A 57,671-nucleotide genomic window follows, 5' to 3' on the forward strand; every position below is an offset into this window, starting at 1 on the left:
CGGATCTGCCGGTGCATCGGCTTCAGGGTTCGCGCGTCGTCACGCGCTGTCGTCACGGGCGCGCATGTTTCATCGGCGCGTGTGGTGGTTTCATGCAGTGGTCCTATGTTTCGCGCTTCGCAACCGAACTTTGGGTATCGATATTCACGCTGCGTCAAATGATTCATCCCGACCATGTCGATCTTTTCCCCGCCTTTGAAAGCACGTGCAGATTGGGTATCGCCAGGCGTGCCGGTCGTTCCTGTCGCCCCGGCTCGCCAGTTTTTTTCACCGCGGCCGTTTCGGTTCGGCCGGTCATCAGTCACTCTTCTCTCGGTAAGGTGATGTCATGAAAACATCCAACAAGCAGCATGTCGGACTTGCCTCGTGGCGTCGGCGTACGCCGGCCATGATCGGAACGCTTGCCCTGTTCGGCATGATCGCAAGCGGCCCGGGTGCGGCGGCAGACTGGGTCTTTGCCGGGCAGGGTGTCGACAACACGCGCACCGCGCCGGACGAGCACGTCATCGGCATCGACAACGTCTCGCAGCTTGCGCCGCGCTGGACGCTGGATACCGACGGCAACGTGTCGGCCACGCCGACCGTCGCCAACGGCACCGTGTATGTGCCGGACTTCGGCGGCTCGCTGTGGGCGGTCGATGCCGCCAGCGGCAAGGTGAAGTGGAAGAAGAAGATCACCGAATACAGCGGTATCGACAACGATGCGTCGCGCACCAGCCCGGCCTACTGGGAAGGCACGCTGATCTTCGGGCAGGGCACCCAGGTTGCGAACAACCCGACCGGCGCGTTCGTGCTGGCAGCGAAGGCAGCCGATGGCGCGCCACTGTGGCGGACCAAGGTGGATTCGGATCCGACCGCGATCATTACCCAGTCGCCGATCGTCGATCGCGGCGTGGTGTATGTCGGCCTCTCGTCGCGTGCCGAGGCGCTCAAGGACAAGCCGACCTATCGCGGCGCGGTGGTCGCCCTCGACGCCAAGACCGGCAAGATGCTGTGGAAGACCTATATGGTGCCGAAGGGATATACCGGCGGCTCGGTGTGGGGCAACACGGCTGCGGTCGATCATGAAACCGGCCTGCTCTACGTGACCACGGGCAACAACTTCTCGGTCCCGCCGGGTCACTGCCGTTACCCGACCCAGAAGAACTGCAAACCCGATACGCCGGCCAACATGATCGACAGCTTTGTCGCGCTCGACCTCAAGACCGGCAGGATCGTCTGGCATAGCCGCACGTTGGCGGCCGACATGTCGACCAACTACGACCACGACGACGGCCCGGACTACGATTTCGGCTCGGGGCCCAACCTGTTCAAGGCGACCATCAACGGGAAGGAGAGGACGTTGGTGGGCGCAGGCGCGAAGAGCGGCGTGTACTGGGCGCTCGATCCCAAGACCGGCAAGGTGGTCTGGCAGACGCAGGTCGGCCCGGGCAGCCTGCTGGGCGGCATGCTGTGGGGGACGGCCGCCGACGGCAAGCGCATCTACGTTTCGATCGGCAACCTGGACGGCAAATCGATCGACGTCGACAACGGTCCGAACGGCCAGAAGACGACCAAGGGCGGCATCTGGGCGGCGGTCGACGCCGCCACCGGCAAGGTGCTGTGGCGCACGGCCGACCCGCAGGGCAAGATGGACACGGTGGCGATGTCGGCCGCAAACGGGGTCGTCTATGCCGGCTCGCTGGCCGGGACGGGCGCGAGCATGTATGCGCTCGATGCGGCGACGGGCGAGATCAAGTGGAGCTACGAGAACAACGGCGCGGTGGTGTCGGGCGCTGCCATCGTCGACGGGTCGGTGTACTGGGGGGCGGGCTACCACACGAAGGTGCTCGGTCTGCCGTACGACGGCACGAGTCACAAGCTCTACGCGTTTGGTCTCGCCGCCAAGCAATAAGCGCAACGCAGATACCGGCGTACGCGGATGACGGGTTGCTCGTGCGCCGGCGCAAGCCCGGGCAGGCGGATCAAGAGGCGCAACGCTGGACACCGGGGCGCGCGCTGCGCTCCGGACCCTGTTCCAGTCTTGCGGGAGAGACGATATGGTTCTTCGACAAAGTATCGGTCGTTGGCGGGGGGTGTCCTTCGAGGTCGCCGCATGGGATGGCGCAGGCGCGCAGGTCGACCTCTCCTGTGGCTGCATGTTTGCCCGCGAGGCGACGGGCGATGGCCCGACCGGCGGGTTACGCCATCTCGACCTCGCACTGTCGGGGGCACTCACCGGCTTGCGGCGCGAGGGCCGTTTCCTGGCCGCGCCGATGGAAACGCTGTGGATCAGCCATCCGCCCGCGGGCATCGCGGCGCGTTCCTTGTTGCTGGTCGGGCTCGGCGATCCGGACAGCTGGACGATCGAAAGAACCGCGGATGCCGTCGCCACGGCCGCGCGGACGGCGATGCAGCAGGGTGTCGAAAGCGCAGCCTTTGCGCCGAGCATACTCGACGGCGGGCTGACGACCGCCGCCACCGAAGGCATGCCGCAAGCCATGGTGAAGGCCGTGCTGGCCGTGATCGACACCCGGTATCGGGTCGCGGAGCTGGGTCTCGCTGCGCCCCCCGCGCTGCGCCGCTGGGTCTTCGACGTCGGTGCGGCGCGCTTCGACGGCGCCGTGGAGCATTTCGGCAACGCGCTTGCAGCCGCACGGACCTGACCGACCCTGTCTGGACGTCGCGTACGGCATCTCATGACGCCGCATCCGGACAAACCCCTCCTCATCGAAATCCGCCCCAAACCCCCGCCATACAAGCCGCTGCCCGCGCATAGTGGTTTCCACCCATAGTCGCAAATAGTCAAGAACAGGTCGCCGGCGGTCGTCTTGCGGTGAATATGGCTCGTTACTTTTACTCCCACGATGCAGGCCGGGACGCACTTCGCGCACCGTCGGACATCGGTCCAACCGGAGGGGAGAAACATGAAGTCGACAAAGATCGCCGCGTTCGTCGCGGCCGTGCTGGCGACCGGCGCGTTCGCGACCGCGGCGCAGGCCGAAACGGATGCCGCGACCTGCCGCAACGTACGCTTCGCGGATATCGGCTGGACCGACATCACGTCCACCACGGCGCTCGCGTCGACGGTGTTCGAAGGGCTCGGCTACAAGCCGACGACGACGATCGCATCGGTGCCGATCTCGTTCGCCGGCCTGAAGAGCAAGCAGCTGGACATCTCGCTCGGCTACTGGTGGCCGGTGCAGCAGAAGCAGCTCCAGCCGTTCCTCGACAGCAAGTCGATCAACGTGGTCGAACCGCCGAACCTGTCGGGCGCGAAGGCGACGCTCGCGGTGCCGAGCTATGAGTACCAGGCCGGCCTGAAGACCTTCGAGGACATCGCGAAGCACCGCGCGGAGCTCGACGGCAAGATCTACGGGATCGAGCCGGGCAGCAGCGCGAACGCGACGATCCAGAAGATGATCGACACGAACCAGTACGGCCTCGGCGGCTTCAAGCTGGTCGAATCGAGCGAGGCGGGGATGCTCGTCACGGTCGAGCGCGCGATCCGCGACAAGAAGTGGGTCGTGTTTCTGGGTTGGGAACCGCATCCGATGAACATCCAGATCAGCATGAACTACCTGTCCGGCGGCGACGCGTCGTTCGGCCCGAACTACGGCGAAGCGCGCGTGTACACGCTGACGGCGCCCGACTTCATCTCGCGCTGCCCGAACGCGGGCAAGCTCGTCGAGAACCTGCGCTTCACGACGCAGCTGGAGAACCAGCTGATGCAGTCGGTGATGAACAAGACGAAGCCGGCCGACGCCGCGAAGGCGTACCTGAAGAAGAATCCGCAGGTGCTCGATGCCTGGCTCGCCGGCGTCAAGACGTTCGACGGCAAGGACGGCCTGCCTGCCGTGAAGGCCTATCTCGGCCTGTAACGGCCCGCGCGCGCCGCGAGTGTGCGGCGCGCAGCAAAAAATCATCTGCAGTACGACGGAAATCGAGCGGCACGAACCGAAGCAAACGAGGGCACTCAGCATGAACCACGAAGTCATCATCACCTGCGCGGTCACCGGCGCGGGCGATACGGTCGGCAAACATCCGGCGATTCCGGTCACGCCGAAGGAAATCGCGGCCGCCGCGATCGAGGCCGCGAAGGCCGGCGCGACGGTGGCGCACTGCCACGTGCGCGATCCGCAGACGGGCCGCGGCAGCCGCGACCCGAACCTGTACCGCGAAGTGGTCGACCGGATCCGTTCGGCGGACGTCGACGTGATCATCAACCTGACGGCCGGCATGGGCGGCGATCTGGAGATCGGCCCGGGCGAAGACCCGATGCGCTTCGGAAAGGGTACCGACCTCGTCGGCGGCCTCACGCGTCTCGCGCACGTCGAGGAACTGCTGCCGGAAATCTGCACGCTCGACTGCGGCACGCTGAATTTCGGCGACGGCGACTACATCTACGTGTCGACGCCCGCGCAACTGCGCGCTGGCGCCAAGCGCATCCAGGAACTCGGCGTGAAGCCGGAACTGGAAATCTTCGATACGGGCCATCTGTGGTTCGCGAAGCAATTGCTGAAGGAAGGACTCCTTGACGATCCGCCGCTGTTCCAGCTGTGCCTCGGCATTCCGTGGGGCGCGCCGGCCGACACCGGCACGATGAAGGCGATGGTCGACAACCTGCCGCCGGGCGCGCACTGGGCGGGCTTCGGGATCGGCCGCATGCAGATGCCGATGGTCGCGCAGGCGATGCTGCTCGGCGGCCACGTGCGCGTGGGTCTCGAAGACAACATCTGGCTCGATCGCGGCGTGCATGCGACCAACGGCACGCTCGTCGAGCGTGCGCGGGAAATCGTCGAACGGCTCGGCGGCCGCGTGCTGACGCCGGCCGAAGGGCGTCGCAAGCTCGGCCTGCCGGCGCGTGGCGAGCGTCTGCTCGAACGCCGCGCGGTGGCCGAGTTCGCGTGAGTTTCAACGCTGATTCCGCTTCAATGCGGCGGGGCGCACGGGTGCGCCGCCGTCCGATTCTCCTCGATTTGAAGGATGTGTTGACATGGCAGTGAAGACCGACATCAAGACGTTCGCCGCGATCGGCACCGGCGTGATCGGCAGCGGATGGATTTGCCGTGCGCTCGCGCACGGTCTGGACGTGGTCGTGTGGGACCCCGCGCCGGACGCGGAAGCGCGCTTGCGCGCGAGCGTCGCGAATGCATGGCCCGCGCTCGAGCGCGTCGGCCTCGCGCCGGGCGCCGATCCCGCGCGGCTGCGCTTCGAGTCGACGATCGAGGCCTGCGTCGCCGACGCGGACTTCATCCAGGAAAGCGCACCCGAGCGCGAGGCGCTGAAGCTCGAGCTGCACGAACAGATCAGCCGCGCGGCGAAGCCCGACGCGATCATCGCATCGTCGACGTCGGGGCTGCTGCCGACCGACTTCTATGCGCGGGCGACGCATCCGGAGCGCTGCGTGGTCGGTCATCCGTTCAATCCGGTCTACCTGCTGCCGCTCGTCGAAGTGCTCGGCGGCGCGCGCACCTCGCCGGAAGCGGTCGAGGCGGCGATGGCGATCTATCGCAAGCTCGGCATGCGGCCGCTGCACGTGCGCAAGGAAGTGCCGGGCTTCATCGCGGACCGGCTGCTCGAAGCGCTGTGGCGCGAGGCGCTGCATCTCGTCAACGAGGGCGTCGCGACGACCGGCGAGATCGACGATGCGATCCGCTTCGGCGCGGGCATTCGCTGGTCGTTTATGGGCACCTTCCTGACCTATACGCTGGCAGGCGGCGACGCGGGCATGCGACACTTCATGCAGCAGTTCGGCCCCGCGCTCGAACTGCCATGGACGAAGCTGGTCGCGCCGAAGCTGACCGACGAACTGATCGACAGCGTCGTCGAAGGCACGAGCGAGCAGCAGGGCACGCGCAGCATCAAGGAACTCGAACGCTATCGCGACGAGTGCATCACCGAGGTGCTGAAGGCGATCGCCGCGGTGAAGGCGCGGCACGGAATGCGATTCGAGGACTGAACGAACATGACAGGCGATACCCCGCTGACGATCTATCGCGACGTCGTGCGGCCCGAATGGGTCGACTACAACGGCCACCTGCGCGACGCGTTCTATCTGCTGATCTTCAGCTTCGCGACCGATGCGCTGCTGGACCGCATCGGTCTCGACGACGCCGCGCGTCGCGAGCGGGGCCGCTCGGTCTACACGCTCGAAGCGCACGTGAACTATCTGCAGGAGATCAAGGAGGGCACGCGCGTGCGCGTCGATGCGCGGGTGCTCGCGCACGACGCGAAGCGGCTGCACCTGTATCTCGAACTGTTCGCCGACGGGCACGACGGCGCGGTGTCGGCGAGCGAGCAGATGCTGCTGCACGTCGACACGCGCGACGGCGCGAAATCGGCGCCGTTCGACGACGACGTCGCCGCACGCGTGGCCGAACTGCATGCGGTGCAGCGCGATTGCGCGGCACCTGCGTATGCGGGCCGCGTGATCGGCCTGCCGCCGCGCCGCTAGCGTCGGCGTTCAACTTTCGACCTTCGACCGCGGAGCGCACACGATGCTCGAACCGGAAATCGCGGCGTTCGTCGCGGCCGTCGACGCGTGGTATCCGGCCGACGCGGCGGCGCGCTCGCCCGACGAGCAACGCCGCGTCTACGATCGCTTCGCGGCCGCGTGGACGCCCGCCGAACTGCCGGCCGGCATCGTCCGGCACGATGCGGTGTGGCATGCGCCGGACGGACACGCGATCGCGCTGCGGCGCTACGCGCCCGCGCAGGGCGAGCCGCGCGGCACCGTGCTGTTCTTTCATGGCGGCGGCTTCGTCGTCGGCTCGCTCGACAGTCATGCGTTGATCACCGCGCAACTGGCGGCCGACACGGGGCTTGCCGTGATCGCGGTCGACTACCGGCTCGCGCCCGAGCATCGCGCGCCGGCTGCGCTCGACGATTGTCTGGCCGTCACGCGCGCCGCGCGCGACGCAGCGCGCTGGCCGTTCGACGCGTGCGCGCGACCGCTGACGCTCGCCGGCGACAGTGCCGGCGGCAATCTCGCGGCCGCCGTCGCGACCGCGCTGCGCGATGCGGGCGAAGGCGGCATCGACGGGATCGCGCTCGTCTATCCGATGCTCGGCTTCGAACCGCAATCGCCGGCGCGCGAAACCGAGGCACACGCGCCGATGCTGACGCTCGACGACGTCCATCGCTATCGCGCGTTGTACTGGGGCGGTGAAGGCGACGATGCGCCGGGCGATGACGATCCGCTGTTGCGCGCCTCGGTGCCGCTCGCGGCGGCGCGTTTCGACGGCCTGCCGCCCGTGCTCGCGATCGGCGCGGAACACGATCCGCTGCGCGACGATGCGCGCGTCTATGTCGAACACATTCTTGCGGCCGGCGGCGCCGCGCGTTACTGGATGGGAGAGGGGCTGGTGCACGGCTGCTGGCGCGCGCTCGGAACGAGCCCGCAGGCGGCGCAGATGCACCGGATGATCGGCGGGTTTCTGCTCGCACCACACGCGTAGCGGGCGTTTTCCGGGAGGCAACGATGCAGGCAGCGCAACACCGTATCGAGGACTGGCGGACCTTTTCCGCCGACGCGGCCATTGCGGCGGCGACGATCGGCGAGGGTGCGGTGAACGTCGAGTGGAGCGACACGCGACGATCGCCGTTTCACTTCGACTGGTTGCGCGACAACTGCGCGTGTTCCGCGTGCGTGCATGCGCTCACGCGCGAACAGGTGTTCGAGATCGCCGATGCGCGCGAGGATCTGTCGGCGCTCGTCGTGCATGTCGAAACGGACGGCGCCCTGCACGTCGAGTGGAACGACGGGCATCGCAGCGCCTGGTCGCCGGGATGGTTGCGCGCGCATGCGTACGACGATGCGTCCCGCGCGGAACGCCAGGCCGCGCACGGGCGGCACGTGTGGACCGGTGACGATGCGACGGCGATCGGCGTGTTCGCGTGGCGTGACGTGATGGAGGACGACGGCGCGTTGCTCGCCTGGCTCGCCGCGTTGCAGCGCACGGGGCTGACGCTCGTCGAAGGCGTGCCGGCCGAACCCGGCCGGGTCGACCGGATCGCGCGGCGTGTCGGCCTGATCCGCGAAAGCAATTTCGGCGTGCTGTTCGATGTCGAATCGAAGCCGCGGCCGGACAGCAATGCCTATACGTCGCTGAACCTGCCGCCGCACACCGACCTGCCGACGCGTGAATTGCAGCCGGGCGTTCAGTTCCTGCACTGCCTCGCGAACGACGCAACGGGCGGAGACAGCGTGTTCCTCGACGGCTTCGCGCTCGCGGATGCGCTGCGGCGCGAATATCCGGACGATTTCACGCAACTTGCGTCGACACCGTTCGAGTTCTGGAACAAGAGTGCAAACAGCGACTACCGCTGTTCGGCGCCGGTGATCGGGCTCGATGCGCGCGGCAACGTGACCGAGGTACGCGTCGCGAACTTCCTGCGCGGGCCGCTCGACGCGCCGGCCGGCGCCGTCGCGGCCGTCTACCGCGCGTACCGGCGGTTTCTCGCGCTCGCGCGCGAGCCGCGTTTCCGCGTGCAGCGCCGGCTGCGGGCGGGCGACATGTGGGCGTTCGACAACCGGCGCGTGCTGCATGCGCGCACCGAGTTCGATCCGTCGACGGGCCGCCGGCATCTGCAGGGCTGCTACGTCGATCGCGACGAACTGCTGTCGCGCTGGCGTGTGCTGTCGCGTGCGCTGCCCGCGGCTGCCGCCGGGCGCTGATCGGCGCATTCGACTGCCGCATTCGGCTGCCGCATTCGACTCCGTTACGCATACCTCGCCGGGGAAAAAGCGCCCGGACGCAGGGCGCCCGGGCGAAGCCACCCGCTGCCGGGCGGCGGAGGTATGCGTTTCACAAAAAAAGACGAGCCCGCATGAGGGGCTCGTCCGGATCCAGCTTCTTCATCGCGCGATGCGCGGTGCGCCCGCCGGGGGCGCGTCGGCTTACTGGCCGAAAAAGACCGAGTCGCGTGCGTTCGACGACGCTGCGGCAGCCGGGGCGCCCGAGTGGACGACCGGAGCCGGTTGCGCGCCGTAGCCGCTGGCGTCGGCACCATGAACACGCGCTTCCGCCGACTGGATGTCGTTCGGGTAGTACGGGCTCGACACGCCCGGCTTGTAGCCGGCTTGTTCGAGCTGGACCAGTTCGTTGCGGACTTGAGCGCGGGTCACGGTGCTTTGTGCGAAAGCGCCGAACGAAGCGGACAGGGCGACAGCGGCAACAACTGCGGAAACGAGCGATTTCATGATGACCTCCGGTGTTTTATTGGGTTCGCTTGCGACACCATGTCTGCAGCGATTGACTAAATCTTAGTCACCGGGTCGTTCAGGGTAAACGCTGGTTTTGACGATAGATTGTTTCCAGGGCGGTAACAGTGGGACGCCGGATCAGGCTTTCATCCTGCTTTCGTTTCCGTAAGCGTAATAAGTATGAAGAATGTTGAGGCGACGCACGCGGGATTCAGCGCACCTCGGCGGCCGCGTCGAACGGCTTGGCGGGCGGACGGCCGGCGGGCGCGCCCGAACTCAGGAAACGCACGCCCGTCGCGGCTTCGGAAGCCTCCCACAGCAGCGCCGCGATGGCCACGTCGCGTGCCGCGCGCGGCACGCTCGCCGGTGCCGGCAGGCCGCGCGACTCGAGCCAGCCGGACGGTCCGAGGTACGCGCCGCCGGCGAGGTCGGGCGACGTCGCCGCATGAATCGCGGGCAACGCACCCTGCTCGGCCGGTTGCGCGAAATAGCGGTTCGCCGCGCGCATCAGCGCGGCGCGCGTGGGCGAACTGTCCATCGCGGGGCCGGCGAACTGCAGGTTGGTTGCCGCGTAGCCGGGATGCGCGGCGACGCTGATTCCCGCGAACCCCGCGCGCTGGAAGCGGCGCTGCAACTCGAGCGCGAACACCAGGTTCGCGAGTTTGCTGTCGCAGTACGCGAGATAACGGTTGTAACGGTGCTCGGCGCGCAGGTCGTCGACCCGGATCCGGCCGCCGCGGTTGAAGCCGCTCGACATCGTCACGACACGCGCGCGCCGGGCGGCGCGCAGCGCGGGCAGCAGATGGCCCGTCAGCGCGAAATGGCCGAGGTGGTTGGTGCCGAACTGCATCTCGAAGCCGTCGTGCGTGTGCCGTAGCGGCAGGAACATCACGCCGGCGTTGTTGCAGAGGATGTCGACGCGGCCGTGGCGGTCGGCGACGCCGGCGGCGAAGCGCTGGATCGACGCGAGATCGGCGAGGTCGAGCGTATCGACTTCGACCCGTGCGGCGGGATGGAGCTGGCGAATCGCCGCGGCGGCCTGGGCGGCGCGCTCGGCATCGCGGCAGCCCATCACGACCGTCGCGCCCTTGGCGGCCAGCGTTTCCGCGATGTGCCAGCCGAGGCCGCTGTTGGCGCCGGTCACGACCGCGACCTTGCCGCCTTGCGCCGGGACGTGGCGCGCGCTCCATGCATGCATGTCTGCCTCCATCGGCGTGGCCGGTGCGCCACGACGCGTAATCGTTACATTGAGTGGTGTAACGATAGTCCGCGCAGGCGGGGCAGACAAGCGGGGGAATTAGACCGGCGGTTCTAGGGCGAGCAAGCGCATCACGCTGCGGGCCCGGCACGCGGCGGCCGGCGGGCGTTACCGGCTGCCGGCCAGCGCGAGCACTTCGGCGGCGGAGATCATCGCCGCCGCATTCGCGGGTGCCGGGCGCTCGGCCGGGCGGAACACTTCGTCGCCGCGCTGGATGACCTGGCGCGACAGCGCGCAGGTGCCGGTGCGCTGCGCGAAGCGGCGGCGCCAGCGCTGTTCACCGTAGTGACAGCGGCCGGGTTCGACCCAGCGGACGACGAGCAGCGTATCGGAGCGTTCCAGAATTTCGACGTGGACGTCGGCGGGATCGAGCACAGGCAGGGATTTGGAGGCCTTCATTTGCCGTTTCCTAAAGCTCGTGCGGGTTCGGCCGTGGCAGTGGATGTCACTACCCGAGGGCGAATCCGTAGCGGTTTCCATGAGTGGTGCGCTAAATGTAAGCGTCTGTGACCGGAAAAAACATCCTGTCTGGCTCAAATTACCTTTTGCCGAATCAGAAACAATCGACGCGCATTTTCGTGAAAAAGCCAACGACAAAAGCGCCCCGGACGCGCACGCCCGGGGCGGAAAATCGGCCCGCGCCCCCGTGTCTGCTCGCTCAGTCACGTGGACACCGCGGGGGACGGAGACGCCCGTCAGGGATCGGAGACGGGCGGGGTGCGGTGTCCGGGGAAGCGCGGTCCGGCAACACCATGATCGCGCGCGCCTGCCGTTGACACCCTGACGGGAACATGACTTTTTTGTCAGTTTTGCCGTGCCGACGGCGCGACTCCGGTGCCCCGGGGTCGCGCAAACGCCCACCGGTATTGGCTTTGCGCGATACGCGGCCGATCGGCTGCACCTGAAAAATACGGTAATCGAAGCCCGCCGCAGCGCCTCCCGCCCGATTCTCCCGCTCGGGAAAATACTGAATCACGCGAACGTGACAAATCCGGAATCTGTTCCTATGATTGGTTGGACCTTTAGTCCTTTGTGCCAATCAGCCGGCCCGGCCGGCTTCTTCGGGAGAGGTGCTCATGAGATTGCAGGGCAAGCGCGCGCTGGTGACGGCGGCCGGGCAGGGTATCGGCCGCGCGACCGCGCTGCGGTTCGCAAGCGAGGGCGCCGACGTGCTGGCGACCGACATCAACGAAGCCGCGCTCGCGCAACTCGCGGCCGACGCCGAACGCGCGGGCGGCCGGCTGGCCACGCGGCGGCTCGACGTGACCGATGCGGGCGACGTTGCCGCACTCGCCGCACAGGAGCGCGCGTTCGACGTGCTGTTCAACTGCGCGGGCTTCGTGCACCACGGCTCGATCCTCGACTGCGACGACACCGCGTGGGCGTTCTCGCTGAACCTGAACGTCACGTCGATGTACCGGCTGATCCGCGCGCTGCTGCCGGCGATGCTGGCAGCAGGCGGCGCGTCGATCGTCAACATGGCGTCGGCCGCGTCGAGCGTGAAGGGCGTGCCGAACCGCTTCGTCTACGGCACGACCAAGGCGGCCGTGATCGGCCTGACCAAGTCGGTGGCCGCCGATTTCGTCGAGCAGCGCATCCGCTGCAACGCAATCTGTCCGGGCACGATCGAGTCGCCGTCGCTGGAGCAGCGGATCACCGAGCAGGCGCGCACGCGCCAGGTGTCGACCGACACCGTGCGCCAGGCGTTCGTCGCGCGTCAGCCGATGGGCCGTATCGGCACCGCGGACGAAGTGGCCGCGCTCGCGCTGTATCTCGCGTCCGACGAAGCGTCGTTCACGACCGGCACGATTCACCTGATCGATGGCGGCTGGTCGAACTGACCGCGCCTTTCCACTCACTTTCCGTTTCCGTTCACACCACATGAAACTGCTGAGATTTGGCGACAAACACCATGAAAAGCCGGGCCTGCTCGATGCGCAGGGCAGGATCCGCGACCTGTCGGGCGTGATCGACGACGTCGCCGGCGACGCGCTCACACCCGCGTCGCTCGCGCGGCTGCGCGACCTCGACCCGTCGTCGCTGCCGCTCGTCGAAGGCACGCCGCGGCTCGGCGCGTGCGTCGGCCGCGTCGGCAAGTTCATCTGCATCGGGCTCAACTATTCCGACCACGCGGCCGAATCGGGGATGGATGTCCCGAAGGAGCCGGTCGTGTTCGGCAAGTGGACGAGCGCGATCTCGGGGCCGAACGACGACGTCGAGATCCCGCGCGGCTCGGAGAAGACCGACTGGGAAGTCGAGCTGGGCGTCGTGATCGGCCGGGGCGGCCGCTATATCGACGAAGCCGACGCGCTGTCGCACGTCGCCGGCTACTGCGTGGTGAACGACGTGTCCGAGCGCGAGTACCAGCTCGAACGCGGCGGCACGTGGGACAAGGGCAAGGGTAACGACACGTTCGGCCCGCTCGGCCCGTGGCTCGTGACGGCCGACGAAGTGCCCGATCCGCACGCGCTGCGGCTGTGGCTGGAAGTGGACGGCCACCGCTACCAGAACGGCACGACCGCGACGATGGTGTTCCGCGTGCCGCACCTGATCAGCTACCTGAGCCGCTTCATGAGCCTGCAGCCGGGCGACGTGATCTCGACCGGCACGCCGCCGGGCGTGGGCCTCGGGCAGAAGCCGCCCGTCTATCTGCGCGCCGGGCAGGTGATCACGCTCGGCATCGACGGGCTCGGCGCACAGCGCCAGCGCACCGTGCAGGCCTGAAACCCTTTCCCGGACGGTTCGCCATGCCTATCATTCGATCGATGCGCGTCCTCGACGTGCGCTTCCCGACCTCGCGCCAGCTCGACGGTTCCGATGCGATGAATCCGGACCCCGATTATTCGGCCGCGTACGTCGTGCTCGAAACCGACCGCGACGGGCTCGAAGGCCACGGGCTCACGTTCACCATCGGGCGCGGCAACGAAATCTGCTGCGCGGCGATCGACGCGATGCGTCACCTCGTCGTCGGCCTCGACCTCGACTGGATCCGCGAGGACATGGGCCGCTTCTGGCGGCACGTGACCTCGGACAGCCAGTTGCGCTGGATCGGCCCCGACAAAGGCGCGATTCATCTGGCGACGGGCGCGGTCGTCAACGCGGTGTGGGATTTGTGGGCGAAGGCGGTTGGCAAGCCGCTGTGGCGGCTCGTCGCGGACATGAGCCCCGAGGACATCGTGCGGGCGATCGATTTCCGCTACCTGACCGACTGCCTGACGCCGGACGAAGCGCTCGACCTGCTGCGCCGGCAGGCGCCGGGCAAGGCGGCGCGGATTGCGACGCTCGAGCGCGAAGGCTACCCGTGCTACACGACGTCGGCCGGCTGGCTCGGCTACAGCGACGACAAGCTGCGCCGGTTGTGTCATGAAGCGGTGGACGCGGGTTTCGATTACGTGAAGCTGAAGGTCGGCGCGAACCTGGAGGACGACATCCGCCGCGTGACGATCGCGCGCGAGGTGATCGGCCCGGACCGCAAGCTGATGATCGACGCGAACCAGGTGTGGGAAGTCGACGAGGCGATCGACTGGGTGCGCGAGCTGGCGTTCGCGAAACCGTGGTTCATCGAGGAGCCGACGAGCCCCGACGACGTCGAAGGGCATCGCAAGATCCGCGAGGCGATCGCGCCCGTGCAGGTCGCGACCGGCGAGATGTGCCAGAACCGCGTGATGTTCAAGCAGTTCATCGCGCGCGGCGCGATCGACGTCGTGCAGATCGATGCGTGCCGGCTCGGCGGCGTGAACGAGATTCTTGCGGTGATGCTGCTGGCCGCGAAGTACGGGCTGCCGGTGTGTCCGCATGCGGGCGGCGTCGGGCTGTGCGAATACGTGCAGCATCTGTCGATGATCGACTACGTGTGCATTGCCGGTACGAAGGAAGGGCGCGTGACCGAATACGTCGATCACCTGCACGAGCATTTCGTCGAGCCGTGCGTCGTGCGCGGCGCGGCGTACATGCCGCCGACGGCACCCGGTTTCTCGATCGAGATGAAGCCGGCATCGCTCGAGCAGTACCGGTTCCGCGGCTGAAGCACGCAGCACGCAGCACGACGGCGCACGATGACCCGCGCACGGCCTGCGCGCGGCGACAACATGAACGACGGAGACGCGAAGTGGATTTGAATCTGCAAGACAAGGTCGTGATCGTGACCGGCGGCGCGTCGGGCATCGGCGCCGCGATCTCGATGCGGCTTGCCGGCGAAGGCGCGATTCCGGTGGTGTTCGCCCGCCACACGCCGGACGACGGCTTCTGGCGCGCACTCGCGCAGAAGCAGCCGCGCGCCGCGTGCGTGTCCGTCGAGCTGCAGGACGACGCGCAATGCCGCGACGCAGTCGCGCAGACCCTCGCGCGCTTCGGCCGCATCGACGGCCTCGTCAACAACGCGGGCATCAACGACGGCGTCGGGCTCGATGCCGGGCGCGACGCGTTCGTCGCATCGCTCGAACGCAACCTGATCCACTACTACGTGATGGCGCATTACTGCGTGCCGCACCTGAAGGCGACGCGCGGCGCGATCGTCAACATCTCGTCGAAGACGGCGGTCACCGGCCAGGGCAACACGAGCGGCTATTGCGCATCGAAGGGCGCGCAGCTCGCGCTGACGCGCGAATGGGCGGTCGCATTGCGCGACGACGGCGTGCGCGTGAACGCGGTGATCCCGGCCGAGGTGATGACGCCGCTCTACCAGAACTGGATCGCGGGCTTCGACGACCCGGAAGCGAAGCTCGCGGAAATCGCGGGCAAGGTGCCGCTCGGCAAGCGCTTCACGACCGCCGACGAGATTGCCGACACGGCCGTGTTCCTGCTGTCGGCGCGCGCGTCGCACACGACGGGCCAGTGGCTGTTCGTCGATGGCGGCTATACGCATCTCGATCGCGCGATCGGCTGAGGGCGGCGAGCCATGCAACCCGATCCGAACCCGACGACCCTCGCGCCCGCGGCGCTGATCGAGCTGACCGGCGTCAGCAAGCGCTTTCCGGGCGTGCTGGCGCTCGACGATTGCCGCTTCGACCTGCGCGCCGGCGAAGTGCATGCGCTGATGGGCGAGAACGGCGCGGGCAAGTCGACGCTGATGAAGATTCTCGCCGGCGTGTACCAGAAGGACGAAGGCGAGATCCGGATCGACGGCCGCGCGGTGGACATCGACGATCCGCGCGCCGCGCAGGCGCTCGGGATCGGCATCATCCATCAGGAACTGAACCTGATGAACCACCTGAGCGTCGCGCAGAACATCTTCATCGGCCGCGAGCCGCGCGGCCGCTTCGGCGTGTTCGTCGACGAAGAGAAGCTCAACCGCGACGCGGCCGCGATCTTCGCGCGGATGCGGCTCGATCTCGATCCGCGCACACCGGTCGGCCGGCTGACGGTCGCGAAGCAGCAGATGGTCGAGATCGCGAAGGCGCTGTCGTTCGACTCGCGCGTGCTGATCATGGATGAACCGACCGCCGCGCTGAACAACGCGGAAATCGCCGAGCTGTTCCGCATCATCGGCGACCTGCGCGCGCACGGTGTCGGCATCGTCTACATCTCGCACAAGATGGACGAGCTGCGCCAGATCGCCGATCGCGTGACGGTGATGCGCGACGGCAAGTACGTCGCGACCGTGCCGATGGCGGATACGTCGATGGAAGCGATCATCGCGATGATGGTCGGCCGCCAGCTCGATGCGACGTTCCGCACGCCGCCCGATACGTCGGCCAACGAGGTCGCGCTCGAGGTGCGCGGGCTGTCGCGCGGCCGCGCGATCCGCGACGTCGGCTTCACGCTGCGGCGCGGCGAGATCCTCGGCTTTGCAGGGCTGATGGGCGCGGGCCGCACCGAGGTCGCGCGCGCGGTGTTCGGCGCGGACCCGGTCGACGCGGGTGAGATCCGCGTGCACGGCAAGACCGTGACGATCCGCACGCCGGCCGACGCGGTCAGGCACGGGATCGGTTATCTCTCGGAGGACCGCAAGCACTTCGGGCTCGCGGTCGGGATGGACGTGCAGAACAACATCGCGCTGTCGAGCATGCGGCGTTTCGTGCGCCGCGGCCTGTTCCTCGATGCGCGCGGGATGCGCGACACCGCGCAGTCGTACGTGCGGCAGCTCGCGATCCGCACGCCGTCCGTCGCGCAGCCGGCGCGGTTCCTGTCGGGCGGCAACCAGCAGAAGATCGTGATCGCGAAGTGGCTGCTGCGCGACTGCGACATCCTGTTCTTCGACGAGCCGACCCGCGGCATCGACGTCGGCGCGAAAAGCGAGATCTACAAGCTGCTCGACGCGCTCGCCGCCGACGGCAAGGCGATCGTGATGATCTCGTCGGAGTTGCCCGAGGTGCTGCGCATGAGCCACCGGATCCTCGTGATGTGCGAAGGGCGCGTGACCGGCGAATTGCGCGCGGCCGACGCCACGCAGGAAAAGATCATGCAGCTCGCGACGCAGCGCGAGTCGACCGTATTGTCCTGATTCCGACGCTTACCCGATCATGTCCAACGATACGCATCCCGTTCCGCCTCTTGCCACCGGCGACACGCCGGCCGGCGCAGCGGGCCTCCGTGCCCGCTTCTTCAACCCGGCCGCGCGGCAGAAGCTGCTCGCGTTCGCGAGCCTCGTGCTGCTGATCGTGTTCTTCAGCTTCGCGTCGCCGAACTTCCTCGAAGTCGACAACCTCGTGACGATCCTGCAGGCCACCGCCGTGAACGGTGTGCTGGCCGTCGCATGTACCTACGTGATCATCACGTCGGGCATCGACCTGTCGGTCGGCACGCTGATGACCTTCTGCGCGGTGATGGCCGGCGTCGTGCTGACGAAGTGGGGCATGCCGCTGCCGCTCGGGATCCTGGCCGCGCTGTTGTTCGGCGCGCTGTCGGGCAGCGTGTCGGGCTTCGTGATCGCGAAGATGAAGGTGCCGCCGTTCATCGCGACGCTCGGCATGATGATGCTGCTCAAGGGGCTGTCGCTCGTGATCTCGGGCACGCGGCCGATCTACTTCAACGACACGCCGGGCTTCACGTCGATCGCGCAGGATTCGCTGATCGGCAGCCTCGTTCCCGCGCTGCCGATCCCGAACGCGGTGCTGATCCTGTTCCTCGTCGCGGTCGGCGCGTCGATCGTGCTGAACCGGACGATCTTCGGCCGCTACACGTTCGCGCTCGGCAGCAACGAGGAAGCGCTGCGGCTGTCCGGCGTGAATGTCGATGCGTGGAAGATCGCCGTCTACACGTTCAGCGGCGCGGTGTGCGGGATCGCCGGGCTGCTGATCGCGTCGCGGCTGAATTCCGCGCAGCCCGCGCTCGGGCAGGGCTACGAGCTCGACGCGATCGCGGCCGTCGTGATCGGCGGCACGTCGCTGTCGGGCGGCGCGGGCAGCATCGTCGGCACCATCATCGGCGCGTTCATCATGAGCGTGCTGACCAACGGACTGCGCATCATGTCGGTCGCGCAGGAATGGCAGACGGTCGTGACGGGCGTGATCATCATCCTCGCCGTCTACGTGGACATCCTGCGCCGGCGCCGCCGCTGACGCATGCGCGCACGAACACGAATACGAACACACAGGCGCTTCACCGCCGGCCGGGCCGGCATTTCAGTCGATACCAACCAAGGAGACGCGAAGTGATCAGGAGCAAGGTGTTGAACGCGATCGTCGGGCTGACGTTCGCCGTCGGCGTGACGGCCGGCGCGCAGGCGCAGGAATCCTACATCCCGCTGATCTCGAAGGGCTTCCAGCATCAGTTCTGGCAGGCCGTGAAATCGGGCGCGATGCAGGCCGCGAAGGACTACAAGGTGAAGGTGACGTTCGAAGGCCCCGAAACCGAGGCGATGGTCGACAAGCAGATCGACATGCTGTCCGCCGCGATCGCGAAGAAGCCGGCCGCGCTCGGCTTCGCGGCACTCGACAGCAAGGCCGCGCTGCCGCTCCTGAAGAAGGCGCAGGCCGAGAAGATTCCGGTGATCGCGTTCGACTCGGGCGTCGACAGCGACATCCCGGTGACGACCGCCGCGACCAACAACAAGGCCGCCGCCGCGCTCGCCGCCGACAAGCTCGCCGCGCTGATCGGCGACGAAGGCGAGGTGGCCGTGGTCGCGCACGACCAGACGAGCCGCACCGGCATCGACCGTCGCGACGGCTTTCTCGAACGGATGAAGTCCGCGCACCCGAAGGTGCAGGTCGTGACCGTGCAGTATGGCGAGGGCGATCAGCTGAAGTCGACCGAAGTGACCAAGTCGATCCTGCAGGCGTATCCGAAGCTCAAGGGCGTGTTCGGCACCAACGAAGGCTCGGCGATCGGCGTGGTGAACGGCGTGCGCGAGATGAAGCGCAAGGTCGTGATCGTCGGTTACGATTCCGGCAAGCAGCAGAAGGACGCGATCCGCAGCGGGCTGATGGCCGGCGCGATCACGCAGAACCCGGTCGGGATCGGCTACAAGACGGTCGAGGCGGCCGTGAAGTCGGTCAAGGGCGAGAAGCTGCCGAAGGTCATCGATACCGGCTTCTACTGGTACGACAAGACCAATATCGATGACCCGAAAATCACGGCGGTGCTGTACGACTGAGCGTGACGTGACGCGGCGGGAAACGGTGAATCACGAGGACACCATGGGCGCAGTGCGTATCGATTCCCACCAGCACTTCTGGCGTTACCGCGCGGCCGACTATCCGTGGATCGGCCCCGGCATGGGCGTGCTCGCCCGCGACTACCTGCCCGACGCGCTTTGGCCGCAGATGCACGCGCAGGCGCTCGGCGCGTCGATCGCGGTGCAGGCGCGCGCCGGGCGCGACGAGACGGCGTTCCTGCTCGATCTCGCCCGCGACGACGCGCACATCGCGGCAGTGGTCGGCTGGGAGGATCTCGGTGCGCCGGAACTCGCCGAGCGCATCGCCGAATGGCGCAGCCCGAAGCTGCGCGGCTTTCGTCACCAGGTGCAGGACGAAGCCGACGTCGGCGCGTTCGTCGCGGATCCCGCGTTCAATCGCGGTGTCGCGTGGCTGCAGGCGAACGGCTATGTGTACGACGTGCTCGTGTTCGAGCGCCAGTTGCCCGACGTGCGCGCGTTCTGCGCGCGGCACGATGCGCACTGGCTCGTGCTCGATCATGCCGGCAAGCCGCCGCTCGCCGAATTCCACCGCGATGGCGCTGCGCTCGCCCGCTGGCGTGCCGGGTTGCGCGAGCTGGGCGCGCTGCCGCACGTCGTGTGCAAGCTGTCGGGGCTCGTGACCGAGACGGACTGGCGGCGCGGCCTGCGCGGGCAGGACATCCGGCACATCGAGCAATGCCTCGACGCCGCGCTCGACGCGTTCGGCCCGCAGCGGCTGATGTTCGGGTCGGACTGGCCCGTGTGCCTGCTCGCGGCGTCGTATGACGAAGTGGCGTCGCTGGTCGAGCGCTGGGCCGAAGCGCGGTTGTCGGCGGCCGAGCGCAACGCGTTGTGGGGCGGCACGGCCGCGCGTTGCTATGCGCTGCCGGGCGATTCGAAGCCCGGCATATAAAATAGGCGCGAACGGCCCGGCGCGCGTGTTCCATTCGTCAGACCGTCCGCAATGCAATCGCTTACCTGTATCAACGTATGTCCATCCAGCCGATTCAGAACCGCCGCCTTTATCAGCAGATCGCCGACAAGCTTGGCGCGATGATCGAGTCCGGCGACTTCCCGCCGGGCAGCTACCTGCCGCCCGAGCGCGAACTCGCCGAGCAGTTCGGCGTGTCGCGCACGTCGGTGCGCGAGGCGCTGATCGCGCTCGAAGTCAGCGGGCTCGTCAGCGTGCGTGTCGGCGACGGCGTGAAGGTGCGCCAACCCGAGGCGGCCGCCGCGCCGGAGCCGCGGCCCGATACGAAGGTTGCGCCGTTCCCGGTCGTCGAGATCGATCCCGAGCTCGGCATCGCGCTCGACCTCGATACCGAAATCCCGCCGTTCGCGCTGCTGCAGGCGCGCCGGCTGATCGAGCCGGAAGCCGCGTCGCTCGCCGCGAAGCACGGTTCGGACGCGCAGATCGAAGGGATTCACGCGGCGTTCCTGCGCAACCAGGAAGACAACCGCAGCGGCTCGCTCACGCATCCGGGCGACCGGCTGTTCCATATCCGTATCGCGGAAGCGAGCGACAACCCCGCGTATGCGCTGATGATCAAGCAGCTGCTCGCGCACAAGTACGACCTGATGTTCCAGCGGCTGCAGTCGCTGTACATGCCGAACGACATGCCGCACCGCTCGGAGCTCGAACACCGCGCGATCCTCGACGCGATCCGTGCGCGCGACCCGGAGGCCGCGCGCCGTGCGATGGCCGAGCATCTCGACGAGGTGATCCGGATCTTCGGCCGCGCGCTCGACTGAGCGCGGGCGAGCGGAATCAGAAGCGGTCGGCGCGGTAGGGCGTCGGGTCGGTGAACGGCGCTTCGCCCGTCATCATCTCGGCCAGCAGGCGGCCGGTGACGGGGCCGAGCGTGAGCCCGTGATGGTTGTGCCCGAACGAGAACCACAGCCCGCGATGCGCGGGCGCGGGGCCGATCACCGGCCGCATGTCGGGCGTGCACGGCCGGAAGCCGAGCCACGGCTGCGGGTCGAGCCGTTCGCCGAAGCCGAACACCGGGCGCGCGACGCGTTCCGCGCGCTCGAGCTGCACGCCGGTCGGCGGCAGGCCGCGCCGGGCGATCTCGACGCCGGTGGTCAGCCGCAAGCCGCGCCGCATCGGCGCGATCACGTAGCCGTATTCGCGATCGACGATCGGCGCCGACGGCGCGCCGCGTTCGGACGGCGCGTAGTGCATGTGATAGCCGCGCTTCTCGCGCAGCGGAATCTTGTAGCCGAACTTGCCGAACACCGTGTCCGACCATGGGCCGAGCGCGACGACCACGGCCGGCGCGGCGATCTTGCCGTCGTCCGTCGTGACCTGCCAGCCGGGCGACAGCGCGTCGAGGCTCGCCGCATCGCCGGTGAGCAGCGTGCCGCCGCCTTGCACGAAGAGTTGCGCGTAGGTTTTGACGAGCGCGGACGGATCGACGACGCTTTTCGGATCGAGCCAGTGCAGCGCGCCGCAGAAGCCGGGCGCGAGGCTCGGTTCCTGCGCGCGCAGTGTCGCGGCATCGAGCGGCGTGATGCCGAGCCCGTGACGGCGCGCGGTGAGTCCCGCATCGGTGACGGCGCGTTCGAACGCGGCCGGCGTGCGGAACGCTTCCAGCCAGCCGCTCGCGCGGATCAGCTCGGTGGCGCCGGCGCGCGCGATCAGCGCGTCGTGCTCGACGATGCAGCGCTCGATCAGCGGCAGCATGTCGCGCGAGGCCGCCGCGTGACGCAGCGGTGCCGACTCCCACCAGAAACGCGCGAGCCACGGCGCGAACGCGGGCAGCGACGTGCTGTGCCAGTAGAGATCGGTGGAGCGGTTCAGCGCGTAGCGCATCAGCGTGAACGGGCTGCGCGGGAACGGATACGGTTCGACCGACGAGCGCTCGATCAGCCCCGCGTTGCCGAAGCTCGTGCCTTCGCCGGGCGCGCCGCGGTCGACGAGGGCGACCTTGCGGCCGCGATCCTGCAGGTGCAGCGCGGCGGAGACGCCGACAATGCCCGCGCCCAGAACGATTACGTCGAAGTCCATCGGTGGTGTGACCGCGGTTGATGTCGGTGATAAGCCGACGTTGTGGACGAGGCCGAATGACGGACAGTTCGTCGACATGCGGCTGTTCGTTAGGATACTCGCTATGTCGTTCGATCCGCAAAATCAGGATCGGCCCGGTGGATCGCGCTTCACGATTGGCGACATTGTGAGCGTCACTGCTGCGCGAAGCGTCGGTCGAGATTCGGTGCCTTTTCTCGCGCGTCGCCGCCGCTCGAACTCGTAACTTCATGATTTAGAATGGATTCGAAGCGCCGGCGAGGGCGGCATTCCGGGCCCTGTCCGGCGCGAGCGTTTCGTGCACGCTGAGCGTGTCGGTGGCGAGCGACGCATGTATCCATCATGCTGCTGATGTTGGCCTCTTGAATCGATAGAGAAGCAAGGATGAAACGAGAACCTGTCGAAGGCGTTCAGCCCGAGGTGTTGCGTTGGGCGAGAGAAACGGTCGGACTGTCGATCGACGAAGTCGCGACCATGCTTCGCATTCCGTCGGCCGAGGTTGCCGATTGGGAGGCGGGCGCGGGGGCGCCGACCTACGCTCAGCTCGAAAAGCTCGCGTATCAGGTCTTCAAGAGGCCGCTCGCGGTTTTCTTTCTTCCCGCTCCGCCCGAGGAGAAAGTACCCCAACGTGAATTTCGGACGCTGCCGGACGCGGATATGCGGTCGCTTACCCGTGACACTTATCTGCAGGTCCGGCAGGCGCAGGCGTTTCAGCTATCGCTCAGGGAAGTGTTCGGCGGGCGCAATCCCGCGGCCGACATGATCTGGAAATCCTTGTCGCTCTCGCTATCGGAGTCCGTATCGCAGCAGGCGGAGCGGATTCGTGATGCGCTGGGCATCACACTCGAGGAACAAGCGTCCTGGCGTAATGACGATCTCGCCCTCAAGCAATGGCGAAAAGCCATCGAGGACGCGGGCATTTTTGTCTTCAAGTCGGCATTCAAGCAGCGTGAGATTTCAGGATTTTGCTTGATGGATGATGCATTCCCGATCATTTATCTCAACAACGGTACGACGAAGACGCGTCAGATATTCAGTCTTCTGCACGAACTGGCGCACCTGCTCCTGGGCATGAACGGCCTGAGCAAGCTCGATTCCGGCTATATCGATGCGCTTCCTCAGGCCGAGAGGAAAATCGAGCGATTCTGCAACGCGATAGCAGCGGATGTATTGATTCCGCACACGGCATTCGATCGTCTCGCGGCCGGGCTTCCCGCCGACGTTGAATCCGCGTCCGAGGAGGCGTTTGCCGAACTGGCCGGCTATTTCGGGGTGAGTCGAGAGGCAGTGCTGCGGCGCATGCTCGACCAGGGGCGAGTCAGTCAAGCGTTCTACAAGCGCAAGGCGACGATCTGGTCGGCGCAGCGCAGAGAGGCGACGGGCGGTAGCTACTACGCGAATCAAGGCGCATATCTGAGCGACCGCTTTGCGCGAGAAGTCGTCGGTCGTCACTACCGGCATCAGATCACGCTCGAGCAGGCAGCGGATTTTCTGGGGATCAAGCCGAAGAGCTTTGCGGGATTTGAAGCGCATGTTCTGCATGGGGCGGGTGCATGATCTATGTGTTCGACACCAGTTCCATTCGATCGCTGCAGCATTTCTATCCGCGTGTGTTCCGGAGTATCTGGGATGGTATCGAAAGGCTCGTAGGTCAGCGTCGACTGATCTCCACGAGAGAAGTGTTGAACGAGATCGAGCGACAAGCCGTGAGCGCGGATGTATTGGCGTGGGTGCGGGGCAATCGATCCCTGTTCACCACGCCGAATGCGGATGAACTGCGGTTCGTCGCGGCGATTTTGCAGATCAGGCATTTTCAGGCATTGATCGGGCAGCAGCAGCGTCTCAAGGGCACACCGGTCGCCGATCCGTTCGTTATTGCCTGCGCCAGGGTCCGTCGAGGAACGGTCGTGACCGAAGAGGGATGGCAGCGCGTGGGCGACGGGCTGGCGCCCAAGCCGCATGCAGCGAAGATACCCAACGTATGTGCGCATTTCGAGATTCCATGCATCGATCTCGAAGAATTCATGCACCAGCAGGATTGGCAGTTCTGATCCGACGAGCATCAACGCATTCTGAATCGCTTTTCTCCCGTCGCGCGAGCGAGCGCGCTCGACGTCTGCCATCCGTAGCGTCTTCCACACGACTTGACGAGTATTGGTAGCCGTCGCAGCAACTGCTCGCAGTATGTGCGCCGTGGCGTGGACGCTCGAACCGCAAGCAGACTTGGCACCCCGGGTCACCAAAGGGGCGCTAACGAGGCACGTCGCGCCACTCAGCCGCGAATTGCCGCGCGGCGTCGAAGCAAACCGCGTCGCGTTGCGGCGCGCCGATCAACTGCACCCCCACTGGCAATTCACCCGGCACGAAGCACGGCGCGCTGACGACCGGCAGCCCCGCGAACGAAATTGGCTGCGTGAGCAGGCCGAGCGTCTTCGCAGGTTCGAGCGCGACGCCGTTGACATCGACGGTCGCGTCGCTGAAGCGCGGCGCGGCATAGGGCGTCGCGGCCGCGAGCAGCACGTCGTAGCGCGCGAACAGCGCTTCGACGCGCGCGCGCCACGCGGCCCGGCAGGCAAGCGCTTCCCGATGGGCGGCGCCGGACGTGGCGAGGCCGGTTGCGATGCGCGACCGCAGGCGTTCGGAGACGTGCGCCGCCGGCGCGTCGAGCAACCCGCGATGGTTGCGGGCCAGCTCCACGTTCGAGATCGTGACCGCGGCTTCCCGCACGCGTGCGACTTCGTCGCTGTCGACCGGCACCGCTTCCCCCGCATCCAGACATGCCGCCGCACGCCGCACCGCGCGTTGCGCATCCGCATCGGCATGTCGTTCGAAATCACCCGTCAGCACGGCGACGCGAAGCGGCGCGGCCGGATCGCGAGCCGGTTGTGAGGGCGCTGCATGCGCATCGCGCAGCGTGTCATACAGCGCGGCCAGGTCGTCGATATCGTTCGCGAAGCCGCCGACGGTGTCGAGCGATTCGGCATAGGGGAGGCAACCGGCCGCCGACAGCCGCCCGTCGCTCGGGCGAAACCCCCATACGCCACATAGCGCCGCCGGCGCGCGGATCGAGCCGTTGGTGTCGCTGCCGAGCGCGAGCGGCACGTAGCCGGCCGCGACGGCAGCGGCCGAGCCGCTCGACGAACCGCCCGTCATGCGCGCCGGGTCGGCTGGCAGGCGCACGGCGCCATAGTGCGGATTCACGCCGGTGGCACCGCACGCGAGTTCGTCCATGTGCGTCGCGCCGATCGGCACCGCGCCGGCCGCGCAGAGTCGCGCGACCATCGTGGCATCGGCGACGGCGGGCGGCAACGCGGCGCGCGCCGGCGAGCCCGCGACCGTCGTGTAGCCCGCCACGTCGACATTCCACTTCACGAGAAACGGCACACCAGCCAGCGGCCCGGGATCGCGTCCGTCACGCACGAGGCGATCGATCCGCAGCGCGTCGCGCAGCGCCCGCTCGTCGAAGGTGCGGGCGCAAGCATGGATCGCGCCGTCGCGCGCGGCGATATCGGCGAGCACGGTTTGGACGAGCGACACGGCACTCACGCGTCCCGCACGAATTTCGGCCGCCAGCGCGAGCGCGCTGCGCATCGAAGGCACCGGGTTCACGTGCGCACCATCAGCCGGCGCGGAATCGACAGGATCAGCGCGGCGGCGGCGAACAGCGTGAAGGCGAGCAGCGCGACGCCGAGTTCGGTGCTGCCCGTCAAGCCGGTCGCGTAGCCCATCAGCGTCGGGCCGACGAACCCGGCGACGGCCGCGCCGATGTTGACGAGCCCCGCGCCGCCCGCGGCCGCTTCACCGGCGAGAATCCGCGACGGCAGGCTCCAGAACATCGCGAGCGTGCTCATGATGCCGGCCACGCCGATGGTCAGGCACATGACGGCGAGCACCGGATGTGCGCGCATGCCGAGGCTCGCGAGCAGCGCGACGCCGCCGATCGCGACGGGCAGCGCCGTATGCCAGCGGCGCTCGCCGGTGCGCACCGAGTGCTGCGCGTTCGCGACCATCGCGACCGATGCGACCAGATACGGGATCGCGCTGACGAGGCCGACGCCGAGATTGCTCAGCGAACCGAGCGCCTTGATCATCGTCGGCATCCAGAACACCAGCCCGTAGTTGCCGACGTTGTAGAGGAACGACGTCGCGAACAGCAGCCACAGCGTCGGTTCGCGCAGCGCGGCGCCGAGCTGCGTGCGCTTGCCGGCCGCTTCCTGCGCCATCTCCGCGCGAATCATCCGTTTCTCGGCGTCGGTCAGCCAGGTCGCGTCGTCGATCCGCTCCGTCACGCGTGCGAGCAGGTACACGCCGAGCACGATCGCCGGCAGCCCTTCGATCAGGAACATCCACTGCCAGCCGCGCAGCCCGAAACCGCCATGCGTCGCGTCCATGATCCAGCCCGACAGCGGGCCGCCGACGATCACGCCCAGCGGCATCGCGAGAAACAGGAAGGCCATGACCTTCGCGAGCCGGTGCGACGGAAACCACACGCTGAAGTACGCGATCACGGCCGGAAAGAAGCTGGCCTCGGTCACGCCGAGCAGGAAACGCAGCGCATAGAAGCTCGCGGTGTCGCGGGTCGCCAGCGTGGCGACCGACACGACGCCCCACGTCAGCATCGAGCCGGCGAGACAGCGCTTCACGCCGATCCGCCGCACGAGCCAGCCGGCCGGCACCTGCAGCAGCAGGTAGCCGACGAAGAACAACCCGGCGCCGACGCCGTAGGCGGCGTCCGTGAGGTGCAGGTCCGTCACCATCTGCAGCTTCGCGAAGCCGACGTTGACGCGATCGAGATAACCGAAGAAATAGCAGACCAGGATCAGCGGAATGATGCGCCGGCTCAGGCGCGCGTACAGCGCGTCGAGGCCGGGTGCGGCGGTGTCCGCGTGCGGGGCCGGGCCGGTTTGCATGCCGCGCGGCGTGGGGATGCCGTTGGAATTCGTCATGGTGACTCCGTGCAGGTTGATTCCGGGGCGACGGCCGCGCGGGCGGCGGCCTTCGCGACGACGGACAGGCGTGCCATCGATCGGCCGACGCTAGCGTCCACGGCGCAGCGCCCGGCCGGGGCGCGTGCCGGTGTGCCTGCCGTGTTCGAGCACGGCACGCCCGTTGACGAACACGTGCTCGATGCCTTCAGGGCGGAGCGTCGGGCTCGCGAACGTTGCGCGGTCGATCACGCGGGCGGGATCGAACACGACGAGATCCGCGTAATGACCGACCGCGAGCCGCCCGCGCGCCGCGATGCCGAATTGCTCGGCCGTGAGGCCCGTCATCTTGCGCACGGCGGTTTCGAGCGGGAACAGACCGCGCTCGCGCGAGAATTCGCCGAGCACGCGCGGGAACGTGCCCCACAGCCGCGGGTGCGGGCGCATGTCGTTGGGCAGGCCGTCGGAGCCGATCATCGTCAATTCGTGGCGCATGATGCGTTCCACGTCCGCCTCGTCCATCACGAAGTAGATCGCGCCGGCGGGGCGCAGCGCGTCGATCGCAGCGTCGACGGAATCGCCGAACAGCGGCAGCAGTTCGTGGAAGTCGCGGCCCGCGAGCTCGGGATGCGGCTTCGACCACGCGAGGATCACGCGCGACGACTGGCGGATGCGATCCGCGCGCAGCATCGTCGACGTGGCGGGATACGGATGGCAGTCGATGCACAGCGGTTGCCGTGCGCGCTGCGCGTCGATATGCGCGAGCGTTTCGACCGAGCGGCCATGGTTGGCCTTGCCGGCCACCTTGTGATGCGACAACACGACGCGCACGTCGAGCGCGCGTCCGATCGAGAACGCTTCGTCGAGCGACGCGATGATCGCGTCGGTTTCGTCGCGCAGGTGCGTCGCGAACACGCCGCCCGTCTCGCGCAGCGGCGCGCACACGTCGATCAGCTCGTCGGTCGTCGCGGCCGCCGCGGGCGGGTAGAAGGTGCCCGACGAGACGCCGAACGCGCCGGCCGTCATCGCTTCGCGCACGTCGGCCGCCATCGCCGCGATCTCCACCGCGCTGGCCGCGCGATCGAGATCGGCCATGTGCCGCACGCGCAGCGTCGAATGGCCGACCAGGGCTGCCGTGTTCACGGCGGCGGGCGTTGCGTCGAGCGCGTCGAGATACGCGCGAAACGACGGGAAGCGAAACGACTGCCAGGCGCCGAGCAGGTCGAGCGGCTGCGGCACGTCGCGTTCGGCGAGCAGGGGGGCGAGACTGATCCCGCAGTTGCCGGCGATCACCGTCGTGACGCCTTGCGCGACCTTCGGCTCGACGTCGGGGTCGGTCAGCACGAACGCGTCGTCGTGCGTGTGGCTGTCGATGAAGCCCGGCGCGACGACCAGGCCGCTCGCGTCGAGCGTGTGTGCCGCCGTCGCGCCGCCCAGGTCGCCGATCGCGGCGATGCGCTCGCCCGTCACGCCGAGATCGGCCTCGAAGCGCGCGGCCCCCGTACCGTCGATCAGCTCGCCGCGGCGCAGGATCAAGTCGAAATGCATGGTGGCTCCTCCGGAATCTGCCCGGACCCGGGTGCTGCCCGTGTCCGTCGTTCATGTTCGCCACCATCGTCACCAGCCATTTTTCAGGCGTCCAATGCCGTTCGGCTCGCGATTCATGCGAAACCGGCATCAATGCGAGCGCCGCCGCGCCCGCCGCATTACGCGAACGCTGCCTTCACCAGCGCAAGGAGATCGCTCGCGAAGCTCGACATCGAGATGGTGCGATGCCGCACGATGCCGACCGTGCGGTCGATCGTCGGGCTCGCGATCGGCACCGCGCGCACCGCCGGCGAGCCGTACGCACGCAGCGCGCTTTCGGGCAGGATCGCGCAGCCGACGCCGGCCGCCACCAGCGCGGCGACGCACGAGATGTGCTCGACCTCGTAGAACCAGCGGGTTCGCACCGCCTCCTGACCCATCAGCATTTCGAGCAGCAGACGGTTGCCGCTGTCGCGGCCGCCGATGATCAGCTTCGCGTGCCGCAGTTCGCCGAGCGTGACGGCGTCCGCGCGCGCCAGCGGATCGTCCTCGTGGGTCGCGAGCACGTAACGGTCGGTGAAGAGCGGTTCGAACACCAGATCATCGTCGTCGCCGGGGTGCAGGCTCACGCCGAACTCGGCGATGCCCGCGCGCACCTGCGACAGCACGAAGTCGTGATTGCCGTCGAGGATCTGCACGGCGACCTGCGGATACCTGGCCGCATAGTGGCGCAGTACCTCGGGCAGCGCCTGTGCGACGACCGTCGGGATCGACGCGAGCCGCACCTTGCCGTAACGCTTTTGCGCGATCTCCTGGATCGACGACAGCATCATCCCGAGCTGCGCGATCTGCTCGCGCGCCATCGGCAGGAACTGGCGGCCGACGCCCGTGAGCGTCACGCTGCGCGTGGTGCGCTGGAACAACTCGACGCCGAGCGTCTGCTCGAGCTTCTGGATGCGGCGCGACAGCCCCGGCTGTGTCAGGTGCAGCTTTTCCGCCGCGCGATGGAACGTGCCGAGTTCCGCAACGGCGACGAAGGCTTCGAGTTCCGAGTTTTCGACTTTCATGGCGCTCCAATGTGCAGGCCGGCTCCCACATGCCGGCGTGTGGCGGCAGGATCAGGATTCACGCACCGGTATTTTCGTCGATATCGATTCGTGGCCGGCGGTGTCGCTCGCAGGGCGATCGCGATGGAAAAAAATGACGTGACCGCTTCTGGCAGAAGGTGAGCGTCGGGCGGCGGATGAGGCTTCGGTCGAAGCCGGGGCGAATGTATGAAGGTTGACGCGCCCGGGTGTCCAATCCACTGATCAATTTTCCGAAGGCGAGGCTCGATCGTCGTCGGCAAACAGTTCGCTCGCATCGTCGCGCATCGCACCGATTCGCCCTATTTCCCGATTGCGATTTGGCGGGAGTATCCCACTGGTTCGGGTTGCGAATTTTTACCTAAGATGGAAGCAATCATGTGCGTGACACGGTACCTGCGCGCGCACATCGCAGGCAGGAGGCAGGGCCGGGAACGACTGCAACCGATGTTTCCATCATGGATGCGAGTGTGTGCGCGACGGCCGCGAATCATGCGGCTGCATCGACGCCAGCGGGCGCGGCGGCAATCGCCGCGCGGACGGCGTCCGGCCGGTCGGGCCGAGTCGCCTCGTTGCGTCACGCATTCATCGCAATCGTTTGCGTTCTGAGCGTTGTCCCTTCTGTCCTCGCCGGATCGCTTGCCGACAGGGACGACCCGGTCGACACGATGCACGTCGCAGCCACCGCGACTCCAGCCGGCCCCACGGGTCCCGCCTTTTCGTCACACGACTCCAACGTACGCCAGGTCGTGCTCGGCATCGTCAGTTTCACGCGCTGGCCGACGACGCCCGTGCGCCTGCATCTGTGCGTGACGGGCAGGCCCGACTACGCGGGCGACCTCACCGATACGATGCAGGCCGGCTCGACCGTGCTCGACGTGCAGCGCGTCCGCTTCGACGATCCCTCGCTCGGCATCGCCTGCGACGTCGTGTATCTCGGCGCGCTCGGCAACGACGAGCGAATGCGGGTGAGAACCGCGCTCGCCGGCCATCCGGTGCTGACCATCGCCGAACACGATCCGTCGTGCACCGCGGGCAGCATGTTCTGTCTGACGGTCGAAGGCGAGCACGTGACGTTCGACATCAATCTCGACGCCGTCGCGCGCAGTGGCGTGCGCGTGCATCCGAACGTGCTCAACCTCGCGCGGCGGACGCTGACGCCATGACACGTTCCGCGCCCCCCATTGCGTCCTCACGCGTGCCGCGCCCGACGCTGCAAAGCGTGTTGCGCCGCGCGCACCTGCGCCTGGCGTTCGTCGCGGTGACGATGGCCGCCGTGTCGCTGATCGTCGTCGCCGTGATCGCGTTGCGTGCGTATGCCGGCAACAACCTGAACCTGCTGGCGCGCTCGCTCGGTTACACGGTCGAGGCGGCGCTCGTGTTCGGCGACCGTGCCGCGGCGAGCGAAGCGATCGCGACGATCGCAAGCGATGAGGACGTCGCGCAGGTGGTGGTCACGGACAACAAGGGGCAGTTGTTCGCGATCTGGAAGCTGCCTGCCGGCGGCCGGATCGCCGGGCTCGAGCGCGGCGTCGCCGATCTCGCGTTGCCGGGCGCCGTGACCGTTCCGGTGATGCACGACGGCATCGTCGTCGGTCAGGTGATCGTGCGTGGCCGCGGGCATCAGTTCTTCGGATTCCTGCTCGGCGGCATCGGCGGCATTCTCGGCTGTCTCGTCGTCAGCGTGTTCGGCGCTTATGTCAGCTCGAAGCGTTTGCTGCGCAACATCGTCGCGCCGCTGCGCGCGCTCGCCGCCGTCGCGCACGCCGTGCGGCGCGAGCGTGCGTTCGCGCGTCGCGTCGAGCCCGTGGCGATCGCCGAACTGAACCAGCTCGGCGACGACTTCAATGCGCTGCTCGATGAACTCGAGGACTGGCAGAACACGCTGCGCGACGAGAACGCGTCGCTCGAATACAAGGCGACGCACGATGCGCTCACGGGTTTGCCCAACCGCGTGCAGTTCGAGTCGCGTCTGTCGCTTGCACTCTGCGACGCCGTGGTGACGGGGCAGCGGGTCGCCATCCTGTATCTCGACTGCGACCGCTTCAAGGAAATCAACGACTGCCTTGGCCACGATGCCGGCGATGCGGTGCTGGTCGGCATCGCGACGCGGTTGCGCGCGCAGGTGCGCGAAGCCGATCTCGTCGCTCGCCTCGGCGGCGATGAATTCGCGGTGATGCTGACGGGTGTGCGCGAAACGGACAGCGTGTGCCGGATCGCCGACCAGATTTTGTCCGGCATGGTGTCGTCGATCGAGTTGCCCGACGGACGCATGGTGGCCACCATGATGAGTGCCGGCGTGGCGCTGTATCCCGACCACGCGTCCGACGCGAGCGGCTTGCTGCGCGCGGCGGATGCCGCGATGTACCGCGCCAAGCGTGCGCGGCCGGGGTCGTGGCAGTTGGCGGAAGGCGTAGCCGGGCGGGTTTGAGGTCGATCGTTTCGCGCTGCGGGCGAGGCCGCGGCGGCGGGATAAGACGCGCACGCGATGCGGGCGCATGCGAAGGAAGGGGGCGGTGATGAAAAACGCGTTATCTGTGAGCATGGGGAGGATGTGCGTCGCGAGCGCGGTGCTGCTGTGCCTGCTGCTTGGCGGGTGCAAGACGCCGCCGCTTCATCGTGGGCTCACGCAGACGCAGGTCACGGCGCTGAAGTCGGCCGGGTTTCAGGAGACCGAGCAGGGGTTCGAGTTCGGGTCGACGGGGCCGATCCTGTTTGATTTCGATCGGTACAACCTCAAGCCGGTCGTCAGGCGGGTTGTCGAGCGGATCGGGAAGACGTTGAGGTCGGCCGGGATCAATGGTGTGCGGGTTTATGGGTACTCGGACGAGGAAGGAGAGGCGGCTTACGATCTCGAATTGTCCCGGCGGCGGGCGGAGGTGGTGGCGATCGAGCTTGTGGATGTGGGGCTGGACGGCAAGCAGATCGCGGTGGTCGGGAAGGGGAAGAGCGATCCGGTGGGGGATAACCGGACACCCGCCGGGCGGGCGCAGAATCGGCGGGCGGCGATTGTGGTGTCGCCGCGGTGAGGGGGCGTCACGTCTGCATGACCAGCGACGTCAACTGCGCCGCCCGAGTCACTTCCGTCTTCGCATAGATCGACTTGATCTGCGAGCGGATCGTGCCGATCGACACGCCGCGCAGTTCGGCGCATTCCTGCGGCGAGCGTCCGTCGCAGCACAGCAGCACCGCGAGATCGGCTTCGGCCGACGACAGTCCGTAGAACACGCGCAGCCGCTGCGCGCGTGCCGCCGGCGAACGCAGGTCGGCTGCCGTCATCAATGCCGCGACGCCGGGCCGCTCGCGCACGAGGCGTGACTGTTCGGGCACCGGCATCAGCGCAAGCGGCAGCGGTTCGCCCGTCGCACGGCGCAGCAACAGCCCACCGCGCGCGAACGCGTGCCGCCATTGCGTATCGTCGACGCAGCCTTCCGGCGCGAAGCGCCCGTTCACGATTCGCAGCGCAGGTTCCGCCGCGATCAGTTGATCGGCTGCGCGATTCGTATAGCGGAGTTCGCGTTGCGCGCCGAGTAAGAACACCGGCACCGGAAGCGCATCGAGCGCCGATTCCGCGGCGGCCACGCGTGCTTCGAGTTCGCCGATGCGTGCCTCGATCCGCAATGCGCGGCTGATGTGTGCGCCCATGCTTTCGATCGCGACACGCTGTGCGTCCGACAGGCCCTGCGATTCGGGGCCGCTCTGTACGCTGAGGAATGCGCCGGTGTGCTCGCCGCGATGGATATACAGGCCGGCGATGCTGCCGATCCCGTATGGCCTCAGGAATTCCTGGTAGAACACGCAGTGTTCGCGCTGCGGGCGGGACAGTTGCTTGACGTCCTCGAACCAGCGACCAGTCGGCCAGTTGCCGGCGATCGGCACGACCGGGTCATACAGATAGAACTCGGTGTTGTATGCGCGGCGGCAATCGGCAACCCACGGTTCGTCGTCGCCCGCAGCCCGGTCGATGACCGGCACTCCCGCCGTATCGTCGAACGACAGCAGCGTGGCCATGCGCACGCCTACCGACGATCGCAAGCCGTCGAGCACGACTTCCCATCTCTGATCGCCCAGTGCTGCGGCGTAGATGTCATCGAGCAATGCCGATGGAATCAACTCGTTCCGTTGCATTTGGCTACCCCGCGCGATGCGTTCTTTTTGACAGCCTTTCGGGCATCTTACTCATTCTCGCGTTGGGTTCAATATGAGTAGGCACTTTCAGTCGGAAAGATGTTGCTTTTGGGGGCGTTTCTCGTCAGACGTAATGGCGATTTACAATATTCTTGCGCGACTTTTCTGCATTCAGGACAAGGGTGCGATATCGCCAGACGATTCCAACATTGACCTTTTCATCTCCTAGATATCGTCGCGCAAACGCCGGCCGGGAAGGTTTTGATGATCGTCAACTATCCGTGCGCGTTTCGCGCTGTTCAGAAAGCGCGCTAGTTTGCGCATGCAGAAACGGACAGTGGAATGTCTCGGTACGGCCATGAAGCGACATCTGTCCGCGGAGACGCCATGACATTCGGGAGGCAGTTCTACCTCGCAAGCGGTCACTCGAATACCAAAAGTTAGCATCCTCTTATCGGCCGTGCCGACGTTTATGTGTTACCGTCTGAAAAGCGGCTTCAGATCGAACTTCAGCCATTCTTACACTTGCGCGAACACGAACGCCCGCTCCCGCTGCGAACGGATGTGTGCTCTCAACCGGTGCGGACCTTCGCTCAGCCACGTGGGACAACCATCACGGTCGCAGCGGAACAGGCAGGGTCTACTGCTGCTGGGTCGACTATCTGCAAGCCACATGGCTGAGGCCACGGACTCTATAAATGCTACGCCAAAAGGAGCGCGATCTAGCAACCAAGTGTGATTCTAAAGCATTGGCTCAGCCAACAAGTCGTCCCATGACGGGTAGTCTTTTGATTTTCACCGAGTTTTACCCAACCTATAGCCGCTTGGATGACGATGCCGCCGGGCTACCAATTGTTGATAGACTGACGGCCTGGGTTCGGACAGAGTGCTAGAGTTGCAAACCCTTTGTATCGAAGCCAAAAAGCCGCAAACCCTCCGTATAGAATATTAAAAATGAGCCCCAAGAAACCCGGAAGCGAAATTCGCCGTCTAATTGAACAACTGGCTGACACAATTCATATTGACGATCTCGCCGAGCGGCTGGGAATTCCGGTAAAGCGAGTAAGCGGTCGTTCATATGCGCAATGCATATTCCATAACGACACCAATCCATCGATGGCGCTGTATCCGGGCACATCGCGAGACAAGGCACACTACCACTGTTTTGTCTGCAACGCTCACGGCGATATCTTCGAACTAGTCAAACAGTCGAAAGGATTGGACTTTGTGGAGGCGGTGCGTTGGCTGGCGTCGTCCTATGGATTAGCGTCGCCGGCACTCGCGAGCGGTGTATCGTCAAGAAAATCGCAGAAAACAATAGGTCGAGCAACCGTCGAATTGATGTCCGAAAATTCCGGTGTTCTCGAGCGCGTCCTCGGGGTATACAGGCAGAAAGATACGAAGGCACTTGAGGCGTGGTTAAAGGCTCGCGCGCTGCCTAAAGAAGTCGCCGCTGCGGCGGAGTTGGGATTTGCCGCCCCGGCGACGCTTGTGAATTATGTTGAAAACGGCCGTTCGGATTTCGGCGCGTTCAGGGAACTACTTGGTCAATTGCAAAGCGCAGGTCTAATACGTCCTGAAAGAAAGAAGTCAGATGCCGTCGCTGCGGAGACTTATCTAAATCTCGGAGGGCAGTATAGGGATTTCTTTAACGATGGCCGGGTTATCTTTCCGATAAGAGACGCTTCAGGGCAAATGTTAGGTTTTGCGGGAAGAAGCCTAAATGAGTCGCCAGCGCCAAAGTATCTCTATTCACCGAATCTACCTAAATCGCAGGTGCTCTATCGAGCAAATTTCGCGCTTGCCAAAATCAAAGCCGACTTAGCCGATGGTGCCAAGCCGGTCGTGTACGTTTGCGAAGGACTGGTCGATGCTTTGCGACTCGAGAGTATTGGCTTATCCGCCGTCGCAGTTCTTGGCGCGCGCATGTCGGACGCTCAAGCTCGAATTCTAATCGATTTCGCTGGTACGTTGCCCGATATGGCTCCCTTGCAGGTCCGATTCTTCCTGGACCAAGATGGGGCAGGTTTGAAAGGGGCTGCAGCATCCATTCAAACTGTTCTCAAACTTGATAAAGACGTGCGCCTCGAGTTAGGGTTCGTCTGGCCGCTGGGCAGTCAATCGACCCATTCACAATCGTTTCCAATTAAGGATCCGGACGATTTACTCAGAATGTTCGATGCGCCAGAGTCAGCAATTGCATATCTTGACCGCTCCACTCACCCGGTCGCGGTAGCATTTCTGGCTGAGCGACTCAGGGTTTCCCCGATAGACATTCTCGAAGATGACCGCTGGGAGACTATTCCTCTTGGAGCGAAGTATCGCCTAGCGGTACTCTTTGAGAGCTTGGCGGGTGGTCTTGTCGATCGCGTCCTGACAACGGGAGCGGCACATTCTGATTCATATGGCAGGTGGCATCAAGATGTCTGGCGATTTATTCAGAATCCGGCTCCTGCACGTGTTGGGCTACCGATCCAGTCCGCGGAAGAAATCGCCCTGCATCTGAATATCGCGCGTGAGCTCGCTCAGGCGGGCGCAAACAAAGGCGAGGTACTCTCAGATATAGCGGCATGGAGGCGCGTATCACTTGCCGCCACAGCGTTTAACGAAGGCCTCATAACGCGCCTCCAGCAGGTCCAGTTCCAACCAATCGAGCCTTTCGACGCCGTTTTCGTGTCGAGAGGATTTGGCAAGGATGAGGAGCGCCTCAAGGCAATGCCATGTCTTGAGGATTTGATTGTGCAGCAATACTTAATGAATGAGCTGCTCACGGAGCGCCTAGACGACGGTTCCGAGTTAAAATTTAGCAATCATATTCCGGCTGTTCGTTACTACCGCTCAATTGATCACGTGCGCACAACGGGCGAATCAGGAGGAACTGAACATAGCGAGACGCTGAGTTTTGCGTACCAAGTCGACATGGATGCGCTAGAAGGCCGCTCTCCTCCTAGCGAGGGCGGAATGTTTCGTCCATATTTTGAGTGCTGGCGCGGCTTCATCTCTTCGCTGCTGAAGCAGGGACGAGCGATGAGTCAGGTTCATATGGTCCGTCTAGATTTGAAGAGGTACTACGATCGTATAACGCGTATCGTCGCTAAAGACATTTTAAGTAGCAGCATTGAGTCCGCGTACAAAAGCTTGGGAGATAGTCACGAGGCTTTCGCTCCGCTCCTCCGCCCTAAGGCACTACAAGCCGAGCGTCAACACGCTGCTATCGATTTTCTCCTGGACCAAAGCTTCGGATTTTACTACTACCATCCGAACACCGGGCACCCGATAGCGTCCGATTGGGAGAAAGGCATACCACAGGGGCCGGTGCTGTCCGCGTGGCTCGGGAATATTATTCTCTTCAAGCTTGACGCTGTGATGCGTGCAAAGCTACAGGAGCTGAATAGCGATCAAGTGGTTCGGGCTGGTTATGCGAGATATGTCGATGACGTGGTAATTTTGGCTGAAAATCAAGGAATACTCGATGTTCTGAGAGCTGCCGCTGAAGATGTCACTCGCACTCTGCAACTTGAATTAATCTCGAAAGAAAACTTCGCACCGATGTCGTCTGCGGAATTTTCACGGCATTTAACCGCGGGCCGTGCACTACCGGCCTATGGCCCGCGAGAAGAGGCGCTACTTCTTGAATCTGGTGATGGCGACGCCGGCTGGGGTATGTGGCAGACGGAAGGTCCACGCCGGCAAACGTCGTTGGAGCTTCTTCGGGATTCTCGACTGTACGCCATGCCGGCCGACACGGTTCTAGATCAAGTTTACACGGCACTGAGGGCTGATGATTTACGACCGGCGGAACTTGGGAAAGCTTCGCGTTGGTTGTGGTACCAAGCTGCGCTGTCATTCAAGGAGATGCAATATAGTGCGAAAGATGTCATTGCGCGCTACTGGAAGCTTTGGAGTACTGTAACTTCTGGCGCGCCTTTCACACTAGATGTACGAGTCCCTTGGGATGATCCGGCATTTCATGCGATCGAGGGATTAGAAAATCTGTTCGAGAGGGCAAATCGTGTCGAATTTGGTTTGACGCCAGAAGAATCAATTGAACGGACAAGATGTATCGCCGGACTGGCGTGTGTAGCACGCTCTCTGGAATTCGCGCGCATGTTTGAACAAACCAATCGCGAAGATGCGCCCCCGGGATGGGGACACGGGACGGCGCGCTTGCGTCGAATGTTCTTCCAGCGAGTCATCTGCATGCGCTGGAAGGCCGCGTGTTTGACCGATGATGCTCCGATGGCTGATTCTCGTGTCGAAACAGCCCAGATTTTGCTCCGTCATCTTGGCGACCCGCTGCGCGCTTCGCTGCGGCGATCACTTATTACCGATGCGGAAACTTGGAGGACTGGTACAACCGGTGTCGCAGTAACCTCTAGCGGTCAATTGGAACTCAATGTGTTGAGCGACGGCTTTCAATGGATCCATCGAGCAATCGCAGCGCTAGCATCGGAAACTGATTTTTCAGACGTGGATCCGCTATCAGGGTTTGAAAGCGACCTCGAAAGGATGGAGCGGTGGCTGAGGGATGACAGAGCGGCGCATTTTTCGGTCGCGCATGATAGGTTTCTTCCGTTGCTGCGTGGTCTATTGCCGAATGACGATGATCCGTTCAGCACGCAGCAAAGGCACGACGGAGAGACTACGTTGCTCTCTCTCCAGACGCTTGCGGCTATTGCGCCAAGACAGCATCTGGCAAAGTTGCTATCAAGACGAGGACACTTACTACAGGGAGGCGGAGAAAAGCTCCCTCTTCCACCTTTGCCAGGCGTGCCTGCGAGAGGGCTACTGCTCATTTCTCATGCTGAGAGAGATGGCAATTGGGTAAAAATCTCGACCTTATGGTGGGTTACGCCCCAACGAGAAGACGAGGAAATGCTGCTTCCGAGCTTCCGCCTTGCCTCCGCGAACGGAACAGTTGAAGACATCGCGCTTGATTGGCAGGAAGTCCAAGGGGTGGATGGACTTCAGATGTTTAGCGCCCCATGGGCCGGCGACAACTCGCCTGCTTACGCGCTGTTGCAACCTCCCGCGTTGTCAATAACCACCCGCAGTTTGACGTGGATCGCGGACGCGTACGAGTCGATCGCAAAGTTAAATAATATTGTCGAGCAGGATATGTCGATAGACGGTGCCGAATTTGTGCCGGCTTGGCCATATTTGGTAGTCAACTTGCGTCCCGAGATTCCCGGTGAAACTTCACTGAAGCTAACTCTACTCTCGCCGCGCTATCCGCGATCTTCGCTTGATGGCCTAGCATTCGTGCGTAGCGGCGCGCGGGGCTTGCAGACGTACGACGTGCCAGAACTATATGGTCGGCATTGGCGAGCCGGAGTTTTTCTGTCCGATTTATTTGGGTTTCGAAGCGATCTCGACCAGTACGCTTCATTGAACCCACTTGCTCTTGGTCGTCACGACACCGCTGACAGTCTCGAACCTGCCGCGCATCTTCTTCGGAACGTCCTTCGTAAGTTGCGGGGAGCATACGTAAACGGACGTGTACTCCAATCCCCGCCAGGACGAGATTACATTCCGGCATCTGTCGCTCGATCACTTGACTTGTTACGAAAATTCCCAGTTGATGGGGAATACCACAGCGCGATGGCCTATGTGCTTTCTAGCGAAGCCGAGACGGCTGGAATGCGCTCACGCCTCGCGACTGACATATCGCTCGATTGTCCTGGCATCGCGGGAGCCTTCTTCGAGCAAGTCGCTATGCGCGTCGTCAGCCGGATACAGCTAGGCTGGCTGAGTCAACCCTCTGAGTCGGATACTGTCAACACACTGTCGACGAATCGTACTCTCCCGCGGGCATACTGGTCTTTAGCCGATAGGTTGTCGTCGTTACGTTCGACCATTGAGAGTACCGAAGAGCAAGATCGAAGCTTCACGGTACTGGTCTCAGGATTGCGGCTTGCCGCCATATCGGCGTGGTTACGTGAGTTGACGTTTGCGGTGGAGGCCCTCCCAAGGAAGGAAGAATGGCCGCTACCCCTCGATGGTGAAGTCGCCGAAGTCTGGCAAATTGAAGAGCGAGGTTTTCTTTTTGATCGGCCTGATGGATCCGTCAGCGCTCTTACCGAGTTCTTCCAAAAAAATATAGCCGAAGGGGCCTCGGAGCGGGCATTCGCAAGCATTAGTCCACTCGGTTGGCTGGTTTTGTTGGCGGGAAGAATTGGACTGATCAACGGATTAATGAGAAGACCGTTGATAAGCGAATGGAGCACTAGCCAATTTGATCGCGCAAAAGTGTTGGCAACAAGCCTTGCGGCGATTGCGTCTGCGACTGTTGAAGATGGGGACGGTGTCCATCCCGACTGGCCGTTTGAATGTGATCGCGCAGCTGTGCTTTCGCAATGGGCGACACCTTCGTTTGCTTTGAGCGCAGTCATCGTCGGCGAGTTCGAGGTGAATATCGGCCTCAATCATACTTCTCGGGTAGTCGGGCCGTGGAGACTTGATCCTGCGGATCGCAGCTTCACCGATTCAGTCGGAGGCAAGTGGGGCGTCGCACCTTGGCAGATTCTCTTGGGCGGAGGGGCAAAGCCAGAGCGGGTTACGATAGGCAGGCGAATTCTCAGCGTCTGGGATGAAACACGAGACGCTGACGGAAACCTTTTACTCGTCGCCGCGCGCGATGCGCGGCTTGGTAGATTGCTAAACGAGGAGGCTTTCGCTCATCAAGACTCACAAGGCGACGTTTCGTCGGACACGCTAGATAACGTTTCCGAAACGGCTGGCCGCGGTGTATTTGAGACCGATATTCATGCGACCGACAAGACGTCTGAAATAGGTAGCCAAGCCGACGACGCGCAAGAATCGCATTCGTCGCTCAATGAGCTACGCGAAACCAATGATACGTTGCGGGGATCCAGGGAAACCTCCACTCCCTCCGGTTCATCGTCATTGGGTGAACGGACTGATTGGCGAACGCTGCAGCAGAACACTTGGCAGTTGAGGCAGGCGAAGTCACTTGGACACGTACGCATCGCTCTGATGCAGTGGGAACTCCATGAGACCTATCATCATTCTGCAATTGATGCGGACAAATGGGACGAGAAATGGCCGCCAAGAAGAAAACCGGTCGCGGGAGTGTCTAAGTCACTTTTACCTTTTGAAGCGAGTGCAATCGAATACCGTCGCAGACAATTTCTCGCTGAGGCACTAACCGCATGCGAAAGCTTCAAGGTGGATCTTCTAGTACTCCCGGAGTACTCGGTCAGACCTGATACGGTGGGTTGGCTGAAAAACCAGCTGCAGCTAAGGACGGGGGCGCCCTCCATATTGGCCGGCACGTACAAGTTACACGGCAGATCGTCGGATTTGAACTTCGAAAAAGTATATCGGGAGATTCTCGGTTTACCCGAATATCAGAAGACGTTTGAGTCGTCGTCTGTCGTCACGAAGGGAAGTAGCGGCGATTACATTTCTGGTGAACACAGTGCGGTGCTAACCATGCTATCGCCTTTGGAGTTGAAGAGCGGTGAGCGAATCGTCTGTACCTTCTCGCGGCGAAAGAAGTATCCATCCCTCGCCGCCGCTGAAGTCTTTAACCCTCCGATGGAACCATTGGCTCCGCTCTTTTCTAGTTCAGGGCTGTTGCACGAATTGGAGCGTCGTTCTAAAGGCGGGCTTCGTTCTGCCACTGCAGAGGCGGTATCGGCCGCAGAAATACTCCATTACATCGAAAAACTGCGACATCTGGAATGTTTCGCAGAATTTGTTTGCTCAGAGCTGTTTTTGCCGATGAGCCTTGCCAACCATCAAACGCTCGCTGTAGAGTTTCACAAATTAGCTCGCCGATTCGGTTCAAGAATTGACGAAGATCTCGCGATGAAGCAAGTGCAAGCCGACATAGAGGGCGTCGCGAAGTTTCTGGGTATCTCCGATAAAACAGGGACGATGAAGAGGCGCTCAATTCTGCTTGTACCGGCGATGACAACTAGATCGGCCGACTATTGGATATTCGGCCAAGCTGCTTTGCTCGCCGGCGGGGCGACGACTGTCTTTTGCAACGCCGTCGATAGTCATTCGGTCGGGGGAAGTTGCTTCATCGGGCGAAATAGTTGGAATGGGGGCGAGCACAACGTCCACAGCGACACAAACATAACTCCTTATGCAGGGTGGTCAAAGGGTATTTACTACAACGGTCGTTCCGACGCTCTTGGCAATAATGAGCAGGCGATGGTTATCGCCGACGTTGACCCGCTATTTATGCATGAAGGCAAGCCAAGACCACAGGCGCTGGCTAATCCGCTTCAGCTAGTTGCTTACTTGCCTATTGTAGAAGTTGACGAAAAAGAATCGCCAAAATTCAGATCTGACTTGCAGGCTAGACTAGCGCCTCTGGTTCCGTCGCAAATCAGGAGCCGTATCATTGAGCCGACAGTTCGGGGTATCAGGGAATTAAAGGAATGCATTTCGGTGCAACTTGCGGCTAGAGACAAGTGCACCGATCCGAAAAAAAGCTTAGCGAGGCCTTTCAACGAGCGCTTTAGCCATTGGGAGAACTATTGGAATACAAATGTCTTCGTTGGAATGCCGCCGGCGCTTGTGGACTGGCTATGGGTGGAGAGCTCACCAGCCACTCAAGCATCACCGGGAGTCGAAATCTTTGTTCCAGGGTACTCAAATGACGATCTGTCGTCGATGCCAACCGATCACTCTTTCCGATAACGCGCGACCTTTCTGGAAATAGGGGTTGAGCCCGGCATAGAAGCCGGGCTTTCAAAAGGCATCCGATTCATTTGTCGCGATCGTTCCAGCTGTCCGTGGAAGGACAGCGTCGCGCTTGGCCTGCGGGCTTGCTACTTTCGAGCCAGCAGGTCCTTCGGCGCGGCGTTGTCGAGCATCGATTCAGCCAACAGACGTTTGAGCTTGCTGTTCTCCTGCTCCAGTTCCTTCAGGCGCTGCGCTTCGGAGACCGTCATCCCGCCGAACTTCGCTTTCCAGTTGTAGTAAGTCGCTTCCGAGATGCCGTACTTGCGGCACAGCTCCGCCGGCTTCAAGCCAGCCTCGGCTTCCTTCAAGATGCCGATGATCTGTTCTTCGGTGAATCGCTTTTTCATTGCCGTTCCTCTCTGGAACGGACTCTACACCGTCACCGTACTAAACGCGGGGAGCAGGTCAAAAGTCCTCGCAGACCAACGAACGGTCGGTGGCGATGCCCTTCCCGAATGAATTCGCCCTCCGAACGTGCCGCTCGGTCTGCGAAGGTCTGGTATGGGTCGGTTGTTGCCTGTGGAGGCTGCAGAAAACGAACGTTTCCAGCGAGCAACTTCTTCATGTCGGGAAGTCGGAAGAGGAGCAGCAGTCGCTTCTGTATCGAACTGTGCTTGTACCGCGAGTGAAGCCAATTCATTCGAACTGTTTCGAATGATCGCGTCCCAAGGCCGATCGACGTTCGCGTCGATTAGCTTTTCCTTCCGCATCTGCGCATGCGATGGCGCGGCGCACGCAGGCGAAATTACGTACCTATGCCTAACGGCTAACGTTCGCGCGAGCCGCAAATATTGAGCGTTAGCGATGGTCTAATAGGCAATGTCCAGTGATGATCGCGCGTGCATCGCGCGCGCGAATGGACACAACGTAACCGGTAGGCCCTATCGAAACATTGCTTTCATCGGGGCAAAAACCAAGGAGGAATCCAGACCACAAAAATACCGCAGTAAACGAGCGCGGGCCGCAAGTGCTACCAACACTCACGACCCGCTAACCACAGCCAACTGAACAGGAGTTGCCCATGGCTAAGCCGAATCATAAAGCACGACCACCGAAGACGGAACGTTTCGTCACGATCCAGGAAATGTGGGGTACCCCGAAAACGGATATCAAGCCGGAGAAGTTCTACCCGTACATGAAGATTGGTGGAATGTGGCTGATTGAAGATGCGTGTTTCGTACCCGGCCAGAAGGCGCGGATCGATATTGAGCCTGGCAGGTTGATCATCACGAAACTGTAAAAGGCAACGCCGCAAGACGCGGCCGCGCTGCGCGACGTCGCGCAGCGCGCCGGGCAGGCTAGCCGCCATCTGCCGCCCCCAACGCATCACCAGCCGATATTGCACGACGACCGCGATGTTCCCGCGCCACCAGTAGCCGTGCAATGCGTACCGGCGCCGTTGTCGTAGAACGTCCGGGTCTCCGGTTGCGGCACCGACGGATCAAACGGATTCGGCGTACCGTGCGGCCCGCGCGCGGCATCGTAAGTCCGCGTCGGCGTATACGAGCCGCCGCTGCCCACAGGTCGCGATCCATTCGCCCGCAGGTATTCGTTCCAGTTCTGCGCGCGCTGTTCGTATCCGGGCAAAGCGCGCCCGAGGCTGTCGCTCCCACCCGCGCCGAGCGCAACGCGATTCGCGGGCAATATGAAATCGGATTCGTGTACGGACGGAGTGTGCGATTCGAGCGTATCGCCTGACACACGCACCGGCCGCGTATCAGGCGTTTCGAACGGGCTGCGTTCAGCCGGCGCAGCGTACTTTCCGCGCCGGGTTACGCGTGCCGAGCGCCCCTCATCGCGAGCCACGGCCCGACGTTCCGAACGAAACACGTTGGCACCGCCCGAACGATCGACCAGCGAATCGCGGCCAGAGGCGTCGACGGTAGAAACAGAAAGCGCACAAGCAAGCGCGGCAGCGGTAGAAAGATGGAAGGGATGATTCATATGCGATCCGAAGCAGGTGATGTGCATTGAAAAACGGCAGATCACTGGCTGGCGAGACTGAACGACGGACGGGCGTTGAAGCGGCCCTGAAGCGACGGCGAAGCGCGGCGGGTGCGGTTCGCGGGGAGGCTGGCTTGATTGCAGAGGCGAGTTCGCATTATTTCACAAAAATAACAATCAGCTTTCGTGAATGCAGCAAACGTCAGCATATGGAAGGATTGGCCGGTGCAATCCGCCACCTCGCGTTGGTGCGCGCCAACGCAATCGTCAGTCGATTGATTTAAAAAGCACCGACCCCCAAAAACAAAAAATCGTGTAATCCACGACCATAGATCGCCGCCAAGCCCCGCCCATCAAGGCCAAACGCGACAACCCCACCCAAAATCGCAACCCAATTGCACCCACCGCAAACGTTCTCCACCTACCCGAGTTGCTCCCAAATCGCCACCTCGCCTCACCCCAGTTTCTCCGTGTTTTCCCTCATAGAAGCGGCATTTTTGACAGACGATTTAAAAACCCCCATATAATTTCGACTGCCTTGCCAACGGCTGTCGGACCATCCCTCCGAACAAGCAGTTGGCAAGCGGGGCAGGCGAAACGCTTGCGCAATGCAAGACGCATCACGATGTCTTTCCGAACCAGACGTCCCCCTTGGGGGACTGCAAGAGCCGGGCCCCGCTACGCAACATCCATCCGCAGGTCCGTCTTCATGTGTCTCGGGCGTGTCCCATGTCCTCGCCCCGGGTGCTGTTCGATTGCGCAAGTCATGCCGCCTTTGCCCGTATGACTAAACAACATCGAGGAGCTCCCAGATGACGCTGTCCCGTCTTACGTCCATTTCCGTCGCCGCCGTGCTGTTCGCCGCCGGCGCCGCCGCCGCGCAAGCGGAAACCGTGAAGATCGCCATCGCTGGTCCGATGAGCGGCTCGGTCGCCCAATACGGCGACATGGTGAAGGCCGGCGCGCTGACCGCGATCGAACAGATCAACGCGGCAGGCGGCGCGGGCGGCAACAAGTTCGAAGTCGTGCAGATGGACGACGCATGCGAACCGAAGCAGGCCGTCGCCGTCGCCAACAAGATCGTCAGCCAGAAGATCAAGTACGTGATCGGCCACGTGTGCTCGGGTTCGACGATTCCCGCCTCCGACATCTACGAGAACGAAGGCATCGTGATGGTCACGCCGTCGGCCACCGCGCCGCAGCTGACGGAAGGCAAGAAGCGCCACTTCATCTTCCGCACGATCGGCCGTGACGACCAGCAAGGCCCGGCCGCCGCGCACTACATCATCAACAACGTGAAGCCGAAGAAGGTCGCGATCCTGCACGACAAGCAGTCGTACGGCCAGGGCATCGCGTCGTCGGTGAAGAAGGACCTCGAAGGCGCGAAGATCCCGGTCGTGCTGTTCGAAGGCATCAACGCCGGCGATTCGGACTACTCGGCGATCATCACGAAGCTGAAGTCGCAAGGCGTCGACTTCGTCTACTTCGGCGGCTACCACCCGGAAATGGGCCTGCTGATGCGCCAGGCGCGCGAGCAGGGCGTGAAGGCGACGTTCATGGGCCCTGAAGGCGTGGGCAACAAGGACGTGACGGCGATCGCCGGCCCGGCTTCGGAAGGCATGCTCGTCACGCTGCCGGCCGACTTCTCGGCCGACCCGGCCAACGCGGCGCTCGTGAAGGCGTTCGCGGACAAGAAGCGCGACCCGAACGGCCCGTTCCAGATGCCGTCGTACGCAGCGGTGAAGATCATCGCCGACGCGATCGCCGGCGCGAAGACGACCGACCCGACCAAGGTCGCCGCGTACATGCACAAGACGACGTTCGACACGCCGATCGGCAAGGTCGCGTATGACGCCCAGGGCGACCTGAAGGCGTTCAAGTTCGTCGTCTACACGTGGCACAAGGACGCGACGAAGACCGCCGCCAAGTAATCCGGCGTACCCGCCCGCGCGCCCGCCCTGTCCGAGACCCGGACGGGGCGGGCGTGCATTCGCGCCGCGCATGACCGCATTGCGCGGCCGACGGGCGGCCCGAGACGACACCGTGCGTTGCGCGCGGCCGAACGCCGTGATCCGGCGCCGGCATGCGACCCAGCGCCAACGGGAGCTTCCCGCACATGACTGACTTCTTTCCTCAATTCGCCCAGCAACTGGTCAACGGCCTGACGCTGGGTGCGATCTATGCGCTGATCGCCATCGGCTACTCGATGGTCTACGGCATCATCGGCATGATCAACTTCGCCCACGGCGAGATCTACATGATCGGCGCCTACGTGGGCCTCGTGACCCTCACCGCCATCGGCATCTCCGCCGGCTATCCGCTGCCGCTCGTGCTCGGCGCCGCACTGATCGTGTCGGTGCTCGTCACCGGCCTGTACGGCTTCGCGGTCGAGCGCGTCGCGTATCGCCCGCTGCGCGGCGGCCCGCGCCTCGTGCCGCTGATCTCCGCGATCGGCATGTCGATCTTCCTGCAGAACTACGTGCAGATCGGCCAGGGCGCGCGCGACGTGTCCGTGCCGGTGCTGATCTCCGGCGCATTCGACATCCATCTCGGCGGCGATTACGACGTGACGATTCCGTATGCGCGTCTGCTGATCGTCTGCGTGACGATCGTGCTGATGATCGCGCTCACGCTGTTCATCTCGCATTCGCGGATGGGCCGTGCGTGCCGCGCCTGCGCCGAAGATATGAAGATGGCGAACCTGCTCGGCATCGACACGAACCGCGTGATCTCGTTCACGTTCGTGCTCGGCGCGATGCTGGCGGCCGTCGGCGGCGTGCTGATCGGGCTGACGATCGGCAAGCTGAATCCGTACATCGGCTTCGTCGCGGGCATCAAGGCGTTCACCGCCGCGGTGCTGGGCGGGATCGGCAGCATCCCGGGCGCGATGCTCGGCGGCGTGCTGCTGGGCCTCGCCGAAACCTTCGCCGCAGGCTACATGCCGGCCGAGTACAAGGACGTGGTCGCGTTCGGCCTGCTCGTGCTGATCCTGCTCTTCCGCCCGACCGGCCTGCTCGGCAAGTCGGACATCGAAAAGGTCTGAGGGAGACGCAGATGAGTCAAGTCATTTCCGTTCGCCGCCCGGCCGCCGACGCGTCGGTCGGCCAGGCGCTGAAGAATGCCGCGGCCGCCGCGCTGCTGACGGCGATCCTCACGATTCCGGTGCTCGGCCTGCAGCTGAAGCTCGACGGCTATCAGGTCGTGCTCACGCCGCACTGGCGTCCGGTGTGGATCGCGGTCGCGGCCGTGTTCCTGTTCCAGCTGTTCAAGCCGTGGTTCGTGCGCGCGAAATCGGCGGTGAAGCTGCCGGCGATGCCCGCGATGGGCGCGCAGCAGCAGCGCGTGATCATCTGGGTGCTGCTCGCGGTCGGGCTCGTGTGGCCGTTCTTCGGTTCGCGCGGTGCAGTGGACGTCGCGACGCTCGCGCTGATCTACGTGATCCTCGGCCTCGGGCTGAACATCGTGGTCGGTTTCGCGGGGCTGCTGGATCTCGGCTATGTCGGGTTCTACGCGGTCGGCGGCTATACGTACGCGATGCTGAACCAGTATTTCGGGCTGTCGTTCTGGGAGTGCCTGCCGATCGCGGCGATCGCCGCGGCGACGTTCGGCTTCCTGCTCGGCTTCCCGGTGCTGCGCCTGCGCGGCGACTATCTGGCGATCGTCACGCTCGGCTTCGGCGAAATCATCCGGCTGCTCGCGAACAACCTGACGAGCCTCACCGGCGGCCCGGACGGCATCTCGAGCATTCCGAAGCCGACGGTGTTCGGCTTCGAGATGGCGCGCTCGGCGAGCGTCGAAGGCGCGAAAACCTTCCATGAACTGATCGGGCTGGAATACAGCGGCGAACACATGGTGATCTTCCTGTACCTGATCGCGCTGGTGCTGGTCGGCTTCACGCTGTTCGTGACGAGCCGCCTGATCCGCATGCCGATGGGCCGCGCGTGGGAAGCGCTGCGCGACGACGAGATCGCGTGCCGTTCGCTGGGTCTCAACCCGACGCGCATCAAGCTGTCGGCGTTCACGCTCGGCGCGGCGTTCGCGGGCATCGGCGGCGCGTTCTTCGCGGCGCGTCAGGGCCTCGTGAATCCTGAATCGTTCACCTTCATCGAATCGGCGCTGATCCTCGCGATCGTCGTGCTCGGCGGGATGGGTTCGCAGCTCGGCGTGATTCTCGCGGCGATCCTGCTGACCGTGCTGCCGGAAGTCGCGCGCGGCTTCGCCGAGTACCGGATGCTGATCTTCGGTCTCGTGATGGTGTTGATGATGATGTGGCGTCCGCAGGGCCTGCTGCCCGCGAGCCGTCCCCACGTGGAGCTGCCGCAATGACCGCGAATGCAGAACTGTTGAAGGTCGCCGGGCTGCAGATGCGCTTCGGCGGGTTGCTCGCGGTGGACGGCATCGATTTCGACGTGCGCCGCAACGAGGTGTTCGCGATCATCGGGCCGAACGGCGCGGGCAAGACCACGGTGTTCAACTGCGTCGGCGGCTTCTACAAGCCGACCGGCGGCGACGTCGTGCTCGACGGCCACGCGATCGCCGGGCTGCCGAGCCACCAGATCGCGTTGAAGGGCCTCGTGCGCACGTTCCAGAACATCCGCCTGTTCAAGTCGCTGACGGTGGTCGAGAACCTGCTCGTCGCGCAGCATCGCAAGGTGAAGTCGGGGCTGTTGCCGGGCCTGTTCTCGACGCCCGCGTATCGTCGCGCCGAGAAGGAAGCGCTCGAACGCGCGGCCGTGTGGCTCGACCGGATGGGGCTGAAGTCGGTCGCCAACCGGCAGGCGGGCACGCTGTCGTACGGGCACCAGCGGCGCCTGGAGATCGCGCGCTGCATGATCACCGAGCCGCGCCTGTTGATGCTGGACGAACCGGCGGCCGGTCTCAACCCGCAGGAAAAGATCGAGCTGCAGCACCTGATCGACAAGCTGCGCCACGAGTTCGGCGTGTCGGTGCTGCTGATCGAGCACGACATGAGCCTCGTGATGGGCGTGTCGGACCGCATCCTCGTGATGGAGCACGGCCGGCCGATCGTGATCGGCACGCCGGAAGCGGTCCGCAACGACCCGCGCGTGATCAAGGCGTATCTGGGGGAAGAGTGATGCTGAAGCTGGAACAGGTCCATACGCACTATGGCGCGGTCGAGGCGCTCGCGGGCGTGTCGATCGAGGTGAAGAAGGGCGAGATCGTCACGCTGATCGGCAGCAACGGCGCCGGCAAGACGACGCTGATGATGACCGTGTGCGGCACGCCGCGCGCGTCGTCGGGCCGCGTGCTGTTCGAGGGCAACGACATCACCGCGATGTCGACGCACCAGATCATGCGGCAGGGGATGGCGATCTCGCCGGAAGGGCGGCGCGTGTTCCCGAGCCTGACGGTACTCGAGAACCTGAAGATGGGCGGGTTCTTCGCGAGCCGTCATGAGATCGACGACGGCATCGAGCACGTGTTCAAGCTGTTTCCGCGCCTGAAGGAACGCGCGGCGCAGCGGGCCGGCACGATGTCGGGCGGCGAGCAGCAGATGCTGGCGATCGGTCGCGCGCTGATGAGCAAGCCGCGCCTGCTGCTGCTCGACGAGCCGACGCTCGGCCTCGCGCCGCTCGTGATCGCGCAGATCTTCGACATCATCCGGACGATTCGCGACGAGGGTGTCACGGTGTTCCTGGTCGAGCAGAACGCGAACAAGGCGCTGGGTGTGGCCGATCGCGGCTACGTGCTCGAAACGGGGCGCGTGGTGCTCGCCGATACGGGCGCGAACCTGCTCGCGAACGACCGGATCAAGCAGGCGTATCTCGGCGGTTGACGAGAGAAAGCCGCCGGCCTGCAACGGGCCGGCGGTTTACGGGAATGGTGTAGCCGATTCGGCTTCGATCGTAGCAATTTCGACTACATCTGGCGAAGCACTCGGATCGACGCAAAATCACTACGACGACGCGAAACACCTCTATCAGCAGCGGTTCGGCCTCGACCTGCTGATGACACTTCTACCCTAACTGATCCTGAACGTGCTTTTCAGCACGTCGCGCAAATGCAGCGCGGCGCGATTGCTGTCGTCCGTGAGGATCGTGATCAGATGCGGCGGCAGATCCGGCAGCGCGATCCCCGCGACGTTGCTCGTCAGGTTGCCGGACACGCGGTCGTGCTCGATGATGCCGACCGCGAGGCCATTCGCGATGCACGCCTCGACCGCCGGTGAGCTCGCGCTCTCGAGCAGCATCCGGTGCGCGATCTTCGCCTTCTTCAGCGCGTTCAGCGCGGTGTCGCGGTACGGACATCCCTGCAGCTGCACGGCGATCGGCAGCGGCGCGTCGGGATTGAACTTGAACGTGCGCGCGGCGACCCACACCGGATGGGTCTTGCTGAGCAGTTCCGCGTGCGGCAGCGCTTTCGGCACGACGGCAATCGTGATGTCGAGCTGGCCGCGGGAAAACATCAGCTGCAGTTCCTCGCTGGAGCGCGCTTCGACGGTCAGTTCGAGCAACGGCCGGTCGGCGGCGAAGCGCGGCAGGAATTCCGCCATGAAATGCGCGGCATACGAATCGGGGATGCCGAGCCGCAACTTGCCGGTCAGGATCTGCGGCGACAGCGATTCGACCAGGCGGTCGTGGCTCGACAGAAACTCGGTGGTATCGCCGAGCAGTTTGTGACCGAACTGCGTGAGCTCGACGGCCTGGTTGTTTCGCGTAAACAGTCGCTGCGCGACCATCTCCTCGAGCTTCTGGATCTGCGCGGTGACCGACGACGGGCTGCGATTCACATACGCAGCCGCATCCTTGAAGCGGCCGAGCTTCGCGACGGCGTGGAAGGTACGCAGCAGGTCGACGTCCAGGGTGCGCGGCATGATTTTGATTTTCCGAATCAGTGATTCAGGTAATGTCGATTGACGGAATTATTGCGCCTCCCTATCCTCGGGTCAACAGGCAGACGACGGCAGGCATTCGATCGAGCGTCACACGTATCCCGGGGAACGATTCATGTCTATCAATGATTTTGTAGTGGATGCATTGGTGCGGGACAGGAAGCTGAAGGCGGAGTCGGTATGGACGGTCGAGAATCACGAGAAGTATTCGACGTTGCAGCGCACGGACGATGCCGCGCGGCGACGCGAGGCGGGGCGTGAAGTCTTCTCCTTGATGCGGAACCTGAACGAATTGGGGGTTCGGAGTCCTGCATTATGTGCAGATCGCAACGGAAAAGGATCGTTGCGGGAAGCGATCGGTGCGTTGAGCGAGCGTCTCGCCACGTTGTCGCGCGGCCGCCATGTTCACTACATCGAACTCGGGCCCGAGCCGGTCAAGACGACCGAACTGATGAAGGGCGTCAGCGGCGGCGGGCCGGACCATCTGCGCTACACGGCGGTCGATATCAACGAGTCGTCGGAACACGCGATGCGCGACGCGATCATGCCGTTCCTGAAGACGCCCGGCTGTTTTAACTACATCGCCGACGATTACCGGAACGTGCAATGGAACCACATCGATCTGGGCCAGGACATGACCTTCATCACGATGCTCGGGTTCCAGGAAGGCAACGAATTGCCGGTGACGATCGGCCGGCTGATCCGCACTCTCGGCGGCAAGTCGACCTACGTGGTGTCGGAGATGCAACTGTTCGTCGAAGGTCGCGAAGCGCATATCTACGACTTCTACCGCAACGAGAACATGGTTCGGTTCTCCGAAGTCGTCAGCCGGCAGCAGGGCTTCGAGCCGCACGGCGAGCATGACGTGTCGATCGTCCGGCTGAACCTGCTGGGCGATCAGTTCCACGTTGCGGTTACGCTGCAGCCGGTGTCGAAGGCCGGCGTCCACGGGCATCTGATCACCAACGTCTGCCTGAAATACACGCCCGAGCAATTTCGCCACGTGCGCAGCAGTCACGGCAACTGCCGGGTGATCGACGAACTGCGCAGCGGGGACGGCAGCGTCGTGTACCAGATAGCGCAGTTCAAGGGCTAGCGCCCGGGGCCACGACAACGAGAGCGAGGCACGCGATGAACAAGGGAAATGCACTGCCGGTGTTTGCGCGCGGGTTCGATCGGGTGAGGCTTGCGCTGCAGACCTCGCTGGCCGGCGACGCGAATGTCGCGGACGACACGGTTACCGTTGCGGAGCGGATGCGCTGGACGAGCGGCTGCCTGCGTGACGGCTATCAGGTGCGGTATCGCCGCAACCTCGGCGATCTCGGCTATCGCGACGTGCCGATGCGCGGCACGCAGTCGAACGCGCTCAACGCGGTGTGCAGCCTGCGCGGGTTGTTCTCCGACGAAGCGGTTCACGCGTTGCGCGAGATCGGCCGCACGCTGGAACGCAGCGCGTCGCATAGCAACTGGATCATCTCGAAGCGGGTGCGTGCGGTGACGAACCGCTCGCGCTTCATCGACGCGATGATGCACGACCGCGCGTTCCTGCTGCGGCTGTCGCGTCTGGCCGGCGCGCCGTTGATCCCGTATCCGATGATCAATGCGCGCTCGCAGTTCAACTATTACTACCCGACGCGCGAGCGTGACGACAAGGAGCAGGTCGGTATGTGGCACACCGACGGCACGAGCTTCGTGCTGAACATCGTGCTATCGGATCGATCCGAATACGAGGGCGGAAACTTTCTGTTCTACGAATCGACTGCCGAGACGTTCGATCGGCACGATCGCGAACGCGCGCATGTGAAGACGGCGGATTTGAGCCAGGCAGGCGACGCGCTGCTGATCTACGGCAGCAAGCTGTTCCATGGCGTCGAACCGGTCGAGGCAGGGCGACGCATGTCGCTGGTGCTGTCGTTTCATTGCCCGTACACGCGCGAGGACGACAACGGCTTCTGGCATCTCGCATCGGACGACGGCATCCCGCGCACGGTCGTCAATTGGCTGGCACTGCAACGCAGCCTCCGCGACGACGCCGCGATGCAGTACCTTCGCCTCGGTCTCGAACCGATCCGGTTCGAAGACCTGGGCGACGCGCGCACATCCACGGTCACGTTCTGAGGGGCGCCGTTCCCATGCAGCTTTTCCTGATCCAGCTCGTTTTCGTGTTGTCGTGGAGTTCCGGCTTCATCGGCGCCAAGCTCGGCGCGGAGACGGCCGGCGCATTCAACCTGCTGTTCTGGCGTTTTCTGCTCGTCACGCTCTGTCTGGCGATCGTCCTCAACAGGCGGCTCGGGCGCCTGACGCTGGAGAAGATCCGCTATCACGCGGTGATCGGCTTTCTGTCGCAGTTTCTCTACCTGGCCTGCGTCTACGTCGCAATCCAGCATGGCCTGCCGCCGGGCATCGCGGCGATCGTCGCGGCGTTGCAGCCGCTCATCACGGCGGCGATGACGACGTTCGAAGGCAGCGAGCGCAGCGGCGCGCGACAGTGGGCCGGGCTCGTGCTCGGATTCATCGGCGTCGGCATCGTGATCGGCGGGCAATACGCGCTGCCGACCGAATCGGTCGGCATCGTCATGTATATGCTGCCGCTGGTGTCCGCGCTGGGGCTGTCGATCGCGACGATCTATCAGCGGCGGCGCGCGCTCACGACGGCGCGCAGCAACGAGGACGGGTTGTTTCTGCCGCTGTTCGTGCAGGGGGGCGTGAGCCTCGTGCTGTTCGCGGCATGCGGGCTCGTCACCGGCGATCTGCATGTGCCGACGCAGCCGAACGTCTGGTTGTCCGTCGTGTGGCTGACGGTGTTCTCGACGTTCATGGCTTACCTGACGTTATGGGCGCTGCTCAAGCGCATGCCCGCGACGCGCGTGGCGACGCTCGTCTATCTCGAACCGCCCGTGACGCTGACCTGGGCCGCGTGGATGTTCGGCGACCGGATTCCGGTGACGACCTATCTCGGCATCGTCGTCGTCGCGCTCGGCGTGTGGCTCGCCAGCAAGCACGGCGAACGGTTCGGCCGGGCGCGGCGGGCAGGCATGGAAGCGGCCCGCAGCAGTGAGCCGGACGCCGAACTCACGCGTGCAACGCCAGACCCTTCACGGCTTTATCCACAGCCTTCTTCGGCCCGTGCAATGCAAGGCCGACCAGATCGAGATTGGTCGCGTCCCCGGCGCGAAACACTTCGCGATTGGCCGCGTCGTGCCCGGTCGAGAACATCGCGCGCACGTACGGCACGATCCTGACTTCGCGCGACAGCGCGTGCCGATGCGCGGCCTGCAGGCCGTCGAGATCGGCTGCGAACACCAGCATCGGCTGGCCGAACATGCGGCCGTAGCGATTCCCGGCCGCATCCTCGTAAGGCTCGCCGAGCGCTTCGGGCGCGCCGGCCGCGACGCCCGTCGCGAGAAATGCGACCACGTTGAGTTTCTGCCACGCCGCGAGATCGTCGCGCACGATCAATGCCACTTTCGTATCGAACATGAGTGCTCCTCGTTGAAGCGCTCATGATCGGATAGCCGGCGCGATCAGTCTGGAACGTTTGTGCACATGCGCCGATAGGCGGCCGGCGTCATCCGGTACGCGCGGCGGAACCAGCGGCCGAGGTGACTCTGATCGGCGAAGCCGACGTCCGCGGCGGCCTGCGCCGGCGTGCGGCCTGCCGCGAGCAGCCGCCGTGCCGCGCGCAGGCGCAGGCGAACCAGGTACGCGTGCGGCGACGTGCCGTATGCGCGCTGGAACTGCCGCGTGAGCCGGAAGCGATCGGTGCCGGCCAACTCGGCGAGTTCGTCGAGGCCGAGGTTGCCGTCCAGATGCGCGTGCAGCAGGTCGCGCACGCGCACGATCGCCGGCGGCACGGTGCCCGTGCTCGTGTCGGCACTTGCCGCGACCGACTCGCGCAACTGACTGCCGAGGCGCGTGAGGAGACGGTCGAGCGTCTGGTCGCGCGCGAGCTTGCCTTCGTTGCCGTGGATCGCGAGAAACGCGTGGCGGATCGCGTCGACGAGGCTGCGATCGTCGACGAGCGTATGGCCGAACGCGGCTTCGACGCCGCTCAGGCCGGGAAGATTGACCCGGCGCGCGGCACGTTCGACCCACGCCTGCGGCAGGTACAGCATCGAGTAGGTGAAGCCGCCGGCTTCCGGCGCATGGCCGTCGTGCAGCGCGCCCGGCTCGATCAGGATCGCGCGGCCCGGCACGCTCGTGTGCAGCGACCGATGACACTGGAAACGCTGCACGCCTTGTTCCGTGAAGCCGATCAGCATGTCGTCGTGATCGTGCGGATCGTATGCATGCCCGCTGAAATGCGCGCGCAGGCTTTCGATTCCCGTTTCCGGATCGCGGCGTGCGACGAGCCAGTGTTCGTTCGTGCCGTTGTCGTTTGCCGTTGTCGTCATCGCATGCCCTACGCGTCGTCGTTGCGTGACGGGAAGTGTACGCGGGTTGCGGAAGCGTCGTGTCGGGCGCGGCGCATTCTTCATGCACCGCGGCCTGTTCGTCGCGCGCATATTGCGCAGGCGGCCGGCCGATGTGCCACCGGATCAGGCAGGCTTATCCGGGCGGGTGATACGGGATGTCGCTGACCTGCGACTGGCCGGCATCGCTGTGGCACGCACGTGCGCGCATCACCGGCTGATGTGATCCATGCTTTCCAGCGTGTCGCGCTCGGCACGAAAAGCTGCCGGGCGCGCCTTTCCTCGCTGACCAGTCGTCGGCCATGCATGGTCGGCCATCGCTACTCCCCACCTGATACACGAGCGACCATGCCGGGCCGGACACTCACTGCTACTGGCCGCCGCCATACAGCTGGTTGAGACGCTGGAGTTCTCCCGACTTCTCCACGCGCAGGTACTCCTCCTTGACCTGTGCGCGCGTGAGTCCGGCCGGTGCTCCAGCTTGCGAACCGGCGTTGGGCATGCTGCCCATCGACGTTGCGCTGATCGCCGAGTCGGATGGCGTACTCGCCGCCGCCGCGGCGCCTTCGCTCTGCGCCCGGGTGAGACCCGACGCACCCAACACACAGATGACGGCAAGTGCCGCCTTGTACATGCTCTTCATCGTGGCACCTCACATGAGAAAGCGATGCAACAACACGACGCGACCGACGCGGATTCCGCATCGTCCGCACATTCCGCCGCAATTGCATCGCGCGGGACACATATCCCGCATGCCGAACGCAGCAGTGGGTTCGTCACGAAAATGCAGCCGGAATGGCGAAATGATAGAACCCGCATGCTGCTTTGACGCCCTCTTGAAAGGGGGCAATTGCCGTCGCTGTCATGTGGAATGTCTAAACTGGACTGAGTTCGCGGAACGTGTGAAGTCGAGCGTCTCGCCCCGCCCCGCGCGCGAGTCCGGTGCATGTTCGAGGAGCAGATTCATGTCTGACAAACACGTCGCGCTTGCGAGTCATATTCGTCGGCTCTGTTCGCTCGCCGTCGAGCCGCATCTCGTCATTCCTCATGTGATTGAGGCGACCCGGCGTATCGTCGGTGCCGATTGGGGCATGTTCTTCTATGCGGACGAGCACTATGCAGTGTCGGACGTGTACAGCGAAAACGACGTGGTCTACACGTTGTTGCCGACGTATTTCGCGAACATCCACAATACTGAGCGGCAGGAAGTGCTGGGCGTCACGTTTTCCGATGCGATGCGCCGCGGACGCGGTTTCGATAACAGCGCGCACTACGATGATGCACTGCTGTCGAGCGACATGTACGCGGACCTGTGGCGGCCGGTATCGATGCGCCACTGTCTCGAACTGACCGCGACGGACGGCACGCGTGGCTGGGGCAGCCTGCTGCTGTCGCGCGCATCGGGCTGTCGTCCGTTCTCGGAACAGAACCATCGCGACATCGAACCCGTGGCACGGCATCTTGCCCATGCGTTGTCGCGGCCCGTGCAGCCAACGCAGCACGAATCGGAATGCAGCGAGTCCGCGATCATGGTGGTCGATGACGATGGCCGGCTGCTGCTGCACAACGCAGACAGCATCCGGATGCTGTCGCTCGCGACCGGCGAGCCGCTCGCGTTCTACCGTCACGAACGCTTGCCGGACTGGCTCGCACCGTTGCGGTCGAACATCAACCGGATCTGGCTCGGCTGCCCGGCGCCACCTGCGACGCTAGAGCGTCGCAACCATGCGGGGCGTTTCCGCTTCAAGGCCTATCGATGTACCGACGCAGCCGGGTTGCAACGCGATGCCGCGATCGTGATCCATATCGAACACTTTCCGCCACTCAGGCTGTCGGTCGAACGGCTCGGTTTTGCGTTCGGCCTGACCGAGCGACAACGCGAACTCTGTGTGCAGCTCGTGCTGGGCCGTTCGCACAGCGAGATTGCGCGTGACTTCGCGCTGCGCGACAGTACGGTCGTCGATCATGTTCGCAAGATCTACCGCCGGCTCAACGTACACAATCATGACGAATTGCGCGGCGTGTTTCGGGCCGGGTGGCGTGATTAAG

The 57,671-nt window shown here is 64.3% G+C and carries 47 protein-coding genes and 2 pseudogenes; 35 read left to right on the forward strand and 14 right to left on the reverse strand.

Annotation, left to right across the window (positions count from 1 at the left end; translation table 11 throughout):
* The 9 genes from U4Y91_RS22185 to U4Y91_RS22225 form a co-directional block, all read left to right on the forward strand.
* Nucleotides 1–332 (forward strand): hypothetical protein (locus tag U4Y91_RS22185; RefSeq protein ID WP_321806874.1); only part of this gene is annotated, 332 nt, incomplete at its 5' end.
* A complete protein-coding gene (locus U4Y91_RS22190) occupies nt 329–1,894 on the forward strand; it encodes a PQQ-binding-like beta-propeller repeat protein (protein ID WP_321806875.1) in 1,566 nt (521 codons plus the stop codon). The genes U4Y91_RS22185 and U4Y91_RS22190, both read left to right, overlap by 4 nt.
* Before the next feature lie 145 nt (nt 1,895–2,039).
* Nucleotides 2,040–2,645: a M17 family peptidase N-terminal domain-containing protein gene (locus tag U4Y91_RS22195; RefSeq protein WP_321806876.1), complete on the forward strand. Its 606-nt coding sequence runs from the start codon at nt 2,040–2,042 to the stop codon at nt 2,643–2,645.
* A 261-nt stretch (nt 2,646–2,906) separates the two neighbouring features.
* Nucleotides 2,907–3,860, forward strand: coding sequence for a choline ABC transporter substrate-binding protein (locus tag U4Y91_RS22200; protein WP_321806877.1), 954 nt, complete (start codon nt 2,907–2,909; stop codon nt 3,858–3,860).
* Between the two features lie 100 nt (nt 3,861–3,960).
* Entirely contained in the window at nt 3,961–4,890 is a 930-nt protein-coding gene (locus U4Y91_RS22205) for a 3-keto-5-aminohexanoate cleavage protein (protein WP_006484708.1), read from the forward strand.
* Nucleotides 4,891–4,975: 85 nt separating this feature from the next.
* Nucleotides 4,976–5,941, forward strand: a complete 966-nt coding sequence (locus U4Y91_RS22210; protein WP_321806878.1) for an L-carnitine dehydrogenase — start codon at nt 4,976–4,978, stop codon at nt 5,939–5,941.
* 6 nt (nt 5,942–5,947) lie between these two features.
* Nucleotides 5,948–6,436, forward strand: coding sequence for a thioesterase family protein (locus U4Y91_RS22215; protein WP_044847785.1), 489 nt, complete (start codon nt 5,948–5,950; stop codon nt 6,434–6,436).
* 43 nt (nt 6,437–6,479) lie between these two features.
* Complete coding sequence (locus U4Y91_RS22220) at nt 6,480–7,439, forward strand: alpha/beta hydrolase (protein ID WP_321806879.1); 960 nt, start codon at nt 6,480–6,482, stop codon at nt 7,437–7,439.
* Between the two features lie 23 nt (nt 7,440–7,462).
* A complete protein-coding gene (locus U4Y91_RS22225) occupies nt 7,463–8,659 on the forward strand; it encodes a TauD/TfdA family dioxygenase (RefSeq protein ID WP_257768848.1) in 1,197 nt (398 codons plus the stop codon).
* A 222-nt stretch (nt 8,660–8,881) separates the two neighbouring features.
* On the opposite strand, the gene U4Y91_RS22230 is transcribed toward U4Y91_RS22225, so the two are convergent.
* The 3 genes from U4Y91_RS22230 to U4Y91_RS22240 form a co-directional block, all read right to left on the reverse strand.
* Entirely contained in the window at nt 8,882–9,184 is a 303-nt protein-coding gene (locus U4Y91_RS22230; RefSeq protein ID WP_124485209.1) for a DUF4148 domain-containing protein, read from the reverse strand.
* A 214-nt stretch (nt 9,185–9,398) separates the two neighbouring features.
* Nucleotides 9,399–10,385: an oxidoreductase gene (locus U4Y91_RS22235; RefSeq protein WP_321806880.1), complete on the reverse strand. Its 987-nt coding sequence runs from the start codon at nt 10,383–10,385 to the stop codon at nt 9,399–9,401.
* 168 nt (nt 10,386–10,553) lie between these two features.
* Nucleotides 10,554–10,844 (reverse strand): DUF3331 domain-containing protein, encoded by a 291-nt coding sequence (locus U4Y91_RS22240; protein ID WP_044847789.1) that lies wholly within the window; start codon nt 10,842–10,844, stop codon nt 10,554–10,556.
* 677 nt (nt 10,845–11,521) lie between these two features.
* Here U4Y91_RS22240 and U4Y91_RS22245 point away from each other — a divergent pair.
* From U4Y91_RS22245 to U4Y91_RS22285, 9 genes are all read left to right on the forward strand, one after another.
* On the forward strand, nt 11,522–12,286 hold the full coding sequence (locus tag U4Y91_RS22245; protein ID WP_321806881.1) for an SDR family oxidoreductase: 765 nt from the start codon (nt 11,522–11,524) through the stop codon (nt 12,284–12,286).
* 40 nt (nt 12,287–12,326) lie between these two features.
* Nucleotides 12,327–13,169 carry an ureidoglycolate lyase gene (locus tag U4Y91_RS22250; protein WP_321806882.1) on the forward strand — a complete coding sequence of 281 codons (843 nt, stop codon included), beginning with the start codon at nt 12,327–12,329 and terminating at the stop codon, nt 13,167–13,169.
* 23 nt (nt 13,170–13,192) lie between these two features.
* Nucleotides 13,193–14,470, forward strand: a complete 1,278-nt coding sequence (locus tag U4Y91_RS22255; protein WP_321806883.1) for an L-fuconate dehydratase — start codon at nt 13,193–13,195, stop codon at nt 14,468–14,470.
* 83 nt (nt 14,471–14,553) lie between these two features.
* On the forward strand, nt 14,554–15,330 hold the full coding sequence (locus U4Y91_RS22260; protein WP_321806884.1) for an SDR family oxidoreductase: 777 nt from the start codon (nt 14,554–14,556) through the stop codon (nt 15,328–15,330).
* Nucleotides 15,331–15,342: 12 nt separating this feature from the next.
* The gene (locus U4Y91_RS22265; RefSeq protein ID WP_321806885.1) at nt 15,343–16,887 is read left to right on the forward strand and encodes a sugar ABC transporter ATP-binding protein; all 1,545 of its coding nucleotides are present in this window, start codon (nt 15,343–15,345) and stop codon (nt 16,885–16,887) included.
* A 19-nt stretch (nt 16,888–16,906) separates the two neighbouring features.
* Nucleotides 16,907–17,944: an ABC transporter permease gene (locus U4Y91_RS22270; RefSeq protein WP_044847795.1), complete on the forward strand. Its 1,038-nt coding sequence runs from the start codon at nt 16,907–16,909 to the stop codon at nt 17,942–17,944.
* Between the two features lie 92 nt (nt 17,945–18,036).
* Nucleotides 18,037–18,978 (forward strand): ABC transporter substrate-binding protein, encoded by a 942-nt coding sequence (locus U4Y91_RS22275; RefSeq protein WP_321806886.1) that lies wholly within the window; start codon nt 18,037–18,039, stop codon nt 18,976–18,978.
* Nucleotides 18,979–19,021: 43 nt separating this feature from the next.
* Nucleotides 19,022–19,912: an amidohydrolase family protein gene (locus tag U4Y91_RS22280; RefSeq protein WP_321806887.1), complete on the forward strand. Its 891-nt coding sequence runs from the start codon at nt 19,022–19,024 to the stop codon at nt 19,910–19,912.
* A 77-nt stretch (nt 19,913–19,989) separates the two neighbouring features.
* Entirely contained in the window at nt 19,990–20,751 is a 762-nt protein-coding gene (locus U4Y91_RS22285; protein ID WP_321806888.1) for a FadR/GntR family transcriptional regulator, read from the forward strand.
* A 16-nt stretch (nt 20,752–20,767) separates the two neighbouring features.
* Here U4Y91_RS22285 and U4Y91_RS22290 read toward each other — a convergent pair whose 3' ends face one another.
* Complete coding sequence (locus U4Y91_RS22290; RefSeq protein WP_321806889.1) at nt 20,768–22,009, reverse strand: FAD-binding oxidoreductase; 1,242 nt, start codon at nt 22,007–22,009, stop codon at nt 20,768–20,770.
* A 402-nt stretch (nt 22,010–22,411) separates the two neighbouring features.
* Here U4Y91_RS22290 and U4Y91_RS22295 point away from each other — a divergent pair, with 402 nt between their 5' ends.
* Entirely contained in the window at nt 22,412–23,584 is a 1,173-nt protein-coding gene (locus U4Y91_RS22295) for an XRE family transcriptional regulator (protein WP_321806890.1), read from the forward strand.
* A complete protein-coding gene (locus U4Y91_RS22300) occupies nt 23,581–24,078 on the forward strand; it encodes a PIN domain-containing protein (RefSeq protein ID WP_321806891.1) in 498 nt (165 codons plus the stop codon). Before U4Y91_RS22295 ends, U4Y91_RS22300 begins: the two co-directional genes overlap by 4 nt.
* A 199-nt stretch (nt 24,079–24,277) precedes the next feature.
* Here U4Y91_RS22300 and U4Y91_RS22305 read toward each other — a convergent pair whose 3' ends face one another.
* From U4Y91_RS22305 to U4Y91_RS22320, 4 genes are all read right to left on the reverse strand, one after another.
* Entirely contained in the window at nt 24,278–25,618 is a 1,341-nt protein-coding gene (locus U4Y91_RS22305) for an amidase family protein (RefSeq protein WP_321807058.1), read from the reverse strand.
* A gap of 14 nt (nt 25,619–25,632) precedes the next feature.
* Entirely contained in the window at nt 25,633–26,973 is a 1,341-nt protein-coding gene (locus U4Y91_RS22310; protein WP_321806892.1) for an MFS transporter, read from the reverse strand.
* Between the two features lie 90 nt (nt 26,974–27,063).
* The gene (locus U4Y91_RS22315) at nt 27,064–28,500 is read right to left on the reverse strand and encodes a D-aminoacylase (RefSeq protein WP_321806893.1); all 1,437 of its coding nucleotides are present in this window, start codon (nt 28,498–28,500) and stop codon (nt 27,064–27,066) included.
* Nucleotides 28,501–28,658: 158 nt separating this feature from the next.
* Nucleotides 28,659–29,546 (reverse strand): LysR family transcriptional regulator, encoded by an 888-nt coding sequence (locus U4Y91_RS22320; RefSeq protein ID WP_321806894.1) that lies wholly within the window; start codon nt 29,544–29,546, stop codon nt 28,659–28,661.
* A gap of 476 nt (nt 29,547–30,022) precedes the next feature.
* Here U4Y91_RS22320 and U4Y91_RS22325 point away from each other — a divergent pair, with 476 nt between their 5' ends.
* From U4Y91_RS22325 to U4Y91_RS22335, 3 genes are all read left to right on the forward strand, one after another.
* Nucleotides 30,023–30,730: a YfiR family protein gene (locus U4Y91_RS22325; RefSeq protein WP_321806895.1), complete on the forward strand. Its 708-nt coding sequence runs from the start codon at nt 30,023–30,025 to the stop codon at nt 30,728–30,730.
* Nucleotides 30,727–31,995 carry a diguanylate cyclase domain-containing protein gene (locus U4Y91_RS22330; RefSeq protein ID WP_321806896.1) on the forward strand — a complete coding sequence of 423 codons (1,269 nt, stop codon included), beginning with the start codon at nt 30,727–30,729 and terminating at the stop codon, nt 31,993–31,995. The genes U4Y91_RS22325 and U4Y91_RS22330 overlap by 4 nt, the downstream gene beginning before the upstream one ends.
* Before the next feature lie 88 nt (nt 31,996–32,083).
* Nucleotides 32,084–32,593 carry an OmpA family protein gene (locus U4Y91_RS22335; RefSeq protein WP_321807059.1) on the forward strand — a complete coding sequence of 170 codons (510 nt, stop codon included), beginning with the start codon at nt 32,084–32,086 and terminating at the stop codon, nt 32,591–32,593.
* A 7-nt stretch (nt 32,594–32,600) separates the two neighbouring features.
* On the opposite strand, the gene U4Y91_RS22340 is transcribed toward U4Y91_RS22335, so the two are convergent.
* The gene (locus U4Y91_RS22340; RefSeq protein ID WP_321806897.1) at nt 32,601–33,692 is read right to left on the reverse strand and encodes a helix-turn-helix transcriptional regulator; all 1,092 of its coding nucleotides are present in this window, start codon (nt 33,690–33,692) and stop codon (nt 32,601–32,603) included.
* Nucleotides 33,693–34,646: 954 nt separating this feature from the next.
* Between U4Y91_RS22340 and U4Y91_RS22345 the strand changes: the two genes are divergently transcribed.
* A complete protein-coding gene (locus U4Y91_RS22345; RefSeq protein ID WP_321806898.1) occupies nt 34,647–42,368 on the forward strand; it encodes a CHC2 zinc finger domain-containing protein in 7,722 nt (2,573 codons plus the stop codon).
* A gap of 102 nt (nt 42,369–42,470) precedes the next feature.
* Here the strand turns inward: U4Y91_RS22345 and U4Y91_RS22350 are convergent.
* Nucleotides 42,471–42,760, reverse strand: a pseudogene (locus U4Y91_RS22350) (transposase); the annotation flags it as partial.
* A gap of 674 nt (nt 42,761–43,434) precedes the next feature.
* On the opposite strand from U4Y91_RS22350, the gene U4Y91_RS22355 reads away from it, so the two are divergent.
* Complete coding sequence (locus tag U4Y91_RS22355) at nt 43,435–43,653, forward strand: hypothetical protein (protein WP_044846844.1); 219 nt, start codon at nt 43,435–43,437, stop codon at nt 43,651–43,653.
* A gap of 86 nt (nt 43,654–43,739) precedes the next feature.
* Here the strand turns inward: U4Y91_RS22355 and U4Y91_RS22360 are convergent, their stop codons facing one another.
* Nucleotides 43,740–44,357, reverse strand: a complete 618-nt coding sequence (locus tag U4Y91_RS22360; RefSeq protein WP_415750485.1) for a hypothetical protein — start codon at nt 44,355–44,357, stop codon at nt 43,740–43,742.
* A gap of 26 nt (nt 44,358–44,383) precedes the next feature.
* Here U4Y91_RS22360 and U4Y91_RS22365 point away from each other — a divergent pair, with 26 nt between their 5' ends.
* From U4Y91_RS22365 to U4Y91_RS22390, 6 genes are all read left to right on the forward strand, one after another.
* Nucleotides 44,384–44,641, forward strand: coding sequence for a hypothetical protein (locus tag U4Y91_RS22365; protein ID WP_321806900.1), 258 nt, complete (start codon nt 44,384–44,386; stop codon nt 44,639–44,641).
* A 528-nt stretch (nt 44,642–45,169) separates the two neighbouring features.
* A complete protein-coding gene (locus U4Y91_RS22370; protein WP_044846845.1) occupies nt 45,170–46,288 on the forward strand; it encodes a branched-chain amino acid ABC transporter substrate-binding protein in 1,119 nt (372 codons plus the stop codon).
* 185 nt (nt 46,289–46,473) lie between these two features.
* A complete protein-coding gene (gene livH, locus U4Y91_RS22375) occupies nt 46,474–47,400 on the forward strand; it encodes a high-affinity branched-chain amino acid ABC transporter permease LivH (protein ID WP_321798579.1) in 927 nt (308 codons plus the stop codon).
* Between the two features lie 11 nt (nt 47,401–47,411).
* A complete protein-coding gene (locus U4Y91_RS22380; RefSeq protein ID WP_321806901.1) occupies nt 47,412–48,683 on the forward strand; it encodes a high-affinity branched-chain amino acid ABC transporter permease LivM in 1,272 nt (423 codons plus the stop codon).
* Nucleotides 48,680–49,453, forward strand: coding sequence for a high-affinity branched-chain amino acid ABC transporter ATP-binding protein LivG (gene livG, locus U4Y91_RS22385; RefSeq protein ID WP_321806902.1), 774 nt, complete (start codon nt 48,680–48,682; stop codon nt 49,451–49,453). Before U4Y91_RS22380 ends, livG begins: the two co-directional genes overlap by 4 nt.
* Nucleotides 49,453–50,154, forward strand: coding sequence for an ABC transporter ATP-binding protein (locus U4Y91_RS22390; protein WP_044846849.1), 702 nt, complete (start codon nt 49,453–49,455; stop codon nt 50,152–50,154). The genes livG and U4Y91_RS22390 overlap by 1 nt, the downstream gene beginning before the upstream one ends.
* Nucleotides 50,155–50,340: 186 nt before the next feature.
* Here U4Y91_RS22390 and U4Y91_RS22395 read toward each other — a convergent pair whose 3' ends face one another.
* A complete protein-coding gene (locus U4Y91_RS22395; protein WP_321806903.1) occupies nt 50,341–51,192 on the reverse strand; it encodes a LysR substrate-binding domain-containing protein in 852 nt (283 codons plus the stop codon).
* A 133-nt stretch (nt 51,193–51,325) separates the two neighbouring features.
* On the opposite strand from U4Y91_RS22395, the gene U4Y91_RS22400 reads away from it, so the two are divergent.
* From U4Y91_RS22400 to U4Y91_RS22410, 3 genes and pseudogenes are all read left to right on the forward strand, one after another.
* Nucleotides 51,326–52,306, forward strand: coding sequence for a hypothetical protein (locus tag U4Y91_RS22400; protein WP_321806904.1), 981 nt, complete (start codon nt 51,326–51,328; stop codon nt 52,304–52,306).
* A gap of 35 nt (nt 52,307–52,341) precedes the next feature.
* Nucleotides 52,342–53,328, forward strand: coding sequence for a 2OG-Fe(II) oxygenase (locus U4Y91_RS22405; protein WP_321806905.1), 987 nt, complete (start codon nt 52,342–52,344; stop codon nt 53,326–53,328).
* A 14-nt stretch (nt 53,329–53,342) separates the two neighbouring features.
* A pseudogene (locus U4Y91_RS22410) lies at nt 53,343–54,146 on the forward strand (DMT family transporter); the annotation flags it as partial.
* A 136-nt stretch (nt 54,147–54,282) separates the two neighbouring features.
* Here U4Y91_RS22410 and U4Y91_RS22415 read toward each other — a convergent pair.
* Both U4Y91_RS22415 and U4Y91_RS22420 read right to left on the reverse strand, forming a co-directional pair.
* Complete coding sequence (locus U4Y91_RS22415; protein WP_124485251.1) at nt 54,283–54,690, reverse strand: DUF2000 family protein; 408 nt, start codon at nt 54,688–54,690, stop codon at nt 54,283–54,285.
* Nucleotides 54,691–54,734: 44 nt separating this feature from the next.
* Nucleotides 54,735–55,604 (reverse strand): AraC family transcriptional regulator, encoded by an 870-nt coding sequence (locus U4Y91_RS22420; RefSeq protein ID WP_321806906.1) that lies wholly within the window; start codon nt 55,602–55,604, stop codon nt 54,735–54,737.
* A gap of 518 nt (nt 55,605–56,122) precedes the next feature.
* On the opposite strand from U4Y91_RS22420, the gene U4Y91_RS22425 reads away from it, so the two are divergent.
* Nucleotides 56,123–57,670 carry a helix-turn-helix transcriptional regulator gene (locus U4Y91_RS22425; RefSeq protein ID WP_321806907.1) on the forward strand — a complete coding sequence of 516 codons (1,548 nt, stop codon included), beginning with the start codon at nt 56,123–56,125 and terminating at the stop codon, nt 57,668–57,670.
* Nucleotide 57,671: the final 1 nt, after the last annotated feature.

The organism is Burkholderia sp. BCC1993 (assembly GCF_905339865.1).
Classification (GTDB): domain Bacteria; phylum Pseudomonadota; class Gammaproteobacteria; order Burkholderiales; family Burkholderiaceae; genus Burkholderia.

Coding starts and splice junctions, on each gene's coding strand:
- U4Y91_RS22400 (WP_321806904.1), top strand. CDS start 51,326: ATGTCTATCAATGATTTTGTAGTGGATGCATTGGTGCGGGACAGGAAG.
- U4Y91_RS22215 (WP_044847785.1), top strand. CDS start 5,948: ATGACAGGCGATACCCCGCTGACGATCTATCGCGACGTCGTGCGGCCC.
- U4Y91_RS22270 (WP_044847795.1), top strand. CDS start 16,907: ATGTCCAACGATACGCATCCCGTTCCGCCTCTTGCCACCGGCGACACG.
- U4Y91_RS22240 (WP_044847789.1), bottom strand. CDS start 10,844: ATGAAGGCCTCCAAATCCCTGCCTGTGCTCGATCCCGCCGACGTCCAC.
- U4Y91_RS22320 (WP_321806894.1), bottom strand. CDS start 29,546: ATGAAAGTCGAAAACTCGGAACTCGAAGCCTTCGTCGCCGTTGCGGAA.
- U4Y91_RS22370 (WP_044846845.1), top strand. CDS start 45,170: ATGACGCTGTCCCGTCTTACGTCCATTTCCGTCGCCGCCGTGCTGTTC.
- U4Y91_RS22335 (WP_321807059.1), top strand. CDS start 32,084: ATGAAAAACGCGTTATCTGTGAGCATGGGGAGGATGTGCGTCGCGAGC.
- U4Y91_RS22315 (WP_321806893.1), bottom strand. CDS start 28,500: ATGCATTTCGACTTGATCCTGCGCCGCGGCGAGCTGATCGACGGTACG.
- U4Y91_RS22360 (WP_415750485.1), bottom strand. CDS start 44,357: ATGAATCATCCCTTCCATCTTTCTACCGCTGCCGCGCTTGCTTGTGCG.
- U4Y91_RS22425 (WP_321806907.1), top strand. CDS start 56,123: ATGCTGCCCATCGACGTTGCGCTGATCGCCGAGTCGGATGGCGTACTC.
- U4Y91_RS22225 (WP_257768848.1), top strand. CDS start 7,463: ATGCAGGCAGCGCAACACCGTATCGAGGACTGGCGGACCTTTTCCGCC.
- U4Y91_RS22280 (WP_321806887.1), top strand. CDS start 19,022: ATGGGCGCAGTGCGTATCGATTCCCACCAGCACTTCTGGCGTTACCGC.
- U4Y91_RS22345 (WP_321806898.1), top strand. CDS start 34,647: ATGAGCCCCAAGAAACCCGGAAGCGAAATTCGCCGTCTAATTGAACAA.
- U4Y91_RS22405 (WP_321806905.1), top strand. CDS start 52,342: ATGAACAAGGGAAATGCACTGCCGGTGTTTGCGCGCGGGTTCGATCGG.
- U4Y91_RS22245 (WP_321806881.1), top strand. CDS start 11,522: ATGAGATTGCAGGGCAAGCGCGCGCTGGTGACGGCGGCCGGGCAGGGT.
- U4Y91_RS22340 (WP_321806897.1), bottom strand. CDS start 33,692: ATGCAACGGAACGAGTTGATTCCATCGGCATTGCTCGATGACATCTAC.
- U4Y91_RS22290 (WP_321806889.1), bottom strand. CDS start 22,009: ATGGACTTCGACGTAATCGTTCTGGGCGCGGGCATTGTCGGCGTCTCC.
- U4Y91_RS22255 (WP_321806883.1), top strand. CDS start 13,193: ATGCCTATCATTCGATCGATGCGCGTCCTCGACGTGCGCTTCCCGACC.
- U4Y91_RS22285 (WP_321806888.1), top strand. CDS start 19,990: ATGTCCATCCAGCCGATTCAGAACCGCCGCCTTTATCAGCAGATCGCC.
- U4Y91_RS22295 (WP_321806890.1), top strand. CDS start 22,412: ATGAAACGAGAACCTGTCGAAGGCGTTCAGCCCGAGGTGTTGCGTTGG.
- U4Y91_RS22200 (WP_321806877.1), top strand. CDS start 2,907: ATGAAGTCGACAAAGATCGCCGCGTTCGTCGCGGCCGTGCTGGCGACC.
- U4Y91_RS22395 (WP_321806903.1), bottom strand. CDS start 51,192: ATGCCGCGCACCCTGGACGTCGACCTGCTGCGTACCTTCCACGCCGTC.
- U4Y91_RS22195 (WP_321806876.1), top strand. CDS start 2,040: ATGGTTCTTCGACAAAGTATCGGTCGTTGGCGGGGGGTGTCCTTCGAG.
- U4Y91_RS22380 (WP_321806901.1), top strand. CDS start 47,412: ATGAGTCAAGTCATTTCCGTTCGCCGCCCGGCCGCCGACGCGTCGGTC.
- U4Y91_RS22415 (WP_124485251.1), bottom strand. CDS start 54,690: ATGTTCGATACGAAAGTGGCATTGATCGTGCGCGACGATCTCGCGGCG.
- U4Y91_RS22220 (WP_321806879.1), top strand. CDS start 6,480: ATGCTCGAACCGGAAATCGCGGCGTTCGTCGCGGCCGTCGACGCGTGG.
- U4Y91_RS22420 (WP_321806906.1), bottom strand. CDS start 55,604: ATGACGACAACGGCAAACGACAACGGCACGAACGAACACTGGCTCGTC.
- U4Y91_RS22265 (WP_321806885.1), top strand. CDS start 15,343: ATGCAACCCGATCCGAACCCGACGACCCTCGCGCCCGCGGCGCTGATC.
- U4Y91_RS22325 (WP_321806895.1), top strand. CDS start 30,023: ATGGATGCGAGTGTGTGCGCGACGGCCGCGAATCATGCGGCTGCATCG.
- U4Y91_RS22330 (WP_321806896.1), top strand. CDS start 30,727: ATGACACGTTCCGCGCCCCCCATTGCGTCCTCACGCGTGCCGCGCCCG.
- U4Y91_RS22190 (WP_321806875.1), top strand. CDS start 329: ATGAAAACATCCAACAAGCAGCATGTCGGACTTGCCTCGTGGCGTCGG.
- livG (WP_321806902.1), top strand. CDS start 48,680: ATGACCGCGAATGCAGAACTGTTGAAGGTCGCCGGGCTGCAGATGCGC.
- U4Y91_RS22310 (WP_321806892.1), bottom strand. CDS start 26,973: ATGACGAATTCCAACGGCATCCCCACGCCGCGCGGCATGCAAACCGGC.
- U4Y91_RS22390 (WP_044846849.1), top strand. CDS start 49,453: ATGCTGAAGCTGGAACAGGTCCATACGCACTATGGCGCGGTCGAGGCG.
- U4Y91_RS22205 (WP_006484708.1), top strand. CDS start 3,961: ATGAACCACGAAGTCATCATCACCTGCGCGGTCACCGGCGCGGGCGAT.
- livH (WP_321798579.1), top strand. CDS start 46,474: ATGACTGACTTCTTTCCTCAATTCGCCCAGCAACTGGTCAACGGCCTG.
- U4Y91_RS22250 (WP_321806882.1), top strand. CDS start 12,327: ATGAAACTGCTGAGATTTGGCGACAAACACCATGAAAAGCCGGGCCTG.
- U4Y91_RS22230 (WP_124485209.1), bottom strand. CDS start 9,184: ATGAAATCGCTCGTTTCCGCAGTTGTTGCCGCTGTCGCCCTGTCCGCT.
- U4Y91_RS22300 (WP_321806891.1), top strand. CDS start 23,581: ATGATCTATGTGTTCGACACCAGTTCCATTCGATCGCTGCAGCATTTC.
- U4Y91_RS22210 (WP_321806878.1), top strand. CDS start 4,976: ATGGCAGTGAAGACCGACATCAAGACGTTCGCCGCGATCGGCACCGGC.
- U4Y91_RS22305 (WP_321807058.1), bottom strand. CDS start 25,618: ATGCGCAGCGCGCTCGCGCTGGCGGCCGAAATTCGTGCGGGACGCGTG.
- U4Y91_RS22235 (WP_321806880.1), bottom strand. CDS start 10,385: ATGCATGCATGGAGCGCGCGCCACGTCCCGGCGCAAGGCGGCAAGGTC.
- U4Y91_RS22355 (WP_044846844.1), top strand. CDS start 43,435: ATGGCTAAGCCGAATCATAAAGCACGACCACCGAAGACGGAACGTTTC.